The organism is Aureimonas sp. SK2 (assembly GCF_029813115.1).
GTDB lineage: Bacteria > Pseudomonadota > Alphaproteobacteria > Rhizobiales > Rhizobiaceae > Aureimonas.
The window spans coordinates 114,053-168,940 of sequence record NZ_JAPZDS010000005.1 but is presented as its reverse complement, the minus strand read 5'-3'; the positions used below and the strand labels follow the sequence as shown (position 1 = coordinate 168,940).

52 protein-coding genes (2 of these 52 only partly in view) are annotated in these 54,888 nt (G+C 69.7%); 24 read left to right on the top strand and 28 right to left on the bottom strand.

The features are described from left to right. Both O5O54_RS08515 and O5O54_RS08510 read left to right on the top strand, forming a co-directional pair. A protein-coding gene (locus O5O54_RS08515) for a DUF4424 domain-containing protein (RefSeq protein WP_279480665.1) crosses the window boundary here: on the top strand, window positions 1-341 show its final stretch. The gene continues 685 nt to the left of window position 1, outside the view; 341 of the gene's 1,026 nt are visible here — the last part of the coding sequence; the start codon falls outside the window, past its left edge; it ends in the stop codon at window positions 339-341. Window positions 342-492: 151 nt separating this feature from the next. Next, window positions 493-1,569 (top strand): MBL fold metallo-hydrolase, encoded by a 1,077-nt coding sequence (locus O5O54_RS08510; RefSeq protein ID WP_407061674.1) that lies wholly within the window; start codon window positions 493-495, stop codon window positions 1,567-1,569. Here O5O54_RS08510 and O5O54_RS08505 read toward each other — a convergent pair. From O5O54_RS08505 to O5O54_RS08490, 4 genes are all read right to left on the bottom strand, one after another. Continuing rightward, the gene (locus O5O54_RS08505; protein WP_279480663.1) at window positions 1,566-2,033 is read right to left on the bottom strand and encodes an MgtC/SapB family protein; all 468 of its coding nucleotides are present in this window, start codon (window positions 2,031-2,033) and stop codon (window positions 1,566-1,568) included. The two genes, O5O54_RS08510 and O5O54_RS08505, sit on opposite strands and share 4 nt — an antisense overlap. Window positions 2,034-2,118: 85 nt before the next feature. Continuing rightward, the gene (locus tag O5O54_RS08500; protein ID WP_279480660.1) at window positions 2,119-4,374 is read right to left on the bottom strand and encodes a xanthine dehydrogenase family protein molybdopterin-binding subunit; all 2,256 of its coding nucleotides are present in this window, start codon (window positions 4,372-4,374) and stop codon (window positions 2,119-2,121) included. Beyond that, a complete protein-coding gene (locus tag O5O54_RS08495; RefSeq protein ID WP_279480658.1) occupies window positions 4,367-5,425 on the bottom strand; it encodes a xanthine dehydrogenase family protein subunit M in 1,059 nt (352 codons plus the stop codon). The genes O5O54_RS08500 and O5O54_RS08495 overlap by 8 nt, the downstream gene beginning before the upstream one ends. Next, window positions 5,422-5,919 (bottom strand): (2Fe-2S)-binding protein, encoded by a 498-nt coding sequence (locus tag O5O54_RS08490; RefSeq protein WP_279480657.1) that lies wholly within the window; start codon window positions 5,917-5,919, stop codon window positions 5,422-5,424. The genes O5O54_RS08495 and O5O54_RS08490 overlap by 4 nt, the downstream gene beginning before the upstream one ends. 161 nt (window positions 5,920-6,080) lie before the next feature. On the opposite strand from O5O54_RS08490, the gene O5O54_RS08485 reads away from it, so the two are divergent. Together O5O54_RS08485 and O5O54_RS08480 are read left to right on the top strand one after the other, a co-directional pair. After that, window positions 6,081-6,692 (top strand): TetR/AcrR family transcriptional regulator, encoded by a 612-nt coding sequence (locus O5O54_RS08485; protein WP_279480655.1) that lies wholly within the window; start codon window positions 6,081-6,083, stop codon window positions 6,690-6,692. Continuing rightward, on the top strand, window positions 6,685-7,941 hold the full coding sequence (locus tag O5O54_RS08480) for a glycerate kinase (protein ID WP_279480653.1): 1,257 nt from the start codon (window positions 6,685-6,687) through the stop codon (window positions 7,939-7,941). The genes O5O54_RS08485 and O5O54_RS08480 overlap by 8 nt, the downstream gene beginning before the upstream one ends. 6 nt (window positions 7,942-7,947) lie before the next feature. On the opposite strand, the gene O5O54_RS08475 is transcribed toward O5O54_RS08480, so the two are convergent. Next, the gene (locus O5O54_RS08475; RefSeq protein WP_279480652.1) at window positions 7,948-8,250 is read right to left on the bottom strand and encodes a hypothetical protein; all 303 of its coding nucleotides are present in this window, start codon (window positions 8,248-8,250) and stop codon (window positions 7,948-7,950) included. 64 nt (window positions 8,251-8,314) lie between these two features. Then, window positions 8,315-9,160 (bottom strand): type 1 glutamine amidotransferase, encoded by an 846-nt coding sequence (locus O5O54_RS08470; protein WP_279480650.1) that lies wholly within the window; start codon window positions 9,158-9,160, stop codon window positions 8,315-8,317. A 206-nt stretch (window positions 9,161-9,366) separates the two neighbouring features. Between O5O54_RS08470 and O5O54_RS08465 the strand changes: the two genes are divergently transcribed. Then, window positions 9,367-9,879, top strand: a complete 513-nt coding sequence (locus O5O54_RS08465; protein ID WP_279480649.1) for a ferritin-like domain-containing protein — start codon at window positions 9,367-9,369, stop codon at window positions 9,877-9,879. A 6-nt stretch (window positions 9,880-9,885) separates the two neighbouring features. Here the strand turns inward: O5O54_RS08465 and O5O54_RS08460 are convergent, their stop codons facing one another. From O5O54_RS08460 to O5O54_RS08450, 3 genes are all read right to left on the bottom strand, one after another. Next, window positions 9,886-10,065, bottom strand: a complete 180-nt coding sequence (locus O5O54_RS08460; protein WP_279480648.1) for a hypothetical protein — start codon at window positions 10,063-10,065, stop codon at window positions 9,886-9,888. A 68-nt stretch (window positions 10,066-10,133) separates the two neighbouring features. Then, window positions 10,134-11,399: an arsenic transporter gene (locus O5O54_RS08455; RefSeq protein WP_279480646.1), complete on the bottom strand. Its 1,266-nt coding sequence runs from the start codon at window positions 11,397-11,399 to the stop codon at window positions 10,134-10,136. Window positions 11,400-11,468: 69 nt separating this feature from the next. Further along, entirely contained in the window at window positions 11,469-12,824 is a 1,356-nt protein-coding gene (locus O5O54_RS08450; RefSeq protein WP_279480644.1) for an MFS transporter, read from the bottom strand. Window positions 12,825-13,096: 272 nt separating this feature from the next. Between O5O54_RS08450 and O5O54_RS08445 the strand changes: the two genes are divergently transcribed. Beyond that, the gene (locus tag O5O54_RS08445; protein ID WP_279480643.1) at window positions 13,097-14,551 is read left to right on the top strand and encodes an NAD-dependent succinate-semialdehyde dehydrogenase; all 1,455 of its coding nucleotides are present in this window, start codon (window positions 13,097-13,099) and stop codon (window positions 14,549-14,551) included. 52 nt (window positions 14,552-14,603) lie between these two features. On the opposite strand, the gene O5O54_RS08440 is transcribed toward O5O54_RS08445, so the two are convergent. Together O5O54_RS08440 and O5O54_RS08435 are read right to left on the bottom strand one after the other, a co-directional pair. Next, window positions 14,604-16,151 (bottom strand): GMC family oxidoreductase, encoded by a 1,548-nt coding sequence (locus tag O5O54_RS08440; protein ID WP_279480639.1) that lies wholly within the window; start codon window positions 16,149-16,151, stop codon window positions 14,604-14,606. Then, window positions 16,148-17,521, bottom strand: coding sequence for an alpha/beta fold hydrolase (locus O5O54_RS08435; protein WP_279480637.1), 1,374 nt, complete (start codon window positions 17,519-17,521; stop codon window positions 16,148-16,150). Before O5O54_RS08435 ends, O5O54_RS08440 begins: the two co-directional genes overlap by 4 nt. A 207-nt stretch (window positions 17,522-17,728) precedes the next feature. On the opposite strand from O5O54_RS08435, the gene O5O54_RS08430 reads away from it, so the two are divergent. Next, window positions 17,729-18,784: an NAD(P)-dependent alcohol dehydrogenase gene (locus tag O5O54_RS08430; protein WP_279480635.1), complete on the top strand. Its 1,056-nt coding sequence runs from the start codon at window positions 17,729-17,731 to the stop codon at window positions 18,782-18,784. A gap of 27 nt (window positions 18,785-18,811) precedes the next feature. On the opposite strand, the gene O5O54_RS08425 is transcribed toward O5O54_RS08430, so the two are convergent. From O5O54_RS08425 to O5O54_RS08415, 3 genes are all read right to left on the bottom strand, one after another. Next, window positions 18,812-19,309: a hypothetical protein gene (locus O5O54_RS08425; protein WP_279480633.1), complete on the bottom strand. Its 498-nt coding sequence runs from the start codon at window positions 19,307-19,309 to the stop codon at window positions 18,812-18,814. A gap of 165 nt (window positions 19,310-19,474) precedes the next feature. Next, entirely contained in the window at window positions 19,475-21,067 is a 1,593-nt protein-coding gene (gene xseA, locus O5O54_RS08420; RefSeq protein ID WP_279480794.1) for an exodeoxyribonuclease VII large subunit, read from the bottom strand. A gap of 26 nt (window positions 21,068-21,093) precedes the next feature. Further along, complete coding sequence (locus O5O54_RS08415; protein ID WP_279480632.1) at window positions 21,094-22,047, bottom strand: LysR substrate-binding domain-containing protein; 954 nt, start codon at window positions 22,045-22,047, stop codon at window positions 21,094-21,096. A gap of 186 nt (window positions 22,048-22,233) precedes the next feature. On the opposite strand from O5O54_RS08415, the gene O5O54_RS08410 reads away from it, so the two are divergent. Then, window positions 22,234-22,515, top strand: a complete 282-nt coding sequence (locus O5O54_RS08410; RefSeq protein ID WP_279480629.1) for a DUF1127 domain-containing protein — start codon at window positions 22,234-22,236, stop codon at window positions 22,513-22,515. Between the two features lie 78 nt (window positions 22,516-22,593). On the opposite strand, the gene O5O54_RS08405 is transcribed toward O5O54_RS08410, so the two are convergent. The 4 genes from O5O54_RS08405 to O5O54_RS08390 form a co-directional block, all read right to left on the bottom strand. After that, the gene (locus tag O5O54_RS08405) at window positions 22,594-23,907 is read right to left on the bottom strand and encodes a hemolysin family protein (RefSeq protein WP_279480628.1); all 1,314 of its coding nucleotides are present in this window, start codon (window positions 23,905-23,907) and stop codon (window positions 22,594-22,596) included. Window positions 23,908-24,023: 116 nt separating this feature from the next. Next, window positions 24,024-24,875, bottom strand: a complete 852-nt coding sequence (locus O5O54_RS08400; protein ID WP_279480626.1) for a hypothetical protein — start codon at window positions 24,873-24,875, stop codon at window positions 24,024-24,026. Window positions 24,876-25,022: 147 nt separating this feature from the next. Next, window positions 25,023-26,396 (bottom strand): glutamate--cysteine ligase, encoded by a 1,374-nt coding sequence (locus O5O54_RS08395; RefSeq protein ID WP_279480625.1) that lies wholly within the window; start codon window positions 26,394-26,396, stop codon window positions 25,023-25,025. A gap of 125 nt (window positions 26,397-26,521) precedes the next feature. Further along, complete coding sequence (locus O5O54_RS08390) at window positions 26,522-27,262, bottom strand: 16S rRNA (uracil(1498)-N(3))-methyltransferase (RefSeq protein ID WP_279480623.1); 741 nt, start codon at window positions 27,260-27,262, stop codon at window positions 26,522-26,524. A gap of 159 nt (window positions 27,263-27,421) precedes the next feature. Between O5O54_RS08390 and O5O54_RS08385 the strand changes: the two genes are divergently transcribed. Then, window positions 27,422-28,219 (top strand): SDR family NAD(P)-dependent oxidoreductase, encoded by a 798-nt coding sequence (locus O5O54_RS08385; RefSeq protein WP_279480621.1) that lies wholly within the window; start codon window positions 27,422-27,424, stop codon window positions 28,217-28,219. Between the two features lie 127 nt (window positions 28,220-28,346). After that, the gene (locus tag O5O54_RS08380; protein WP_279480617.1) at window positions 28,347-29,483 is read left to right on the top strand and encodes a phosphatase PAP2 family protein; all 1,137 of its coding nucleotides are present in this window, start codon (window positions 28,347-28,349) and stop codon (window positions 29,481-29,483) included. Here O5O54_RS08380 and O5O54_RS08375 read toward each other — a convergent pair. Beyond that, on the bottom strand, window positions 29,450-29,983 hold the full coding sequence (locus O5O54_RS08375; RefSeq protein WP_279480615.1) for an O-acetyl-ADP-ribose deacetylase: 534 nt from the start codon (window positions 29,981-29,983) through the stop codon (window positions 29,450-29,452). The genes O5O54_RS08380 and O5O54_RS08375 overlap by 34 nt on opposite strands. 128 nt (window positions 29,984-30,111) lie before the next feature. Here O5O54_RS08375 and O5O54_RS08370 point away from each other — a divergent pair, with 128 nt between their 5' ends. Genes O5O54_RS08370 through glcF form a run of 4 tightly spaced genes read left to right on the top strand, consistent with a single transcriptional unit; the run spans window position 30,112 to window position 34,854 of the window. After that, window positions 30,112-31,605, top strand: coding sequence for an FAD-linked oxidase C-terminal domain-containing protein (locus tag O5O54_RS08370; RefSeq protein ID WP_279480613.1), 1,494 nt, complete (start codon window positions 30,112-30,114; stop codon window positions 31,603-31,605). Further along, on the top strand, window positions 31,605-32,837 hold the full coding sequence (gene glcE / locus O5O54_RS08365; protein WP_279480611.1) for a glycolate oxidase subunit GlcE: 1,233 nt from the start codon (window positions 31,605-31,607) through the stop codon (window positions 32,835-32,837). The genes O5O54_RS08370 and glcE overlap by 1 nt, the downstream gene beginning before the upstream one ends. Before the next feature lie 13 nt (window positions 32,838-32,850). Then, window positions 32,851-33,528, top strand: a complete 678-nt coding sequence (locus O5O54_RS08360) for a hypothetical protein (protein WP_279480610.1) — start codon at window positions 32,851-32,853, stop codon at window positions 33,526-33,528. After that, window positions 33,529-34,854, top strand: coding sequence for a glycolate oxidase subunit GlcF (glcF, locus tag O5O54_RS08355; RefSeq protein ID WP_279480609.1), 1,326 nt, complete (start codon window positions 33,529-33,531; stop codon window positions 34,852-34,854). 60 nt (window positions 34,855-34,914) lie between these two features. Here the strand turns inward: glcF and O5O54_RS08350 are convergent, their stop codons facing one another. From O5O54_RS08350 to O5O54_RS08340, 3 genes are all read right to left on the bottom strand, one after another. Next, window positions 34,915-35,640, bottom strand: coding sequence for a L,D-transpeptidase (locus O5O54_RS08350; protein ID WP_407061679.1), 726 nt, complete (start codon window positions 35,638-35,640; stop codon window positions 34,915-34,917). A gap of 141 nt (window positions 35,641-35,781) precedes the next feature. After that, on the bottom strand, window positions 35,782-36,678 hold the full coding sequence (locus tag O5O54_RS08345; RefSeq protein ID WP_279480605.1) for a L,D-transpeptidase: 897 nt from the start codon (window positions 36,676-36,678) through the stop codon (window positions 35,782-35,784). A 154-nt stretch (window positions 36,679-36,832) separates the two neighbouring features. Then, window positions 36,833-37,546 (bottom strand): DUF2927 domain-containing protein, encoded by a 714-nt coding sequence (locus tag O5O54_RS08340; protein WP_279480603.1) that lies wholly within the window; start codon window positions 37,544-37,546, stop codon window positions 36,833-36,835. Between the two features lie 149 nt (window positions 37,547-37,695). Here O5O54_RS08340 and O5O54_RS08335 point away from each other — a divergent pair, with 149 nt between their 5' ends. From O5O54_RS08335 to hisG, 4 genes are all read left to right on the top strand, one after another. After that, window positions 37,696-38,343 (top strand): DNA-3-methyladenine glycosylase I, encoded by a 648-nt coding sequence (locus O5O54_RS08335; protein ID WP_279480602.1) that lies wholly within the window; start codon window positions 37,696-37,698, stop codon window positions 38,341-38,343. Between the two features lie 111 nt (window positions 38,344-38,454). Next, window positions 38,455-39,957, top strand: coding sequence for a histidine--tRNA ligase (gene hisS, locus O5O54_RS08330; RefSeq protein ID WP_279480600.1), 1,503 nt, complete (start codon window positions 38,455-38,457; stop codon window positions 39,955-39,957). Between the two features lie 4 nt (window positions 39,958-39,961). Beyond that, a complete protein-coding gene (locus O5O54_RS08325; protein ID WP_279480598.1) occupies window positions 39,962-41,122 on the top strand; it encodes an ATP phosphoribosyltransferase regulatory subunit in 1,161 nt (386 codons plus the stop codon). Beyond that, window positions 41,119-41,808 carry an ATP phosphoribosyltransferase gene (gene hisG / locus O5O54_RS08320; RefSeq protein ID WP_279480596.1) on the top strand — a complete coding sequence of 230 codons (690 nt, stop codon included), beginning with the start codon at window positions 41,119-41,121 and terminating at the stop codon, window positions 41,806-41,808. Before O5O54_RS08325 ends, hisG begins: the two co-directional genes overlap by 4 nt. A gap of 113 nt (window positions 41,809-41,921) precedes the next feature. On the opposite strand, the gene O5O54_RS08315 is transcribed toward hisG, so the two are convergent. Further along, a complete protein-coding gene (locus tag O5O54_RS08315) occupies window positions 41,922-42,311 on the bottom strand; it encodes a DoxX family protein (protein ID WP_279480594.1) in 390 nt (129 codons plus the stop codon). A 289-nt stretch (window positions 42,312-42,600) separates the two neighbouring features. Here O5O54_RS08315 and O5O54_RS08310 point away from each other — a divergent pair, with 289 nt between their 5' ends. Beyond that, a complete protein-coding gene (locus O5O54_RS08310) occupies window positions 42,601-44,586 on the top strand; it encodes a BCCT family transporter (RefSeq protein WP_279480593.1) in 1,986 nt (661 codons plus the stop codon). A gap of 55 nt (window positions 44,587-44,641) precedes the next feature. On the opposite strand, the gene fumC is transcribed toward O5O54_RS08310, so the two are convergent. From fumC to O5O54_RS08295, 3 genes are all read right to left on the bottom strand, one after another. Next, on the bottom strand, window positions 44,642-46,033 hold the full coding sequence (gene fumC / locus O5O54_RS08305; RefSeq protein ID WP_279480591.1) for a class II fumarate hydratase: 1,392 nt from the start codon (window positions 46,031-46,033) through the stop codon (window positions 44,642-44,644). Between the two features lie 142 nt (window positions 46,034-46,175). Then, window positions 46,176-46,370 carry a CsbD family protein gene (locus O5O54_RS08300; protein WP_279480590.1) on the bottom strand — a complete coding sequence of 65 codons (195 nt, stop codon included), beginning with the start codon at window positions 46,368-46,370 and terminating at the stop codon, window positions 46,176-46,178. 86 nt (window positions 46,371-46,456) lie between these two features. Further along, window positions 46,457-47,233 carry a sulfite exporter TauE/SafE family protein gene (locus O5O54_RS08295; protein ID WP_279480588.1) on the bottom strand — a complete coding sequence of 259 codons (777 nt, stop codon included), beginning with the start codon at window positions 47,231-47,233 and terminating at the stop codon, window positions 46,457-46,459. A 131-nt stretch (window positions 47,234-47,364) separates the two neighbouring features. Between O5O54_RS08295 and O5O54_RS08290 the strand changes: the two genes are divergently transcribed. Next, window positions 47,365-47,829, top strand: coding sequence for a DUF29 domain-containing protein (locus O5O54_RS08290; protein WP_279480586.1), 465 nt, complete (start codon window positions 47,365-47,367; stop codon window positions 47,827-47,829). A gap of 77 nt (window positions 47,830-47,906) precedes the next feature. Continuing rightward, on the top strand, window positions 47,907-48,371 hold the full coding sequence (locus O5O54_RS08285; RefSeq protein ID WP_279480584.1) for a DUF29 domain-containing protein: 465 nt from the start codon (window positions 47,907-47,909) through the stop codon (window positions 48,369-48,371). 199 nt (window positions 48,372-48,570) lie between these two features. Here O5O54_RS08285 and groL read toward each other — a convergent pair whose 3' ends face one another. After that, window positions 48,571-50,214: a chaperonin GroEL gene (gene groL / locus O5O54_RS08280; RefSeq protein WP_279480582.1), complete on the bottom strand. Its 1,644-nt coding sequence runs from the start codon at window positions 50,212-50,214 to the stop codon at window positions 48,571-48,573. 78 nt (window positions 50,215-50,292) lie between these two features. Then, window positions 50,293-50,589: a co-chaperone GroES gene (groES, locus tag O5O54_RS08275; RefSeq protein ID WP_019996686.1), complete on the bottom strand. Its 297-nt coding sequence runs from the start codon at window positions 50,587-50,589 to the stop codon at window positions 50,293-50,295. Window positions 50,590-50,827: 238 nt separating this feature from the next. Here groES and O5O54_RS08270 point away from each other — a divergent pair, with 238 nt between their 5' ends. The 3 genes from O5O54_RS08270 to ileS all read left to right on the top strand — a co-directional run. Further along, window positions 50,828-51,667: a TIGR01459 family HAD-type hydrolase gene (locus O5O54_RS08270; protein WP_279480571.1), complete on the top strand. Its 840-nt coding sequence runs from the start codon at window positions 50,828-50,830 to the stop codon at window positions 51,665-51,667. Next, window positions 51,664-52,644, top strand: a complete 981-nt coding sequence (locus O5O54_RS08265) for a bifunctional riboflavin kinase/FAD synthetase (protein WP_279480569.1) — start codon at window positions 51,664-51,666, stop codon at window positions 52,642-52,644. The genes O5O54_RS08270 and O5O54_RS08265 overlap by 4 nt, the downstream gene beginning before the upstream one ends. Window positions 52,645-52,917: 273 nt before the next feature. After that, window positions 52,918-54,888, top strand: partial view of an isoleucine--tRNA ligase gene (ileS, locus tag O5O54_RS08260; RefSeq protein WP_279480566.1) — the 5' portion only. 1,074 nt of this gene lie beyond the right edge of the window; only the first 1,971 of its 3,045 coding nucleotides appear in the window; it begins with the start codon at window positions 52,918-52,920; its stop codon lies off the right edge, out of view.

Sequence of the window (54,888 nt, the reverse complement as noted above, 5' to 3'; positions counted from 1 at the left end):
AGGTGAAGGCGATGCGCGAAACCTACTGCGTCGACGACGCCTTCATGCGCGCGATGAAGACGCGCAGCGCCGAGTGGCGTAAGACCTATCCCGACCAGGGCTACGCCTTTTCCGAAGAGACCTTCGAATACGTGCTGACCACCGGCGCCAACTGGGCCGAACCGATCGGCTCGTTCAAGCTGACCGTGGACAAGGGCGCGCCGGACAATCTCGTCTCCTTCTGCGCCGAAGGCGTCAGGAAGACCTCGCCGACGACCTTCGAGGTCCGGCACCAGAACTTCGTCCCGAAGCGCGATCTCGCGGTCCTCGTCCTTCTGCCCGTGGAGCCGATGCAGCCGTGAGCCCCCGCGCCGTCGGACCGGCGGCTTCTCCCGAGGGAGCCCCGGGCGTTGCGGGCAGCGTCGGGGCTTGGCCTGCCACGCGACAAAATGCGGCCCGATCCGACCCCGTCCGGGCTTTGTCGCCCGTCGCCGACCGGGTAGGCTCGCCGCCATGAATCGACGGCAGATCTTCCAGTTGCTGGGCCTCGGCGCCCTTGCCACCACCACAGCCGTTGGCACGAGGACGGCCATGGCCGGAAACCGCTACTACGACGGCCCCCCGAGTGATCATTTCGACGGGACGCGCTTCTTCAACCCCGGCGGCGTGGAGCCGAGGCCGTTCTCGGACGTCCTGCGTTGGCGCTTCGGGGGCGGCGGCAGCCGGGCCGTCTGGCCGCGTCGGGTTCGGAGCCCGTTTCCCCAGGTCGTGCCGGAGGAAAGGGTTCCCGATCTCAGGATCACCATGGTCGGCCACGCGACCATGCTGGTGCAGGCCGGCGGGCTCAACATCCTGACCGACCCGGTCTGGTCGGAGCGCGTCTCGCCCGTGTCCTTCGCCGGACCCCGGCGCGTGGTCGAGCCGGGCATCGGCTTCGAGCGCCTGCCGCCGATCGACCTCGTGCTCCTCAGCCACAATCACTACGACCATCTCGACGTCGAGACGCTGGCGCGCCTCAAGGCCGCGCACGATCCGCTGGTGGTGACGCCGCTCGGCAACGACCGCATCGTGGCCGATGCCGTGCCCGGCATGCGCCTTCGCGTCGGCGACTGGGGCGACCGGATCGAGGTGCCGGGCGCCACCATCCATGTCGAGCCGGCCCACCATTGGTCGGCGCGGGGCCTGCGCGACCGGCGCATGGCGCTGTGGGCGGCCTTCGCGGTCGAAACGCCCGTCGGGCGGATCTATCATGTCGGCGACACCGGCTTCCACGAGGGCATCAACTACCGTGCGGCGGCCGCCAAGCACGGCGGTTTCCGTCTCGCCATCCTGCCGATCGGCGCCTACGAGCCGCGCTGGTTCATGGCGGCTCAGCACCAGGGACCGGAGGAGGCCGTCGAGGGCATGGTGCTCGCCAAGGCCCAGTACGCGACCGGGCATCACTGGTCGACGTTCCAGCTCACCGACGAGCCGATCGACGAGCCGGGCCGCCTGCTGGCCGAGGCCCTCAAGGCGCGGGGCATGGATCGGGAGCGCTTCCGCCCGATGCTGCCCGGCGAGGTCTGGGACGTGCCGGGCGCTTCGCGCTAGCGATCCCTGCCGTGTTTGTCGTCGCCCTTGCCGCTCCCCGGCAAGCGGCGCTCGGTGAGACGCACCAGGGTGAGGATCACGACGCCGAACGCGATCCCGACGGCGACGAGACGGAACTGGCCGGCACCGGCCGCGATGCCGAGCGCGGCCGCCAGCCAGATGTTGGCGGCGGAGGTCAGGTTGTGGACATTGCCGCCCGAGACGAAGATCGCCCCGGCGGCCACGAAGCCCACCGCCTGGGCGAGGCCCTGAATCACCCGGAGCGGGTCCATTCCGCTGTCGCCCCGCGCGGCGAATTCGGCCTGTAGCATCAGCGCCGACACGGTGATCAGCGCCGAACTCAGCGCGACCAGCGCATGGGTGCGGATGCCCGCCGAAATGCCGCGCAGCTCGCGGTCGATGCCGAGGGCGAGACCCGCCCCTGACGCCAGACCGAGCCGGAGCACGATCTCCCAGGTCGTCATGACGCCTCCCGCGATCATCCGTCCTTCGCGGCCGAAACGGATGGCCGGCGGCGGCCGTTCCCGCCCGCCGCCGGACAGGGCGGCCCTAGCCGATCAGGTCGGCGAGCCCGATCGGAAAGCGGCGGATGCGCCGGCCGGTCGCGTGGTGGACGGCGTTGGCGATGGCGCCGCCTGTGCCGGTGATGCCGATCTCGCCAACGCCCTTGATGCCGAGCGCGTTGACGTGGGGGTCGTCCTCGTGGACGAGGATCGCCTCCATCGGCGGCACGTCGGCGTTCACCGGGATGCGGTATTCGGCGAGATCCGCGTTCATGATGCGCCCCGAGCGCTTGTCCACCACCGCATGCTCGTGCAGCGCGAAGGACAGGCCCCAGATCATGCCGCCGAAGAGCTGGCTCTCCACCATGCGCGGGTTGATGATCCGGCCGGCGGCAAAGGCGCCGACGAGGCGCGTGACGCGGACCTGGCCGAGGTCGGGATCGACGGTCACCTCCGCGAAGACCGCGCCGTGGGCGTGCATGGCATAGGCGTCCTGCGCTGCCGGATCCTGCGCGGCCTCTCCGTCCGCCGAGATCGTGTCCAGCCCGGCGCGGCGCAGGATCGCGGCGAAGTCCTCGCCGCGGCTCTCGTCGTCGCGCCGCTCGAGCCGCCCGTCGCGGACCAGCGTGCCGACATTGCCCGCGCCGAAGAGCGGCGAGGCCTCGTCGGCCGTGGCGAGCTCGGCGAGCTTGGCGATCACGGCCTCGCCCGCCGAATGGAGCGCCATGCCGGCCGTCGCCGTGTGGCCCGAGCCGCCCGCGATCCCGGCGTCCGGCAGGTCGGACGTTCCGGCGCGGAACTCCACCCGGTCGATCGGCAGGCCGACCGCGTCGGCCGCGATCTGCGCCAGCGCCGTCCAGGCGCCCTGGCCCATGTCGTGGGCGCCGGTCTCGAGCAGCCCCGAGCCGTCGGCCCGGATCGTCGCGCGTGCCTTGGCCTGGAACATCAGCGCCGGAAAGGTCGCCGTGCCCATGCCCCAGCCGACGAGGCGCCCGGCCGCGTCGCGCATGGAGCGGGGTGCGAGCGGGCGTCCGCCCCAGCCGAATCGCGCCGCCCCTTGCTCGTAGCAGGCGCGAAGGGCTTTGGAGGAGAAGGGCTTTCCCGAGATCGGCTCGCGCTCGGCGTAGTTCTTCAGGCGGAAGGCGAGCGGGTCCATTCCGGCCGCCTCCGCCGCCTCGTCGATGGCGCTTTCCAGCGCGATCGAGCCCGAGGCCTCGCCCGGCGCGCGCATGAAGAGCGGCGTGCCGGTGTCGAGCCGCACGGCCTCGTAGGTCGTGCGGATGGCGGGGCTGGCATAGAGCGTGTGGGCGACGTCGGCGGCGGGCTCGAAGAAGTCGTCGAAGGTGCTCGACGCCGTCCGCGTGTGGTTCTCGAGCGCCGCGAGCGTGCCGTCGCCGTCCAGCCCGACGCGGATGCGCTGGCGCGTCGGACCGCGATGGCCGACGGGGCCGTACATCTGCTGGCGCGTGAGGACGAGCTTGACCGGACGCCCGGTCATGCGCGCGGCCAGGATGCCGAGGATCTGCGGCCCGGCGGGGAAGCCCTTGCCGCCGAAACCGCCGCCGAGATACGGGCTGCGGATATGGATGTCGGCGGGCCGGATGCCGAAGAGGCCGGCAATGCGCCCCTGCGCGATGGCAAGGCCCTGGCTCGGCATGTCGAGGTCGAGCCGGTCGCCGTCCCAGCGCGCCACCACCGCGTGGGGCTCCATCGGGTTGTGGTACTGGGCTGGCGTCTCGTAGGTGGCGTCCACCACCGTCTCCGCCTCGTTCAACGCCGCGTCGACGTCGCCCTTGGCCGCTTCCGGCGGATTGCCGACGCCCACGCTCGGCGGCACGAACGTGTCCGGCTCGTCCAGCGTTGTGCGGGCCGGCTCGGCCTCGTAGCGGGGCTTAAGCAGCGCCGCGCCCTCCGTCGCCGCTTCCAGCGTCTCGGCGATCACCACCGCGACCGACTGGCCGGCATAGCGCACCCGGTCGTTCTGGAGGAGGTCGAGCTTGAACATGAAGGGGTTGGTCTTAGCGTCCGGGTCCATCGCGAGGGCCGGGCGATTGGCCGCCGTCATCACCTCCACGACGCCGGGATGGGCGCGCGCGGCCGCCTCGTCCAGCGAGACGAGCCGCCCACGGGCGATCGAGGCGGTGGCCACCACCGCGTAGAGCATGCCCTGTGGATGGTTGTCGGCCGCAAAAGTGGCGGCGCCCGTCACCTTGAGGACGCCTTCGCGGCGCGTCAGCGGCTGGCCGATGTTGGAGCCGTGCCGCATGCGGGCGGGATCTTGGGTCAGGCCGATCTCAGACATGGAGGGCACCTTCCGGAACCGGGGCGAAGGGGGAGCCGGGCAGGGCGGGGACGCGGTCCGGCGTGCCGGCGGCGGCAAGCAGCAGCGCCCGGACGACGAGGCGCCGGGCGAGCTCGATCTTGTGTGCGTTGTCGCCGGACGGCCGGGCTTCGGCCAGAGCGGCGCCGGCCGCCCGCTCGAAGGCGGGGCGGCCGGGCTCGGAATCGGCAAGCGTGGCCTCGGCCTCCAGCGCCCGCCAGGGCTTCAGCGCGACGCCGCCGAGCGCGATCCGCGCTTGCGCGATGCGCCCCCCCTCCATCCGCAGCATGGCCGCGACGGAGACCACGGCAAAGGCGTAGGAGGTGCGCTCGCGCAGCTTGAGATAGCGGGCGTGGGCGGCAAAGCCCGCGGCGTCGGGCGGCAGGCGCAGCGCGGTGACGATCTCGCCCGGCCGGCACGCGGTCTCGATGTCGGGCGTCTCGCCCGGCAACTGGTGGAACTCGATGATCGGCACCTCGCGGCGCCCGTCCGGGCCTTCCAGCTCCACCACCGCGCCGAGCGCGGCCAGCGGCACGCAGAAGTCCGACGGATGGGTCGCGATGCACTGCTCGCTCCAGCCGAGGACGGCAAGGCCGCGGTTCTCGCCGCCCTTCGCGTCGCAGCCCGACCCCCGCTCGCGCTTGTCGCAGGCGCTTGCCGGGTCGAAGAAGTAGGCGCAGCGGGTGCGCTGGAGGATGTTGCCGCCGGCAGTGGCGGCGTTGCGGAGCTGGCCCGAGGCGCCCGACAGGAGCGCTTCGGCGACGGCCGGGAAGCGCGCGGCGAAGGTGCGGTCGTGCGCGAGGTCGGCGTTGCGCACGAGAGCGCCGATGCGCGTCGTCCCGTCGGCCAGATGCTCGACGGCGGACAGGCCCGGCAGGCGGGTGAGGTCGACGATGCGCTGCGGCCGGGCGATCCCGCCCTTCATCAGGTCGAGGAGGTTGGTGCCGCCGGCGAGCACCATCGAGCCGGGCTCGGCGGCCGCGACGGCGGCCTCGGAGACGGTCGCGGGGCGGATGTAGTCGAAGCGGTTCATGCGGCCTTCTCCCGCCCGGCACCCGCCAGGGTCTCCTGCGCCTCGATCACCGCCTCGGTGATGCCGGCATAGGCGGCGCAGCGGCAGAGATTGCCGCTCATGCCCTCGCGCACGCGCTCGGGGTCGATTCCGGCCTGGCCCTCGTTGATGAGGCCGACCGCGCTCATGATCTGGCCGGGCGTGCAGAAGCCGCACTGGAACCCGTCATGGGCGATGAAGGCCGCCTGGACGGGATGGAGCTCGCCGCCCTGGGCCAGCCCCTCGATCGTCACGATGTCGGCCCCGTCATGGGACAGGGCCAGCGACAGGCAGGCGACGGTGCGCCGGCCGTCGACCAGGATGGTGCAGGCCCCGCATTGGCCGCGGTCGCAGCCCTTCTTTGTGCCGGTCAGGTCCAGCCGCTCGCGCAGGAGGTCGAGCAGCGTCACGCGGGGGTCGTCGAGAACCACCTCTCGCGTCTGCCCGTTGATCGTCAAATGGATGGAGTGGTTCATGCCGTCACCCTTTCGGTGATATGTCGAACCGGAATGGCCGGCGTGTCCCCGCGGGCGCCGGCAATCGGGGTGCGAGGTCCACGGTACGCATGGCACCTCGCAGGCCGCATTATACGGAGGTGTCCTCCGTTTTCAAGACTGGAGGCATTCCAAGCTCGCAGATGGAAGGAGATCCCCCCAAGGCAACACGCAAGGCACGCGCCGATTCGACGCGCAACCGCGAGCGGCTCCTCGTTGCCGCCGCCGAGGTGTTTCGCGCCGGTGGAGGGCAGGCGAGCCTGGAGGCCGTGGCCCGGCAGGCGGGGGTCGGCATCGGCACGCTCTACCGGCATTTCCCGACGCGCGAGGCCCTGTTCGAGGCGGTCTATCGGCGCGAGGTGGAACAGCTCGCGGCCCTGGCCGAGACGCTGAGCGAGAGCCACCCGCCGCTCCCCGCCCTGCGCCTGTGGCTGCGCGCGGAGGTGCGGCTCGTCGCCACCAAGCGCGGCATGCTGACGGCGCTGGCGCTGGCCGTGGACAGCGGGTCGGACATCTACGCCTTCTCCTTCGCCCACCTCACCCGCGCCGTTGGCGGGCTGCTCCGGCGCTGCGTGGAGGCAGGCGAGATTCGGGAGGATGTCGGACCGGAGGATCTGCTCCAGACCCTGATCGGTCTGTGCCTTGCGGCTCGGGAGCCGGAATGGGAGGGCACGGTGATCCGTCTGGTGGACGTTTTCGTGGACGGGATGCGCGTCGGGGCGGGGCGCCCGTCGGGGGAGAGGGTTGATGCATAGAGACGACGACGGCGCGGTGCTGCGCCAGGTGTTCGAGGCCGGGCTGGCCCATGCCATGCCGGCGGGCCGTTTCGACGGGCGGCTGCCCGAGCCGCCGCGCGGGCGGACGATCGTGATCGGTGCCGGCAAGGCGGCGGCGTCCATGGCCGCCGCCTTCGAAGCCGCCTGGGAGGCCCCTTGCGAGGGGCTTGTCGTCACGCGCTATCACCACGCCGTTCCGACGCGGCGGATCGCGGTCGTGGAAGCCTCGCACCCCGTGCCGGACGCGGCGGGCGAGGACGCCGCGCGCCGGATCCTCTCGCTGGCGCAAGGGGCGGGAGTGGACGATCTCGTCGTGGTGCTGATGTCGGGCGGCGCCTCGTCGCTGCTCGCGCTGCCGGCGCCGGGCGTGACGCTCGCCGACAAGCAGGCGATCAACCGGGCGCTCCTGCGCAGCGGCGCGCCGATCGGCGAGATGAACACGGTGCGCAAGGCCCTTTCGGCGATCAAGGGCGGCCGGCTGGCCGCCGCCGCGGCGCCGGCCCGCCTCGTCACCTATGCGATTTCCGACGTTCCCGGCGACGATCCCGGCACGATCGGCTCGGGTCCGACGGTGCCGGAGAGCCGAGGCGGCGCCGAGAGGGCGCTCGCCATCCTGAAGCGCTACGGCATCGCGATCGAGCCGCGCATCGCCGAGGCGATCCAGGCCAATGCGGCGGACGGTTCGGGGATCGACCCCGGCGCCTTCCACATGCTGGCGACGCCGATGATGGCGCTGGAGGCGGCGGCGGAGACGGCCCGCCACCTCGGCCTCGAGGCGGTGATCTGGGGCGACGCCATCGAAGGCGAGGCGAGCGCCGTCGGCGCCGAGCATGCGGCCCGCGTTCTCGGCCTCCGGCCGGACCGGCCGACGCTGTTCCTTTCGGGCGGCGAGACCACGGTGACGGTCGGGGCGGGGGAGAAGGGCGGGCGCGGCGGGCGCAACAGCGAGTACCTTCTGGCGCTCGCCGTCGCTCTGGGCGGCCATCCCGGCATCGCGGGGCTCGCCTGCGACACGGACGGGATCGACGGATCGGAGACCAATGCCGGCGCCTGGTTCGGTCCCTCGCTTCTGGCGGACGCCAAAGCGGCCGGGATCGACCTCGCCGCGCATCTTGCCGCCCACGACGCCTACACGCCCTTCGAGCGGCTCGGCCGTCTGGTGGACACGGGGCCGACCTTCACCAACGTCAACGACTTCCGCGCCATCCTGGTGCGCGGCGCGGCCTGAGACGCTTCAGGCCGCGGGTTCGAGATGCTGGAGCAACGGAACGGCGCGCGCGACGGGCTCGCGTCGCGTCGTCCAGCGCGCGCCGATGTCCTCGGCGGCCGCGATCGACAGGGTGATCTCGTCGCCGTGCTGGAAGCCGAAGAGCGGCCGGGTCTGGCCGAACTCGGCCCATTCGCGCATCAGCATGTCCCAGACGGTCGGCGTCTCGAGGACGCGGCCGAGCATCCAGAGGAGCTTGGATTTCTTCAGGCGCACGGAACCGTAGGCCTGGATGTCGTGGAAGAGGGAATGGAGAAGATCGGGTTTCATGGGGCTTTCGGGGGAGGGGTTTCCGTTCCCCTGATATGGGTACCAAGGCCCTGATTTACAACGATTAAGTGGCCCTTCTGGCATGCGCGAAAGCGATGAAGTTGCCGATCTCGCGCATGCGCCGTTCGGGCTCCGTCACCTCGCGGTCGAGGCCGAGCTGCCAGGCGAGGTCGCGCCTGTCGGGGGCGGAATCCAGCGCGTCGATCCGGGCCGCGTGGGCTTCCAGCGCGGCCTCGTCCGCCACGAGCTTCTGGTCGAGAAGGTCGTCCGCCTGCCGGCGGAGCGCGGCCGCGATTTCGGCGAGCGACAGTTCGGGATGGTACTGGACGCCCCAGAACAGGCCGGCTCCGCGCCGGATCTCGACGGCCTGCACGGGCGTCGTGCGGGTGCCGGCGAGGATCGTCGCGCCGTCGGGGAGAACCGCCACCTCGTCGGAATGCATGGCCGGCGCGTCCCAGACGAGCGGGCGTCCGGCCAGAAGCGGATGGTTGCGCCCGGCGTCGGTCGCGACGATCCCGCGCACGAAGCCGGCCTCCATGCGCGGCGAGCGCGGCTTGCAGCGCCCGCCGGCGGCCACGCACGCGATCTGGAGCCCGGCGCAGGAGCCGAAGGCTGGGACGCCGGCTTCGAAGACGTGCGTCATGAAGGCGGCGGCCGAGCGCGTCTCGGGTGTGTCGGCATGCATCTGGATGGGCGAACCGGAGAGCACGATCCCGTCATAGGCCTGCAAGGCTTGCGTCGGGGGCGGCGGCGTGCCGTCCACGCAGGACAGGTGGTCGCAGGAGATGCCGGCATCGATCGCGCGCAGCGTCTCGGCATAGGTCTCGTCGGAGGCGGCGCCGACCTCCTTTCGGCGGGCCTCGCGCTGGTCCGGGGTTTCGCTGGCGAGGATCAGGAATCGGAGGGGCAAGGGGCGGCTCATCGGCAGGAGGAGAGGCCGACATAGGCTCCGTGCCGGTGGCGGCCATGGGGTCGATCGTCGCGCGAGGCACGGCCCTCCGGGTGCGCAGGCGGCTACGAACAGGGCGGGGAACGAAGCGGGAAGCGCCGGGCTTCACCCGCCGACGAACCGGACGCCCGCCGTCCGACATTCCTTCGAAGCCCGAGGACGACCCGATGGCCAAGACCCTGCACGACCTCTTCCTGCACCAGCTGAAGGACACCTATTTCGCCGAGAACACGATCCTGAAGGCGCTTCCCGCCATGATGGAGAAGGCCGTGTCGACCGAGCTGAAGTCGGCGCTGGGCGTCCACCTCGAGGAGACGCGCGGCCAGGTGAAGCGGCTGGAGGAGGTGTTTTCGCTGGTGGACGCCAAGCCCGAGGGCGTCGAGTGCCAGGCGATCCTCGGCATCGTGAAGGAGGGGCAGGAGGTGATGGAGGAATTCGCCGGCTCCGACGCGCTGGACGCCGGAATCATCGCCGCCGCGCAGGCGGTGGAGCATTACGAGATCACCCGCTACGGCACGCTCTACGCCTGGGCCGGGCAGCTCGGCCTCGACGATGCGGCCGACCTCCTAAAGGAGACGCTGATCGAGGAGGAGAACACGGACGACATCCTGTCCGATCTCGCCGAGGACTCGATCAACCCGCAGGCGGACGAGGACGACGACGGCGACGAGGAGGATTGACCTCCGTCAGCCGGCGACCAGCGTCCACAGGCCCTGGACGACGCTGGTTCCGGCAAGCGGGCCGAGGAGCAGCATCGCGGCGTTGAGCGCGACGATCCACAGGAGAACCCGTTCCCCGCGCGGCGAAATGCGCGGGGCGGGCCTGATCGGTTCGGGCGGACGCCAGTTGCGGTATTCGAGGAACATCGGCTTTCTCCTCGTGGCTCGCCTTCAACCTGCGCCGGGCCGCCCGGTTCGGCAAGCGGGTGCGCGGTTCAGCCCCAGGGCTGGAACAGGACGGCCAGGAGCGCGAGAACGAGGGCGGGAGGCATGACCACGAGTCCGAGCCGCAGAAAGGCGAGCGCGCCGAAATCCAGGGCCTCGCGGCGCAGGGCCGTCAACCAGAGGATGGTCGCCAGCGACCCCGTGACCGAAAGGTTGGGGCCGATGTCGATGCCGACGAGGATCGCGTCCATGACCTGTCTCGGCAGGTCCGCCGCGGTGGTGAAGGCGCCGGCGAGAAGGCCGAGCGGAAGGTTGTTGGTCAGGTTGGTCCCGAAGGCGAGCGCGGTGCCGGCGGCGAACGCGCCGATCTGCGGCGAGGCGTTCAGCGGTCCTTGCAGGGCGTCGACCAGCAGCGCCTGAAGCCCGCTGACCTCCAGCGCGCGCACGATCACGAAGAGGCCGGCGACCAGCGCCAGCGTGTCCCACGAGACCTCGCGCACGAGCGGCAGCGGGTTGGAGCGCTCGCCGATCATCACCGCCAGCGCGGTCAGGAGCCCGGCGGCCAGCGTCGGGGGGCCGAGTTCCCAGCCGAGCGCCGAGGCGGTGAGGAGCACGACGACCGCCGCGCAGAGACCGACGGCGGCGATGCGTCCGCCGATCGACAGGCGCGGAATGGCGATGTCGGTATCGGTGGTGCCGACGAGATGCGCGCGCTGGGTCCAGCGCAGGAGCCAGAAGGTCGCGAGGATGGCCAGGAGCGAGGGCAGCGCGAAGCGCGCCAGCCATTCGCCCAAGGGGGGCAGGTCCTGCCCGAACACCACGAGATTGGCGGGGTTGGAGATCGGCAGCACGAAGGACGCGGCGTTGGCCACGAAGGCGCAGACCAGGAGATAGGGCAGCGGCGAGGCGACCTTGGCCGCCCGCGCCACAGCGATGACCGCCGGCGTCAGCACCACGGCGGTCGCGTCGTTGGAAAGGAACACCGTGACCAGCGTGCCGATGAGGTAGACGAGAAAGAACAGCCGCCGCGGCGAGCCCCGGGCCGAGCGCGCGGCAAAGGCCGCGAGATAGTCGAACAAGCCTTCGCGCCGGGCGGTGCCGGCGAGCAGCATCATGCCGGCGAGGAAAAGGTAGACGTCAGTTCCCATCGCGACGCCGGCCAGCGCTTCGCCCCAGGGCAGGAGGCCGGAAACGACGAGGAGAGCCGCCCCGGCGACGGCGAAGATCCACTCCGGCCACCGGCCCGGCCGGAAGATGACCCCGAAGACGGTCAGCGCGCTGACGATCCAGGTGGCGAGGTGCAGGCTGGCGAACATGCAAGCGAAGGCCCGGAGGGGCTCGAGGGCTGGCCCCCGAGACGGAAGGAATGGGAATCTGTGCCGATGTCAGTCGCCGGAGCAGGCGGCCGCGACCTTGGGCGCGGACACGAGCCATAGCACGAGTCCGCAGAGCGCAAAGCCCGCCAGCGCCAGATAGGCGACGGAATAGCCGAAGTTCGTCACGATCACGCCGGCGATGGCGGGGCTCAAGGAGGCGCCGACGCCCTGCACCGTCATCACCGCGCCGAGACCGGCGTTGACATGGCCCGTTCCGCGCAGCATGCGCGCCACGAGTCCCGGCACGGCGACGCCGAGGAGCCCCGCGCCGACCCCGTCCAGCATCTGCACCGGGACCAGCGCGTAGGGGCTCGGCCAGAGGCCGGCGATCAGGCCGCGCAGCGGCAGCGCGACGAGGGCGGCGACGAGAAGCAGGAAGTAGCCGCGCCGGCCGGCAAAGCCCGCGGCCAGGAGCGCGATCGGGATCATCGTGAGCTGCGCGATGATCACGGTGGCGGCCGTATAGGACACGGGGTCGGATAGAAGCGTCTGGAGCGTCGAGGGCTGGCGCACCGGCTCGGCGGCCGGGCGGCCGGCGGTGGTCTGGCCGGGGGGAAGGGTGGTGGTGGCCGAAGCGCTCGCCTCCGTCTCGGCCTGCGCGGCGACCTGCTGGCCGAGGAGCGGCAGCATGGCGCCGTTGCCGAAGTGGAAGAGCATGAGCGTCGCCGCGAGGATCAGGAGCGGGCGGGACTTCCACAGGACGCTGAAGCCCGACGGCGGCTCGCGCTCGGCGCCCTCTTTGCGGTCGAGGCCGCGCGCGACGTCGTGGTCGATATCGCCGGGGCGGATCAGGAGCACGGCGACGATCGAGCCGACCGCCATCGCGGTCATCAGGATGAAGACGGCCGGCAGGCCGAACTCGTAGCCGAAGAAGCCGGCGCCGGCCGCGGCGAAGACGTTGCCGCCGTGGTTCCAGGCCTCGTTGCGGCCGAGCTGGTGGGAGAGGCCCTTCTGGCCGACGAGCCCGAGCGTCAGACCCGCGAGCGCCGGGCCGATGGCCGCGCCGGCGATGCCCGTCGCGATCTGCGAGGCGGTGACGAAGGCGAAGGTCGGGACGAACAGGATGGCGAGCGAGGCGACGATCACGAGGGCTGCGCAGAAGCCGACCATGAAGCGCTTGGCGCGCGAGGCGTCGGCCAAGGCGCCGAGCGGCGTCGTCGCCAGCATGCCGGCAATGCCGCCGATCGTCATCACCAGGCCGATCGTCGCCGCGCTCCAGCCCTGTCCGACCAGGAAGACGCCGAGGAACGGACCCAGCCCGTCGCGCACGTCGGCCAGAAAGAAGTTGACGGCGCCCAGCGCCCGCAGGGAGCGGGATCGGGTTTCGGCCCGTGGCGCGGCGGGCGCGGCGGCGATGGTGCTCATGCGAAGGGCATCCCCGGCGGCCCGGCCCGCCCCGGCGGGCGTCCTGGTTCGGCAGCCGGCTATCAAGTCCTCGTGAAGTCGAAAGGTTGCATCGGCACAGACGCGATTCTTGCGCCGGGCGGGCCCGCTCTGCTGGAAGCCGATGCGCTGCGGGAGCCGGCCGGAGGGCACGGTCCGGGCGCGGTGGAGGCTTGCGGCGCGTGCCCCGACGCGCGACACGTCGAGCGACGCATCCAACAGACTGTGGCGCGAACCGCGAAGGACATGCCGACATGCAGCTCCAGAACCGCCTGAAGGATCCCTCCCTCCTGCGCAGCCAGGCGTTCGTCGCCGGCGAGTGGGTGGATGCCGGCGGAACGATCGAGGTGACCGACCCCGCGACCGGCGAGGTGATCGCCACCGTGCCCGACTGCGGCGCGGCCGAGACGCGCGCGGCCATCGAGGCGGCGGAAAGGGCGTTTCCGGAATGGCGGCGCACGGCGCCCGCCAAGCGGGCCGCGATCCTGGAGCGCTGGAACGAGCTGATCCTCGAAAACGCCGACGACCTCGCCGCGATCATGACGGCCGAGCAGGGCAAGCCCTTGGCGGAGGCCAAGGGCGAGGTGGCCTACGGCGCGAGCTTCGCCAAGTGGTTCGCCGAGGAGGCCCGGCGCATCTACGGCGACGCCTTCACCGGCCCGACCGGCGACCGGCGCATCCTGGTGCTGCGCGAGCCGGTGGGCGTCAGCGTCGCCATCACGCCCTGGAACTTCCCGATCGCCATGATCACCCGCAAGGCGGCGCCGGCCTTCGCCGCGGGCTGCCCGATGGTGCTGAAGCCCGCCGACCTCACGCCCTTCTGCGCCCTGGCTCTGGCGGTGCTCGCCGAGCGCGCCGGCGTCCCGAAGGGCGTCTTCAGCGTCGTCACCGGCAAGGCCGCGCCGATCGGCGCCGAGATGACCGGCAACGAGACGGTGCGCAAGCTCTCCTTCACCGGCTCGACCCCGGTGGGCCGTCTCCTGATGGAGCAGTCCGCCAAGACCCTGAAGCGCCTCTCGCTCGAACTCGGCGGCAACGCGCCCTTCATCGTCTTCGACGACGCCGACCTCGACCAGGCGGTGGCCGGGGCGATGATGTCGAAGTTCCGCAACGCGGGCCAGACCTGCGTCTGCGCCAACCGCATCCTGGTGCAGGACGGGATCTACGACCGGTTCGCCGAGCGGCTGGCGGCGGAGGCGGGCAAGCTCAAGCTCGGCAACGGCTTCGATGCCGGCGTGACCGTCGGTCCGCTCATCAACGACGCGGCGGCCGAGAAGGTGGTGCGCCACATGGACGACGCGCTCTCCAAGGGTGCCAGGCTCGTGACGGGCGGCCAGGACGGAACGAGGGGCCGTTTCGTCGCGCCGACGGTGCTCACCGGCGCCGATACCTCCATGCTGCTCGCCAGCGAGGAGACCTTCGGGCCGCTGGCCCCCCTGATCCGTTTCGGCACCGAGGACGAGGCGATCGGGATCGCCAACGACACGCCCTTCGGCCTCGCCTCCTATTTCTACACCCGCGATATCGCCCGCGCCTGGCGCGTCGGCGAGGCGCTCGAGTTCGGCATGGTGGGCCTCAACACCGGTACGGTCTCGATGGAAGCGGCCCCCTTCGGCGGCGTCAAGCAGTCCGGTCTCGGGCGCGAGGGCTCGGCCTACGGCATCGACGAGTATCTGGAGATCAAGGCCCTGCACATGGGCGGGCTGTAACCGGCCGGCGTCTTTGTCGCGGCGCGGCCTCCCGATCCGCGCCGCGGCCTGATCAGGCGCGGGCGAAGAAGCGCTCGGCCGTGCGCAGCGACAGCGCCATGATCGTGAGAGCCGGATTGGCGATCAAGGCGCTCGGGAAGATCGAGTTGTCCGAGATCCAAAGGTTCTCCACCTCGTGGGAGCGACCGTCGGGATCGACCACCGAGCTGTCGGGATCGGTCCCCATGCGGCAGGTGCCGATCGTGTGGGCGGTGCGCGGCAGGACGCGGATGTCCCGGCCGCCCGCCGCCTCGACGATCGCCCTCATGACCCGGACCGCATGGCGGTCGATCGCCTGCTCGTTCTCGCCGAGACCGAAGCTCACGCGCGCCTTCGGCACGCCGAACGCGTCCGTCTCGTCCGAAAGCTCGAGCCGGTTGTCGTCCCGAGGAAGGCATTCGGTGTTGATGCCGACGCCCGCCATGTGGCGATAGCCGTCCATCGCCTCGACAAGGCCGCGGCCCCAGAGGCCGGTGCCGCGCGTCAGCGTGGTGGCGATCGTCAGTGGCATGACGCCGAGGCTCTGGATCAGATAGCCGCCGGCAAAGTCCGCGTCTTTGGGCCGGATCATATCCTCCGTCAGGAGCGAGGACGGGTAGCCGCGCCAGCCGCGCATCTCGGTCTCGAAGCGGCCCCAGACCTGGGTCGCGCCGTGCGCCATGAAGTTGCGACCGACCTGCCCGTTGCCGTTGGCGAGCCCCGTGTGGAGGAGGAGGCGCGGCGTCTCGACGCCGCCGGCCGCGAGGATCAGGTGCCGGCAGCGCTGGCGCTCGTCCTGCCCGTTGCGGCGATAGACCACGGCGGTGACCCGGCCCGCCGCATCGCGCTCGATCGTATGGACGCGCGCTTCCGGCCTGATTTCGGCGCCCATCGAGACGGCGAGCGGCAGGTAGGTCGTGTCCATGCTGGCCTTGGAGCCGTTGCGGCAGCCCTGGTGGCAGGAGCCGCAATTGATGCAGGCCTGGCGCAGCGGCGCCTGTTCCTGGCGCCAGTCGCGCGAGACGAGGGCGGCCGGCGCGTCCGTCGCGCGGATCCCCAGCGCCTCGCAGCCGCGCATCATCATGTCGGCCGAAGCGTTGCGTTTCGGCGCCGACAGCGGGTAGCGGCGGGCGGGATCCCAAGGGTAGTCCGCCGGGCCGGAGACGCCGATGAAGTGCTCGACCCGTTCGATGTAGCCTGTGAGCTCCGCGTGCGCGATCGGCCAGTCGTGCCCGTGGCCGGTCGTGGAGCGCAGCGCGAGGTCGGCCTCGCTCGGGCGCGGGCAGAAGGCGCCCCAATGCAGCGTCGAGCCGCCGACGCCCATGCCCGAGTTGTTGGGGCCGAAGGCGGTCGGCGTCGCGCCGCCCGAGAGGCGCTCCTCCATCCAGTTGATGTCGTTGCCTTCCATCTCGTCGGGCGTGTGCTCACCCGGCTCGAAGTTGCGGCCGGCCTCGAGCGCCACGACGCTGAGTCCCTTGGCGGCGAGCATGGCGGTGAGCGGCGCGCCGCCGGCGCCCGTGCCCACCACCACGACGTCGACCGTCTCGTTGACGCCATGGCGGCGCTGCCCGTCGAGCCTCATCGGGCGCCCTCCAGAACCGGTTCCCACGCTTCCCGCTCGCCTGCCCCAAGGCGGTCGTAGCCCTGCTTGCGAAGACCGTCGCCGCCATTGGCGAAGCCGTCGAAGCCGATCCGCGCCATGGTGGCGGGATGGGCGAGCCACTGCCGCACGAGATCGGTGCGCGCGTCTTCGAACCAGGCGGCCATCTGCTCGGCGGACAGGCCGCCCCCGGGCGCGAAGCGGCCCTCGGCGACCTCGGCGATCCTCCGGTCCTGCGCCTGAGGCTCCAGGGCCTCCAGGCCGGCCAGCGCGTCGAGGGCTTGGACATAGGCCTGCGCATCCGGAGGGAGGACGGCGGGTCGCCAGCCATCGCCGCGGCCTTGGCCGATCTGCTCCTCGACGCGAGCTGCGAGGTCGATCGGCGGGCCATCCTGCGGAACTGTGCGGACGGCGAGCGCACGGAGCGTCCGACGCTGCGTCTCGTTCAGGAAGCCGCCGACCGGCGCCGGCGCGGTCGCGAGTATCCGATGCGCCAGGATCGAGCGGGTGCGCGCACTCACCCGCTCCGACGCGATCAGCCGCACGTATTCATCAGGCACGGCCGGCTCGCGGCCGGCGATCTCGTCCCAGAACCGCCCGATCGCCTCGGCGACGGCCGCCGTCCGCTCCAGCGGCAGGAGATGGCCGGCGCCCTTCAGAACCTCCAGCCTCGCGCGGGGGTAGACGCGGGCATTCGTGCGGCGCTGGCCCTCCACGCCGAGGTCGCCGTCCGCGCAGCCGGCCAGGATCAGCGCGGGCAGCGGCGAGACGCCGACCGCTTCCGACCAGTCCTCGCGGCTGCCGCGCTCCAGCCAGGCCGCCCAGGCCTGCGGGTCGGTGCGCGCGAGGTCGGCCCGCATCCGGGCGTCGTCGCCGGAATCGAGCGGCTCGCCCACATTGGCGTCGATGAAGCGGCGGATCGCGTCCTCGCCGAGCGGCCGACCGCCCGCGACCCAGGACAGCATGTCTTCGCGCCGGTCCTCCGCCATCGGCTCGGGGCACGGCGGCGAGCCGGCCAGGAGAACGATGCCCGACAGGCCGAACAGCGGCTTCCGCCCGGCAAGCACCCGCGCGGCCAGGACGGAGGCGATCTTGCCGCCCATGGAATGGCCGACAAGGAGCCAGCGCGCGGGAAGCCGCCCCGCGAGCTGGCGCGCCGCATGGTCCACCATCGCCTCGACGTCGGTCCCGACCGCTGCCGGTGCCTCGCCGAAGCCCGGCAGGTCGAGCGCCAGCGCGTCGAAGCGATCGGCCAGATGCGCCGCCACCCCGTCGATGGCATGGCGGCTCGAGCCGAGGGCGTGAAGAAAGACGAGCGCCGGACGGGCGGACGCGGCAGGAACAGGGAACATGGGCTCGCAGGGCTCTCGAATTTTTGAACCCGTCTAAGGATCGGGCGGCCGAGCGGTTCCGGGAGGGCCTGCTGCAAACTGTCGCTCCGGGGAAGGCCGTCGCAGCGCACGCGCCCGTCGGTTAAGGACATGACCGCGCGCGAAACCCTTTGCGCGCGACCGATCGCGCCTATCTGCGCGCTCGGCACCAAGAATGGAGACCCGCCCATGTTCGTCTGCGAAGGCTTCGCCACCGATTCCGCCGACAAGCCCCTGTCGCGCACGTCCTTCGAGCGCCGCGACGTCGGCGAGCGGGACGTGAAGATCGACATCCTCTATTGCGGCGTCTGCCATTCCGACCTGCACCAGGCCCGGAACGAGTGGCAGAACACGATCTATCCCTGTCTGCCGGGCCACGAGATCGTCGGCCGCGTCTCTGCGGTTGGCGCCGCGGTGACGAAGTTCAAGGTCGGGGACCTTGCCGGCGTCGGCTGCATGGTCGGCTCGTGCCAGAACTGCCCGAATTGCGCGGACGGACTGGAGCAGTACTGCGACAACGGGTTCGTCGGCACCTACAACGGCATCGAGAAGGAGACCGGCAAGGTCACGATGGGCGGCTATTCCGAGGCCATCGTGGTGGACGAGGGCTTCACGCTGCGCATCCCGGAGAAGCTGGAACTGGCCGCCGTCGCGCCGCTCCTGTGCGCCGGCATCACCACCTATTCGCCGCTGCGGCGCTGGAACGTCCAGCCCGGCCAGAAGGTCGGCATCGTGGGCCTCGGCGGCCTCGGCCACATGGGTGTCAAGCTCGCCCATGCGATGGGCGCCCATGTCGTCCTGTTCACGACCTCGCCGAACAAGGCGGAGGATGCGAAGCGCCTGGGCGCCGACGAGGTGATCGTCTCGACCGACCCCGCCCAGATGGAGGCGCACGCCACCTCCTTCGACTTTATCCTCGACTGCGTGTCGGCCGACCACGACGTCAACGCCTACCTCAACCTCCTGAAGCGCGACGGCACGATGTGCCAGGTCGGCGCGCCCGAGCGGCCGCTCTCGGTCGCGGCTTTTTCCGTGATCTGGAAGCGCCGGTCCTTCGCGGGCTCCCTGATCGGCGGAATCGCGGAGACGCAGGAGATGCTCGACTTCTGCGCCGAGCACGGCATCACCTCCGACATCGAGATGATCGACATCGCCGACATCGAGAAGGCCTATGCCCGCATGCTGAAGAGCGACGTGAAGTATCGCTTCGTGATCGACATGGCGACGCTGAAGACCGCCGCCTGACGCCCGTCCGATCGGCTGCCGCCCGTCTCAGGCCGGGCGGCGGTGCTTCCACACCTCGTGCATCATCTCGTCCACGATCCGGCGATAATTGGGATCGGAAACCCGCTCGGAGAGAAATCGCAATTCGATCAGGCGTTCGATGAATTCGTCTTCCGCCGTAATGTGGATCTGCCCCTGCGCCTCGCTGATGACCGCGACAAAGCGTGTCGGCGTGCCGGCGTCGCTCATTTCCCAGCGGCTGAAGCTGCGCACGCGCGCGACGCTGCCGTCGTGGAGGCGCACGGCATAGGTGTTGACCATCGGCTCGGAGCGCAGGAAGCTTCGTGAAAGCCGTTCGTAGATCAACTCGAGGTCGGACGGCAGGATTCGATCGCGATAGGCCGTGATTTCGATCCGGCCCGGATCGCCGCCGAAACCGAGGCTACGCGCCAGGGCGGGGGTCAGGGACAGCGTATTCTGGCCGAACTCCCACACCAGGGTCCCAGCCAGCGCGCGTTCCCCGCTTAGAACCGGTGGTTGAAGCATGGATCGAACCGAGGGGTTGAACGGTCGGTCAGCGAAGCACTCGACAGTAGCATGGTCAGGGATCGAACGGCGACGCCGTCAACCTGGCCGAGTAAGCCATTCAACCAGTTCAATCAAGATTTACGTGAAGCGTTCGTGAGCGACCTCGCGGATCACGGCTTCGGATCAGAACAGGTCGCCCTGCGCGTCTGTGGCGACAGCAGGCTTGCGCCGCGCCGGTTTCGGAACTGGACGCGCCGGCTCGGCGTCCGACGCGACTGCCACGGCGGCACGCCGGTGGCCGCGCGCGAACTCGAGTTCGAAGGGAGTTCCGGGCGCCAGATCCTCCGCCCGCGTGATCGGCCTGTTGTCGGCATCGCGCACGATCGCATAGCCGCGTTCCAGGACCTGGCGCGGATCGAGGCTCGCCGCAACGCGCCATGCGCCTGCCAGCGCGCTCCGGCGTCGTGCCGCCATCTCGCGGAACGCGCGGTCCATCCTTTCGCCGGCCTGCGCCAGGCGCTGGCGCGCCTGGTCGGAGCGCGCCGACACGACATGGGGTCGCAGCGCCGCGTCCAGCCGTTCCAGACGGTGGCGGTGGCGGGCCAGCGCGCTCGACAGGCCGTGTACCAGCCCGCCCTCGGCATGGCGCAGGTCGGCGCGCCGGTCGCGGATCGCCGATTCGAGACGGGCCGGCGACAGATGCGCCCCGATCTCGCCTAAGGCCCGGCGCCGCTCCGCCGTGTAGAAGCGCAAGGCCCGACCGAGGGCGGTTTCGGCTTCGTCCAGCCGGCGGCGGGGCATGGCGAGGAGAAGGTCGGGCGCGGGCAGGGCGCGCGCCAGGTTGGCGACGGCCCGCCGCTCGGCCTGGAGCGTGCGCGAGACGGCGGCCGAGGCGCGTGCGTCGAGCGCGGCCAGCGCCGCCACGAGGTCGGCGCGCACCGGCACCGCCATCTCGGCCGCGCCCGTCGGGGTCGGCGCCCGGCGGTCGGCGGCATGGTCGATCAGGGTCCAGTCCGTCTCGTGCCCGACGGCCGAAATCAAAGGAATGGCCGAGCGGGCGGCGGCGCGCACCACGGCCTCGTCGTTGAAGCCCCAGAGGTCTTCGAGGCTGCCGCCGCCGCGCGCGACGATCAGGACATCGGGGCGGGGCAGGGGGCCGCCGGGCTCGATCGCGTTGAACCCGTCGATGGCGGCGGCCACTTCCTCGCCGCAGGTCTCGCCCTGGACCCGCACCGGCCAGACCAGGACATGCAGCGGGAAGCGGTCGGCGATGCGGTGGCGGATGTCGCGGATCACCGCGCCCGTCGGCGAGGTGACGACGCCGACGACGCGGGGCATGAAGGGCAGGGGCCGCTTTCGCTCGGCCGCGAACAGCCCTTCGGCCTCCAGTTTCAGCTTGCGCTCGTTGAGGAGCGCCATCAGCGCGCCGGCGCCCGCCGGCTGCATGGCCTCCACCACGATCTGGTACTTGGACGAGCCGGGGAAGGTCGTCAGCTTGCCGGTGACAACGACCTCCAGCCCTTCCTCCGGCTTGAAGGCGAGCTTGGAGAAGGTCGTGCGCCAGACCACGGCCTCCAGCCGCGAGCGCTCGTCCTTCAGCGCGAAATAGGCGTGGCCCGAGGAATGGGGGCCGCGATAGCCCGACACCTCGCCGCGCACCCGCACGTGGCCGAACGTGTCCTCCACCGTGCGCTTGAGGGCGCCGGAGATTTCCGAGACCGAGTATTCGGCGACGTTGCTCTGCGGCGCATCCGCCTCGATCGCCTCGACGGGCATCGGAGCCGTCGCCGCCCGCGCGCGCTTCACCATCCGGCGAGCCCGACGCCGGGACGCAGGCGCTGCGAGCGGATCATGCGCGTTTCGGGAACGCGGGTGGTGATGACGTCGGGCGGGTTGGTCGGCAGGTTCTGGAGGCTTTCTCGGATGTGCTGCATGAGGGCGGTGACGGCCGAGGAATGGCTGTTGCGACCGCGCATGAGCGCGATCTCGAAATCGGGAAGCCGCGGGAAGCCTTCGCCTTCCGATAGGACGCGCATGCCGGGCCGAAGGGCGCATTCGGGCAGGACGCTGACGGCGAGCCCGGCGAGCACGGCGGAGGTCACGATCTGCGCCGACCAGGAGGTGAACAGGATCCGGTGCTCGCGTCCCACGCGCCGCAGCGCCTCGATGCCGACCTGCCGCCAGGCGCAGTCCTGCCGGCCGATGGCCAGCGGCAGCACGGTCTCCTCGTGGACGGAATGGGCGGCCGAAGTCACGAAGTGCAGCGGCTCGGTGCGGACGATCTCGGTCCAGGCGTGGGTCTTGCTGGGGCAGACGAGCGCGAGGTCGAGCTGGTTCTTCTCCACGTGCTCGATCAGGCTGGACGTCGTCTCGCAGGCGATCTGCAGTTCGATCCGAGGATTGGAGCGCACGAAACGGGCCATGATCTCGGGCAGGAACCGCTCGGCATAGTCGTCGGGCAGGCCGATGCGGACGGTGCCCTCGATCGTTTCCTCGTCGAAGGCGAGAAGCGTTTCCTGGCTGAGCGCGAGCATGCGCCGGGCATAGGTCAGGAGCCGCGCGCCGTCCTCCGTCAGCTTCACCGCCCGGCCGTTGCGCTCAAAGAGGTCGGCGCCCAGGCGCTCCTCCAGCCGCCGGACCTGCATGGAGACGGCCGACTGCGTCTTGAACACCTCCTCCGCCGCGCGGGTGAAGGAACCGGTATCGACGATGGCGACGAAGGTGCGGAGCTGGTCGAGATCGAGGGGCGAGGCCATGGCGGCAATCCATCACGTTTCATGATGCTGCCCATAAGGAACATTCGTTGGCCTGATCCGTCAAGCCGGACTATCTCTCACCCTGTCAGCACAGCGACGACCGCTTTGAGCCGCCGGACACCCCGTCCGGCGGAACGGCCCCGCCTTGTCCGACGCACCGTATGGCCCTCGAAAGGAGACCCCGCCATGACGCTCGCCACGAAGACGCCCCGCTTCCGCCTCGCGGAGATTCTCGCCCCGACCGGGGGCGTGGCCTTTCCCGCCCTTCGCGCGATCGTCCGCACCCTCCTCAACCGCCGCGCGGCCTATCGTGTGTCCGAGCTTCCCGACCATCTCCTGAAGGACATCGGACTGAAGCGGGACGACGTGCACGAGGCGTTGCACGCCGACTGGCGCGAAGACCCGACCTTCAAGATGGCGCTGGCCGCCGCGCGCCGGCGCGGTCGCGTCTCTCCCCGGCGGAACTGACGCCGGTTCCTTCCCCCATGAAAAGGCCGCCGCGAGCGATCGCGGCGGCTTTTCCGTTTCAAGAGTGCTTCCAGCCGATCAGGCGTCTTCGCGCAGGGCTCCCACCAGCTCGCCGGTCTGGACGGCGAGGATCTTGTCGACGCGCCGCCCGTCGAGGTCCACCACCTCGAAGCGCCAGCCGCCGTACTGGATGGCTTCGCCGACCTCGGGGATGTGGCCGAACTGGTCGAGGATGAAGCCCGCCAGCGTCTCGTAGTCGCGCTCGCGCGGAAGCTGGGCGGAGCCGAGCGTCCTTTCCACGTCGTCGATCGGCATGCCGGCGTCGATGAGGTAGGAGCCGTCGTCGCGACGCACGGCCGAATAGTCCTCCTCCGCACCCTCGGGCAGCGAGCCGGCGATGGCGGCCAGGATGTCGGTCGGAGTCACCACGCCCTCGAACGAGCCGTACTCGTCCAGCACGATCGCCATGTGGATGTTGACCGCGCGGAACCGGTCGAGGAGCTTCAGGACCGGCATGGTCTCGTTGACGTAGAGCGGCTCGCGCACGGCGCTCTTCACGTCGATCGAGCCGGTCCTGCGATACTGTTCCAGAAGTTCCTTGGCCTGCACGACGCCGACGAGGTCGTCGACGTCCTCCACGGCGACGGGGAAGCGCGAATGGCCGCTGGAATTGATCTCGTCGAGGATCGTGTCCGGAGAATCGGCCAGCGAGATCCAGGCGACGTCGGGGCGGGGCACCATGATCGAGCGCACGTTGCGATCGGCGATGCGAAGCACCCCTTCGATCATCTCGCGCTCCTTCTCCTCGAAGACGCCCGATTCGGTGCCTTCCGCGATCATCGCCTTGACCTCTTCTTCGGTCACGGCGTTCTCGCCCTTCTCGTTGGCGCCGACGAGCTTGCCGACGGTCTCGGTCGAGATGCGCAGGAACCAGACGATCGGCGCGCCGATCGTCGCGAGCCCGCGCATCGGCGTCGAGACGAAGCAGGCGATGGCCTCCGGGTTGGCGAGGGCGAAGCGCTTCGGGACCAGCTCGCCGAGGATCAGCGAGAAGTAGGTGATGAGGACGACGACGAGACCGAAGGCGAAGCCCTGCGCATAGGCGCCGATCACCGGCAGGGGGCCAAGGAACTCGGCCAGCGGGCCGGCGAAGACCGAGCCGCCGTAGGCGCCGGCGAAGATGCCGACTAGGGTGATGCCGATCTGGACGGTGGACAGGAAGCTCGTCGGGTCGTCGATCAGCTTGATCGCGCCCTCCGCGCCTCTCTTCCCGTTCTGAGCCATCTGCTGGAGGCGAGCACGGCGGGAGGAGACCACCGCCAGTTCCGACATCGCAAAAAAGCCGTTGAGGAGAATCAGGAAGACGACGATCAGAAGGTTTGCGACTAGCATCCGGTATCCGTGAGGGAGCCTTGTGCCCCTCCGTTGACGATGCGCGCAATTATAGGCGGGAAGCCGCCGTTCTTCCAATAGCGATCATGTGCGAACTTCGGCGCGGCGAAGGACATTCAACTTTTGGGCGGCCGCGGCACGGCTCCGTGCCGCTCGAAGACGTTCAGCATCTCGCGGATGTACTCGGCCTGGAGCGACTGGGCGTTGGCCAGCATGCCGGCGAAGGCGAAGGGCGCCGGGGCGGAGGCCGGCCTGGGCGCCTCGGGCGGCTTCGGGGGCGGCGGCGGCGCCTTGGGGGGCGGGGCGGCCATGCCCGCCATGCGCGCCCAGCCGGTGGTCCAGGCGGTCATCATCGCCATCGGATCGAGCGCGCCGGCCGATGGGCCTCCCATCCAGGGCCAGCCCTTGAGCGCGCCGGCGAAGAGGTCGGTCATCGCCTGCGCCGAGGAACGCGGCGCGTCGGCCGGGCGGCTGAAGGCCTCCAGCGCGTTGGCCGAGCGGCGCATCGCCTCGGCCATGGCCTGGCCGGCCGGGTCCGTCGGATAGGCGCCCGGCGCTTGGCCCGAAAGGGCCGCCATGGTCTGCAGCATGGACTGGAAGGACAGGAGACCGAGGGCGGGCATCATCTTCTCGATCACGTCCGGGGCCTGGCCGCTGAGAAGCGACGCCTGGCGCGCCACGGCCGCCGCAAGCTCGGGGCCGAAGAGCGCGCGCACGAAGGCCTCGCCCGCCTCGGTGGGCGGAAGGGAGGCCGAGGCGCCGAACGGCAGGGCCGGGGCGAAGCCGCGCAGCAGTCGGCCCCAGGCGTCCGGGTCGAGCATGGAGCGCTGGAAGCCCAACATGAAGGCCGGCACAAGCGCGTCCGTGGTGCGGCGCATTTCCTCCTGGCTGAGCCGGAACTGGCTCGCCAGACGGTCGGCGAGGACACCCGCGTCGGTCGCGGTGAGCCAGTCGAAGAAGTCGGTCATGCGTGTCCCCGTATGCCCGCGCGGCGGCCGCGCGGCGCTCACGGCACCATGACGCGCCGGCGGCGCGCTGCCAAGCCGCCCGTCGAGAAAGAACCGGGACGTCGGAGACGGTTTCGGGCGGCTGCCGGGGATGTCCGGGCCGCTTTCTCAGTAGGCGAGGTGTTCGAAGAGCGGGTCGATCCGCCCCCCCCACGCGCCGCGATAGAGCCGCAGCAGGCCTTCGGCCGCCGTCTCGCCACGCGCCAGGATGTCCTCCAGCGGCGCGAGGAAGATGGTCTCGTCCAGCCCCTCCTCGTTGAGGCGCGCGCGGGCGGCGAGGCCTCGCCGCGAGATGTCCAGCGCCCGGCGGGCGAGGTCGAGCACCGTGCCGTCGCGGAACCGGGTCGAAAGGCCTGTCTTCGGCACTTCGGCGCGAAGGCGCGCGGCCTCCGCGACGTCGATGTCGCGCGTCAGGGTCTGCGCCTCGGCCAGCGCCGCACCGTCGTAGAGGAGGCCGGTCCAGAAGGCGGGCAAAGCGCAGATGCCGCGCCAGGGGCCGCCATCCGCCCCGCGCATCTCGATGAAGCGCTTCAGCCGGACGTCGGGGAAGAGGGTCGAGAGATGGTTCGCCCAGTCGCCCATGTTGGGCTCGGGCGAATCGACCCGGCCCCTCAGCGCGCCGTCGAGGAACTGGCGGAAGGTGACGTCGGTGGCGTCGTGGTAGCGCCCCTGGCGCATCACGAAGTACATCGGCACGTCCAGCGCCCATTCCACGTAGTCGCGGTAGCCGAAGCCCTCCTCGAACACGAAGGGCAGAAGGCCGGAGCGCCGGTTGTCGACATCCGACCAGACGTCCGAGCGCCACGAGACGAGGCCGTTGGGCTTGCCTTCCGTGAAGGGCGAGTTGGCGAACAGCGCCGAGGCCACCGCCTGGAGGCGCATGCCGACCTGCATCTTGGCGCGCATGTCCGCTTCCGAGGCGAAGTCGAGGTTCACCTGGATCGTGGCCGTGCGGAACATCATGTCGAGCCCGCGCGTGCCGACCTTGGGCATGTAGCGGGCCATGATGGCGTAGCGCGACTTCGGCATGACCGGCGTCTCGGCCAGCGACCAGAGCGGGCTCGACCCGGCTCCGAGAAAGCGGATGCCCAGGGGATCGGCGACTTGGCGCAGGTCGGACAGGTGCCGGCCGGTCTCCCGGCAGGTCTCGTGCAGGGTTTCGAGCGGCGCGCCCGACAGTTCGAACTGGCCGCCCGGCTCCAGCGAGATCGCGCCCTGGCCGCTGGCGCCGGCCAAACCGATGATGCGCCCCTCGTCCAGGATCGGCTCCCAGCCCGACAGCGCCCCCATGCCGTCCAGGAGGGCCCGGATGCCGCGATCACCCTCGTAGGGCACCGGCGACAGGTCCTCGGCGTAGAAGCCGAACTTCTCGTGCTCCGTGCCGATGCGAAAGGCGTCGGCCGGCTTCTCGCCCTCGCGGATATGATCGACGAGTTCGTCGGCCGAGCGGATCGGGGTCAGGTCGGTGGTGTCGCGCGCCATCGGGGGCTCCGGCGGTGGGTCGGGATCGCTCAGGCCTTGAAGCGGCCGGGGCAGTCGGCGGTGTCTGTCCGCTTTCGCGCCGGCAGGCAAGGGCTTTCGGTTGAACGGTCCGGGCGCTGCAAGGGTCAGGTCCAGTCGCCGGCGCTCGCCTGGATCGCCGCGAGCGCGGCGACGGCGGCGGTGTCGGCGCGCAGGATGCGAGGCCCGAGCGAGATGCGAAGGACGCTCGGCGCCGCCAGGAGACTGTCGCGCTCGCCCGCCGAAAAGCCGCCTTCCGGGCCGATCAGGAGGGCAAGCGGGCGTCCTTTCAGAGGGGCGAGCACGTCGATCGGGCTCGCGGCCTCCGCCCGCTCGTCGCAGAAGACGAGGGTCCGCCCCTCGTCGCGCCCCGCCAGGAAGCGGTCGAAGCGCAGCGGCTCGCGGCATTCGGGCACGGACAGGATGCCGCACTGCTCGGCCGCCTCCACCGCGTTGGCGCGCATGCGATCCACGTTCACGCGCGGCGCCTGGACATGCTGCGTCAGCACGGGCTGAAGCACGCCCGCGCCCATCTCGACCGCCTTCTGCACCATGTAGTCGAGGCGCGCGCTTTTCAACGGCGCGAAGCAGTAGTGGAGGTCGGACGGCGGCGTCTGCGCGCGCACGGCGCGCTCGGGGACAAGGAACAGCCGCTTCCTGCCCTCGCGACGAAGCCCGGCCGCCCACTCGCCGTCCCGCCCGTTGAAGACGAGGATCCGCGCGCCTTCGTCGAGGCGCAGGACGTTGAGGAGATAGTTCGTCTGCGGCCCGTCCGCCTCCAGGGCCTCGCCTTCGCGGAGCGCGGCGTCGAGGAACAGGCGCTGTCCGGAGAAATCGTAGTCGGGCATCCATTCCTCGAAGGGCATCGGCGGAGCCAAAGCGGCCCGACGATAGTTGGCCGTGACCGAAGACGGGGATCAACCCTCCTAGCGTTGTAGCGAGCAGCCCCCGGATTTCCACCCGTCCCGGCCGGAGTCCGCCGGAAAAGCGAAAAGGGAAGAGACGACATGGACCTCAAGATCGCCGGGCGCGTCGCCATCATCACCGGCGCCAGCGACGGCATGGGCTGGGCGACGGCCAAGCTCCTCGCCGAGGAAGGCGTCCGGCTCGTGCTCGCCGACATCAAGACCGAGGAACTGGAACGGGAAGCCCGAGCCCTCGGGGCGCAGGCCATCGCCGTGAAGGCCGACATGACGAGGCAGGCGGAGGTCGATGCCCTGGTCGCCACCGCCGTCGAGCGCTTCGGCACGGTCGACATCGTGGTCCACACGGCCGGCATCACGGGCGCCAAGGGCGACCCCCTGGAGATGACCGACGAGGACTACGAGGACGCCTACCGGACGGACTTCCTTTCGGCCGTGCGCATCGCCCGCGCGGCCGTGCCCGTCATGAAGCGGAACGGCTGGGGTCGCTTCGTCTGCGTGACGTCGGAGAACGCCGTCCAGCCCTATTGGGAGGAGGCGACCTACAATACGGCGAAGGCCGCGCTCGCCGCCTTCATGAAGGGCCTGTCCTACAAGGCCGCGACCGACGGCGTGCTCGTCAACACGGTGGCCCCCGCCTTCATCGCGACGCCGATGACCGACGAGATGATGAAGAAGCGCGCCGAAGAGAAGGGCGTGTCCTTCGAGGAGGCGATCGAGAACTTCCTGGAGGAGGAGCGCCCGGGCATCGTCCAGAAGCGGCGTGGCAAGGCCGAGGAGGTGGCGGCGGTGATCGCGCTCCTCGTCTCCGAGCGCGCCTCCTTCGTCAACGGCGCCAATCTGCGGGTGGACGGGGGCTCGGTGCAGGCGGTTCAGAACTGATCCTTCACCATGGCGGGCAAATCCTGCCCTTCGGCGCATGGGCCGGGGGGCGGGAAGCGGTTCGTTCAGACACGGCGGGCAAGGTGCGATCCCAGGGGAGCCGACCGCATCGGCCGAGGGAATCGTCATGTCCGTCCTTGCCGAGAGCGTCCGACCGGACCGCCGTCTTCCGCGATGGAACCGTGCCGAGCTGCGTGCCGGGTTTCTGACGGATGCGCCGATGATCGGGCTGATCGGGCTCTATGTCCTGTGCGTGTTGGCCACCACGCAGGAGAGCCTTGCCGACCTTCTTCTGCGCCTGCCCGGCGGCTTCGTCATCTTCATGGCGATGACTCTCGTCACGGCCATCGCGCTTGGCGCCCTGCACTGCCTGTGCGTGACGCGGCCGGCCAGCCCGATCCGTCACATGGGCGCGCAGGCCTGGCAGGCCTTGAAGGCCGGCTGGCTGGAGCGCTGGGTGCCGATGGCGATCGCCGCCTCCCTGCTGATGATCGTCTTCGCCGACACCAAGACCGACATTCCGCTCCTGGCCGGCGGCTTTCGCTGGGACGAGACCTTCCACCGTCTCGACGTCGCCCTTCACGGCGGCGTCGCGCCGTGGGAACTGCTGCAGCCCGTCCTCGGCTACCCCCTCGTCACCTTCGTCCTGAACCTGAACTACAGCATCTGGTTCACCCTGATGTGGGGCATGTTCTTCTTCCACCAGTCGCTGCGCGGCGGCACGCCGGGGCGCACGCGCTTCCTGGCCACGTTCGTGCTTCTCTGGACGGTGGGCGGAACGCTGCTGGCGACGATCTTCTCCTCGGCCGGCCCCTGCTACTACGGACTGGTGGTCGGCGGCGCCGATCCCTACCAGCCGCTGATGTCGTATCTGCGCCAGGCCGACACACAGTTCCCGCTGATGGCGCTCGACCTCCAGGACATGCTCTGGTCGCTCCATTCGGCCGGGACGGAAGGGTTCGGCATCTCGGCCATGCCGAGTCTGCACAATGCGATGGCGCTGCTCATGGTCCTGGCGTCCTGGAAGCTGCATCCGCTCGCGCGTGCGGTGTTCGGGGTTCACGCGATCCTGGTCTTTCTCGGGTCCATCCACCTCGGCTGGCACTATGCGGTGGACGCCTACGCCTCCTTCGCGCTGACCCTGGCGATCTGGTTCGGCCTCGGACCCCTCTTCGACCGATGGGACCGTCTCGTCGCGGAGCGGCGCGACCGCTCGATCCGCTCCACCGGTCAGCCCGCCGCCGTCTCCAGCGCCCGTCCATAGGTCGCGGCATCCCCGTCCGAGAAGCAGACGAGGACGATCCGGCGGAACTGTCCGGTCTCGGCCGCCGTCAGCGCCTCACGCGTGGCGATATGGGCGGCGCGGCATTTCGGGAACCCGTAGATGCCGGTCGAGATCGCGGGAAAGGCGATGGTGCGCAGGCCGTTCTCGCGCGCCAACGCGAAGGAGGCGCGATAGGCGCTCGCCAGCACCTCGTCCTCGCCTTTCGCGCCGCCGTGCCAGACCGGTCCGACCGTGTGGATCACACGCGTGGCGGGCAGTTGATAGCCGAAGGTGATGCGCGCCTCGCCTGCCGGGCAGCCGCCGATCGTGCGGCATTCCTCCAGAAGTTCGGGGCCTGCCGCGCGGTGGATCGCCCCGTCGACGCCCCCGCCGCCAAGCAGGCTCGAATTAGCCGCGTTGACGATCGCGTCCACCTTCAACGCCGTGATGTCGCCCACCGTCACCTCGACGGAGGCGCCGCCCCTCTCGATCTGCGTCATGTCGTCCTCCCCGGCCGCCGATCCGAGGCAACCCTTCGTGTTTTCCCGGCAAGCGGGTTTCGGGGCGGCTCGGAATTGCTCTAATCTGAACGAAAGACCAAGAAGACACATAGGAACGGGAGGCGCCCATGACCATCGCGATGCCGAAGCCACGGCCCGAGATCCTCGCCCGCCGCGCCGCGATCGTGGCCGCCATGCGCACCATCGTACCGGGCGAGGGCGTGGTGGATGCGGGCGTCGAGATGCGCGTCTTCGAGACCGATGCGCTCACCGCCTATCGCCAGTTGCCGCTGGTCGTGGTGCTGCCCGAGACGGTGCCGCAGGTCGCCGCCGTCCTGCGATACTGCTTCGAGAACGAGGTGCCCGTCGTGCCGCGCGGGGCGGGCACGTCCCTGTCGGGCGGCTCGCTGCCGCTGGAGGACGGGGTGCTTCTCGTCCTGTCGCGCTTCAACCGCATCCTCGAGATCGACTTCGACAACCGCTGCGCCGTGGTGCAGCCGGGCGTCACCAATCTCGGCATCACCAAGGCCGTCGAGCATGCCGGTTTCTACTACGCGCCCGACCCGTCCTCGCAGATCGCCTGCTCCATCGGCGGCAACGTCGCGGAGAATTCGGGCGGCGTCCACTGCCTGAAATACGGGCTCACCGCCAACAATCTCCTCGGCGTCGAGTTCGTCACCATGGAGGGCGAGGTGGTCCGCCTCGGCGGCAAGCATCTGGATTCCGAAGGCTACGACCTGCTCGGCCTTCTGACGGGTTCGGAAGGCCTGCTCGGCGTCGTCACGGAGGTGACGGTGCGCATCCTCCAGAAGCCCGAGACGGCGCGCGCCGTTCTGATCGGCTTCCCGACCTCGGAAGAGGCTGGGGCGTGCGTTGCCGCCATCATCGCGCGTGGCATCATTCCCGGCGGCATGGAGATGATGGACGCGCCCGCCATCCGCGCGGCGGAGGATTTCGTCCATGCCGGCTATCCGCTCGACGTCGAGGCGCTTCTGATCGTCGAACTCGACGGGCCGGGCGCCGAAGTCGACCATCTCCTGAAGGAGGTCGAGGGCATCGCGGCCGAGAACGGCGCCACCACCGCGCGCGTCTCGCAGTCCGACGCCGAGCGCATGACCTTCTGGGCCGGGCGCAAGGCGGCTTTCCCGGCGGTCGGGCGCATCTCGCCGGATTATCTCTGCATGGACGGCACCATTCCCCGCAAGGAACTGCCGCGCGTCCTCGCGGGCATGCGGGCGCTGTCGCAGAAGCACGACCTGGCCGTCGCCAACGTGTTCCATGCCGGCGACGGCAATCTCCACCCGCTGATCCTCTACGACGCCTCCAAGGGCGACGAGCTGCAGCGCGCCGAGGACTTCGGCGCCGACATCCTGCGCCTTTGCGTGGAGGTCGGCGGCGTCCTCACCGGCGAGCACGGCGTCGGCATCGAGAAGCGCGACCTGATGCCCGAGATGTTCGGCGAGGACGACCTCCGCCACCAGCAGCGCGTCAAATGCGCCTTCGACGCCAAGCACCTTCTCAATCCCGGCAAGATGTTCCCCGTGCTCCACCGCTGCGCCGAACTCGGCCGGCTCCATGTCCATAAGGGGCAACTGCCCTTTCCCGAGCTTCCCCGGTTCTGATGTCCGTAGCCTCATCCGTCGTCGCGCCCGGCGAGGTGCTGAAGCCCCGCTCGCCCGAAGAGGTGCGGGAGATCGTGGCCGCCGCGCTCGGCCGGGAGGAGCCGATCGCCGTCGAGGGCTCCGGCTCGAAGGCCGGGCTCGGGCGCCCGACCCAGGCCGCGCGCACCCTGTCGCTCGAAGGCTTGTCGGGCCTCCATTTCTACGAGCCGGAGGAGCTCGTCCTGTCGGCCCGCGCCGGCACGCCGATCGCCGAGGTGGAAGCGCTGGTGGATCGCCAAGGCCAGCGGCTCGACTTCGAGCCGATGGACTACGGCCCCCTGCACGGCCTCGATCGAGGCCTCGGGACGCTCGGCGGCGTGATCGCCTGCAACCTGTCGGGTCCGCGCCGGCTGAAGCAGGGGGCGGCGCGCGACCATATCCTCGGCGTCTCGGCCGTGTCCGGCCGGGCGGAGGCCTTCAAGGCGGGCGGGCGCGTCGTGAAGAACGTCACGGGCTACGATCTTTCTAAGGGCCTGACCGGCTCCTTCGGCACGCTGGCCGTGCTCACCGATGTCACGATCAAGGTCATGCCCAAACCCCCGGCGGAGACGACGCTGGTCCTGCGCGGCCTCGACGACGAGGCGGCGGCCGGCGCGATGGCGGCGGCCATGGGCTCGTCGGCCGAGGTCTCGGGCGCGGCGCACCTGCCCTACGGGATCGGCCCCCGCGTCGCGGGCGGGGCGCTCGGGCGCGAGGCGGCCACTGCGATCCGGCTCGACGGGTTCGGCCCCTCGGTCGAGGCGCGCGCCGCGCACCTGAGCCTTGGCCTCTCGCGGGTCGGGCTGCTGGAGCGGCTGGAAGGCGAGGCGTCCGCCGCCTTCTGGCGCGACGTGCGCGATGTGATGCCCTTTGCCGACGGGACGGACCGCCCGGTCTGGCGCGTGTCCATGACGCCGACGCGCGCGCCCGGCTTCGTCATGGCCCTGCGCATGCACCTGGCCGCCGAGGTCTTCTACGACTGGCAGGGCGGCCTCGTCTGGCTGCGGCTCGACGGCAGGGCGGAGGCCGAGACGGTGCGCGCCGAGCTCGCCCGCCACGGCGGCGGCCACGCCACGCTGGTGCGCGCGAGCCTAGCCGAGCGCGCGGCGGTGCCCGTCTTTCAGCCCCAGCCCGGCCCGCTCGCCGCCCTGTCGCGGCGGCTGAAGGAGCAGTTCGATCCCAGGGGCATCCTCAATCCGGGGCGGATGGGCTGAAAGAAGAATGGCCATGACCCTGAGTGAAACCTTGGATGCCATCATTGACGGAGCACATGCGGCGAACGACCAGTTCCTCACGCTCTCTGCAGGAGCTTCGGTCCATGAGTATGGGATCGAACCTCTTGTATCGTCTACGATCGCAACTCGGCTCTGGAAAGCCATGAACGCTAATGAAGGTGAAGTCCCCGCAAACCGACCAGAAATAACGAAGTTCCGCGTCACTCTTGAGACGCCGTTCTGGGAAATCGCAGACGCAGCCGGCAGTCGTCGTGCGGGTCGTCCCGTAGCCCGGTTCAGTCAAAGCGAACGGGTCGATATTGTGGCTTGGAACGGAAATCATCGTCCAATCGGCGTTGTAGAGGTCAAGCGGAGTTTTTCATTCTCTACAATGAGAAAGGATATGGAGCGAATCTATCATCTTCTTAAGAAGCATAGTTCTTTAGGGGGTGGTACTCTGAAGTGGGGCGCGGTTGTAGGGCTGCGAAAGGTCGCTGGAGAAAGTCCTAAATTGCCTAACGATGTTCTTAAAAATTTTTTGGGGAAGTTCGACCAGAGCGGCGAGTTTTCAAGTTTAAATCGCTCTGGGCGATTCCGTTCGCAGCGGCTGACTGAACCATATGACTACGATGGGAAAAAATTTTGGGGGTTCGATGCTTTTGCGGTAATATTCCGAATGAAGCGAGCGTAGATGCAAACCGCCTTCTCCCCCGAAGCCCTGCGCGACCCCGACACGGCCCATACGGAAAGCATCGTGCGCAAGTGCGTGCATTGCGGCTTCTGCACGGCGACCTGTCCGACCTATGTCACGCTCGGCAACGAGCTCGATTCCCCGCGTGGGCGCATCTACCTCGTCAAGGAGATGCTGGAGAACGACAGGCCGGCCGACGAGAAGACCGTCACCCATATCGACCGCTGCCTGTCCTGCCTCGCCTGCATGACGACCTGTCCGTCCGGCGTGAACTACATGCACCTCGTGGACCACGCGCGCGTCCATATCGAGAAGACCTACACCCGGCCGCTGCCGGACCGGCTGATCCGGTTCCTGCTGGCCAAGGTCCTGCCCTATCCCCGGCGCTTCCGGCTGGCCCTGAGGGCCGCGCGGCTCGGGCGGCCCTTGGCGGGGCTCTTCGACGGCGTGAAGCCGCTGCGCCCGCTCGCCGCCATGCTACGGCTCGCGCCCGCCTCGCTGCCGAAGGCGCCGGCGCGACCGGCGTCCCGCACAGCCCCGAGCGGGCGGCGCGTCGCGATCCTCGCCGGCTGCGCCCAGTCGGTGCTCGATCCCGGCATCAACGCGGCCACCGTCCGGCTTCTCGGCCGGCTCGGCATCGAGGCGGTGTCGCCGCCGGGAGAGGGTTGCTGCGGCGCTCTGGTCCATCACATGGGGCGGGAGGAGGAGGCCCTCGGCTTCGCCCGCCGGATGGTGGACGCCTGGATCCGCAAGATCGAGGGCAGGGGACTGGAGGCCATCGTCGTCACCGCGTCCGGCTGCGGCACGACGATCAAGGACTACGGCCACATGCTGCGGCTCGATCCGGCCTATGCCGAAAAGGCCGCGCGCGTCTCTGCGCTCGCCAAGGACGTCACGGAATATCTCGCCACGCTCGACCTGCCCGTGCCGCCCAGCCCGGTCGGGGCGGTGGTCGCCTATCATTCCGCCTGTTCGATGCAGCACGGTCAGAAGATCACGAGCGCGCCGAAGGTGCTTCTGGCGCAGGCCGGCTTCGCCGTGCGCGACGTGCCGGAAGGGCATCTGTGCTGTGGCTCGGCCGGCACCTACAACATCCTGCAGCCCGAGATCTCGGCGAGGCTCCGCGACCGCAAGGTCGCCAACATCGAGAGCGTGAGGCCGGACATCATCGCCACCGGCAATATCGGCTGCATGACGCAGATCGGCTCCGCGACGGGCATCCCGATCGTCCACACGGTGGAACTTCTCGACTGGGCCTTCGGCGGCGAGAAGCCGGCGGGGCTGAAGAATTTCGCCCCGCGCGCCGTGCCTATCGCGGCGGAGTAGGCCCCGACGAGAAACGGCCCGCTCGAGGCGGGCCGTTGGATCCTTGCGAGCGTTATGGTGTCAGCCGCCGAAGACGGTCGAGAGCAAGCCCTTCTTGCCGGCCTGGCGGACCGTGCCGGTTTCCTGCACGAGGCGGTTGGGCTGGCCCGGGCCGATGACGACGACCTTGGTGCCGCGGCCGGCGCGCTCGTAGAGATGCGCCACGTCCTCGTTCATCATGCGGATGCAGCCCGACGACATGTTGAGGCCGATGGTCCAGGGCTGGTTGGTGCCGTGGATGCGGAACATGGAGTCGCCGCCGCCGCGGTAGAGATAGAGGGCGCGGGCGCCCAGCGGGTTCTCCGGGCCGCCGGGCATGTAGGCCGGCAGGATGCGGCCCTTGGCCTTCTCACGGGCGCGCATGGCGGCCGGCGGCGTCCAGCCGGGCCATTCCGCCTTGCGGCCGACCGACATGGTCCCGCCCCAGGAGAAGCCCTCCTTGCCGACGCCGACGCCATAACGCGTGGCGCGGCCGTTGCCCTCGACGAAGTAGAGGAACTTCCGGTCCGTATCGATAACGATCGTGCCCGGCTTCTCCTTGGTGGAGATGGCGACGGCCTGACGGGCGAAGCGCGCGTCGGGCTTCCTCATCATCTGCGTCTTGCGATCGGCGCGCTCCTGGCGGATCCGCGCGCGGTCGCCCGTCAGCCACTGGCCGGTGGCGTGCTCGTAGTAGCGCGCCTGCGACTGGGCGCTGGCGATCGTCGGAAGGCCCAAGGGCGACAGGCCCACCAGCAGGGCGAGAATCAGCGGCGTGGTCTTCATGGGGCGGCGTCCTTGGTCGGAGGGGCGGGCGATGGAGGCGCTTGGGCGTATTGGAGGCGTATGGAGGGCGGCTTGCCAGCCGCGCCGAGTCGGCGCCGGTGGTTTTGCAACCGTCTGTTGCAATCAGAGCACGACGACGCGCGTTCCGACCTTCACGCGGCCGTAGAGGTCGATCACGTCCTCGTTGCGCATGCGGATGCAGCCCGACGAGACGGACTGGCCGATGGTCCAGGGCTGGTTGGTGCCGTGGATGCGATAGAGCGTCGAGCCGAGATAGAGCGCGCGGGCGCCGAGTGGGTTCTCCTCGCCGCCGGGCATGTGCGCGGGCAGGATGCGGCCCTTGGCGCGCTCGCGGGCGATCATTTCGGCTGGCGGCGTCCAGCCCGGCCACTCGGCCTTGCGGGTGATCCTGTGCGTGCCGGACCAGCCGAAGCCTTCCTTGCCGACGCCCACGCCGTAGCGCATCGCCCGGCCGCCGGGCTCCACGTGGTAGAGGAAGTGGCTCCGCGTATCGACAACGATCGTGCCGGGGGCGTGGCCGCCGTCATAGGCGACCTCCTGCGGCAGGAAGACGGGATCGAGCGTGCGCTGGGGCGGAGCGGCGCGGCGCGCGGTCGCGGCACGCGGGGCGGCGAAGGTGGAGGCGAAGACCGGCGCGCCGGTGCGGCGCTCGCGGCGGACCTCCCCATGGCGCTCGCCGCCGAAGAGCGGGCGCGAGAAGACGGTGGAGCCCGGTGCGTTGCGGTCGCGATAGGCGCCGAGGGGCTGCACGGGACCGCCGCCTTCGGGGATCACGCCGACCGGGATCGAGCCCTCGAAGACCACCGTGCCCGGGGCGACGGGAGCCGCGAGGCGCTGGCGGGCATAGCCCGGCACGACGCCCGAGCCCGGCGAGACCTGCCGCACGATGGATTCGGCGATCGCGGGCGGCACGGAGAGCGGGCGGCGGTCGCGCGCGTCGGCCGCGTGGGCCGAAAGGCCGAGCAGCGACACGGCGGTGAGCGCATGCAGGAGGCGCATCGGGAAATCCTCGTTCGGACGGGCGCGCGGAGGGCGGCGCGATCAATGCGGCCGAGGATGCGGAGGCAATCGCCAGCGAAAGATGAATCGACGCGCCTTCATTCTCCGCGCCTCCCGCCTTCCCGGCGGCAGGGTGAACGGGCGGTAAAAGGCGTCAGCCGCGCACGCGCCGGCGCGCGTCTCGAAGGACGGCGGGCAGGAAGGGGGCCGCCTCGCTCTGAGTCATGCCGGGCGTGAGGCGCGGGTCGTAGAGCATGTTCATCAGCACCCGGTCGTAAGGGGTGAAGGTCGTGAGCTTCGAGGTGTCATTGAATACGCTGTCGGGGGCGTCGGCATTGTCGTTGAGCGGCCCGAGGCCCTGGAGCACCTCCTCGATCAGGCAGCGGCGGAACAGGGCGTCGCCCTCGTCCGAAACGATGATCGCGTCCGAGCGCGTGATGCCGGCGCGCCCGTAGCTGGCGCGCACGACGCAATTGCCCGGCACGCGCATGAACGGGCTGCGATACACGTCCCGCCCGACGCGCTGGTAGTCGGCGCGGTCCACCACGTGGATCACGAAGTTCGGCTCCTCCGAAGGCCGCGCCTCCGCCACGTCCAGTGCGGCGACCTGCCGGCGGATCTGGCGCATGAAGGTGCGCACCGCCGCGCGCCGGTCGATCGCGGCCCGGTTCTCGATGCGATAGCGCACGGGGCCGGCGAACTTCTTGAGATAGGTCGAATCGCTCATCGGGCCGGTGATCTCCGCGCCGAAGACGACCGCCTCGAAGCCCGCGATCAGCGCGGCGTCGGACGGCAGGCGCTGGGCGGCGGCCGGCGCGGCGAGAAGCAGGGAGCCGAGCGCCCAGAGGCAGAGGAAACCTCTTGCCATTGCCCACGCGCCGCGCTTCACACCCACCATCGCCTGCCGTCCCTCGTCCGCCGCGCCACGGTGGCAAAAGGGCGGCGCGGCGCGCAAGCGGACGGGGGCGACAGTCCACGGCAAAAGCGCCGCTTCACCCATCGTTGAGGAGAACCGGCATGGAAACGGGCGACAGGACGGACGGGCTGAGGACGGGGGCGGACGGCAGGGCGCGCTGCGCCTGGGCGGGCGAGGGCGCGGACTACGTCGCCTATCACGACGACGAATGGGGCCGCCCCAGCGCCGACGACGATCGCCTGTTCGAGAAGATTTGCCTGGAAGGCTTCCAGTCGGGCCTGTCCTGGATCACCATTCTGCGCAAGCGCGAGAATTTCCGGCAGCAGTTCGCCGGGTTCTCGATCGAGCGCGTGGCCGCCATGGGGGAGGGGGATGTCGAGCGCATACTCGCCGATCCCGGCGTGGTCCGCCACCGCGGCAAGATCGCGTCGGCCATCAACAACGCCAAGGCCGCCCGGCGCCTTCGGGACGAGACGGGCGCTTCGCTCGCCGCCTTTCTCTGGCGCTTCGAGCCGCCGGCCGAGGAGCGGCCGGGGCGAATGACCATCGACTGGATGCGCGCCAACCCGCAGGTGCCGGCCTCGGTCCGCATGGCGAAGGCGCTGAAAGGCCGGGGCTTCACCTTCTTCGGCCCGACCACGGCCTATGCCTTCATGCAGTCGATGGGTTTCGTGAACGACCATCTGGAGGGCTGCTGCGTCCGCGAGGCGTGCGAGCGGGCGCGTGCGGAGTTCGCGCGGCCGTCTTGAGGCCGGGAAACCTTGCCGCTCGGGGCGGGGATGGGCTAGGACGCGTGCAATTCGCACATATCAAAGCGGGAGGCCGTCGATGCCCCCGCCTCGTCACGTCTGGAACGACCCATGGCCCCGAAGAAGCCCTCCCGCGTCAAGGCGCGCCAGCCGCGCGGCTTCGTGGATCGCAGCGCCGGCGATCTCTACGCGCAGGACCGGATGCTCGCCACCATCCGCCACGTCTACGAGACCTACGGGTTCGAGCCGGTGGAGACGCCCTTCTTCGAATATACCGACGCGCTCGGCAAGTTCCTGCCCGACTCGGACCGCCCCAACGAGGGCGTCTTCTCGCTCCAGGACGACGACGAGGAATGGCTGTCGCTGCGCTACGACCTGACCGCGCCGCTGGCCCGGCACGTCGCGGAGAACTTCGAGGATCTTCCGAAGCCCTACCGCTCCTACCGGGCGGGCTATGTCTTCCGCAACGAGAAGCCCGGCCCCGGCCGCTTCCGCCAGTTCATGCAGTTCGACGCAGACATCGTGGGCGCGCCCAACGTCTCGGCCGACGCCGAGATGGCCATGATGATGGCCGACACGATGGAGGCGCTCGGCATCCCGCGCGGGCAGTACGTGATCCGGGTCAACAACCGGAAGGTGCTGGACGGCATCCTCGACGCCATCGGCCTCGAAGGCGACCAGGGCCGTCGCCTGACGGTGCTGCGCGCGCTCGACAAGTTCGACAAGTTCGGCGCGGACGGCGTGCGCCTTCTGCTCGGCGCGGGGCGGCTCGACGAGAGCGGCGGCAAGGGTGACTTCACGAAGGGCGCCGAACTCGACGGAGAGACGGTCGCCCGCGTCCTCAGGATCTTCGACGCGGACGGCCTGTCGGGTGTTCGTGAGGCGTTCGGCGGCCATGCTGGGGTCGATGGCGGCCTCGATGAACTCGCCGACATCGAGAGTTTCGCGCGCACCGCTGGCTACGAGGCGGACCGGGTCAAGATCGACCCCTCCGTCGTGCGCGGCCTGGAATACTACACCGGCCCCGTCTTCGAGGCGGAGCTGCTCTTCGACGTCGTCAACGAGAAGGGCCAGAAGGTGCAGTTCGGCTCGGTCGGCGGCGGCGGCCGCTATGACGGGCTGGTGTCGCGCTTCCTCGCGACGCCCGTGCCGGCCACCGGCTTCTCGATCGGCGTCTCGCGCCTTCAAACCGCTTTGAAGAACCTCGGGCGCCTCGAAGGCGAGCGGCGGGCGGGTCCGGTGGTCGTCACCGTGATGGACCGTGACCGGATGGCCGACTACCAGGCGATGGCCACCAAGCTTCGCGTGGCGCTGAACGGACCGGGCAAGCCCGTGGTCCCCGTAGAGGTGTTCCAGGGCAACCCGAAGCAGTTCGGCAAGCAGCTGCAATATGCCGACCGGCGCGGCGCGCCCGTCGTCGTCATCCAGGGCGGCGACGAGAAGGCGGCCGGCAAGGTCCAGGTCAAGGATCTGGCGCTCGGCAAGGAACTCTCGGCCGGTGTCGAAGACAATGCCGAGTGGCGCGAGATGCGGGCGGGGCAGGAACTGGTGGACGAGGCCGATCTCGTTTCGGCCGTCCAGGCCATCCTCGCGCGCGCCGGTGGGGCGGCCTGACGCGATGAGCCTTCTCCAGGGGTCCGGGGCGGCGCGGCCGGGCGGCATCTCCGCGCCCTTCGATGCGGCGCTGGCGGCGCTGTTTTCCGAGCTCGGCGCGGTGATCGTCGAGACGCCGCTTCTCCAGCGGGCCGAGCCCTACCTCGACACGGCGGGCGAAGACCTGCGCCGGCGCATCTTCCTGACGCGCGGCGAGGGCGGCGAGACGCTGTGCCTTCGGCCCGACTTCACCATCCCCGTCTGCCTCGCCCATATCGAGGGCGCGGCCGGCCTGCCGCGCCGCTACGCCTATAACGGCCCGGTGTTCCGCCAGCGTCGGGGCGAGGCCGCCGAGTTCCGCCAGGCCGGCATCGAGAATCTCGGCGAGGCGGACCGCGCGACCGCCGACGCCCATGCGCTCGCCGAGGCGCTGGCCTCCTTGCGCGCCTGCGGGCTGGAAGGGCCGCTGGTGGTGACGGTCGGCGACCAGGCGCTGTTCGAGGCCTTTCTCACAGCGCTCGACCTGCCGGCCGGCTGGCAGCGCCGGCTCGTGCGCTGCTTCGGGCGCGACGACCTTCTGGAGGCGGCGCTGGCCGCCCTGTCGCGCGAGGCCGACAGCGATCCGCTCGGGCTCGATCCGGCCGTGCGCGCGCTGCTTCGGGCCGGCGACGCGGCGGCGCTCGCCGAGCATGTGCGCGGCCTGATGGAGGAGGGAGGGCTGCCGCCCAACCGGGGGCGCAGTGCCGAAGAGATCGCCGAGCGGCTGATCGAGAAGATGGCGCTCGCCAACACGCGGCTGCGGACCGCCTATCTCGACCGCCTCCGCGCGTTCCTGGCGCTGGACTGCCCGCTCGCCGAGGCGCCCGCTCGGCTGGAGGCGATGGAGGCGGAAACGGGCCTCGGGTTCGGCGCGGCGCTCGACCTCCTGCGGGCGCGCAACGCCTCGCTCGTCGCGGCCGGCGTCGATCTCGGCGCCTTCCGCTACCGCGCCGCCTTCGGCCGCACGCTCGACTACTATACCGGGCTCGTCTTCGAGATCGCGACCGCGCCCGGCACTCCGCCGCTCGTCGGCGGCGGGCGCTACGACCGCCTCGTGTCCTATCTCGGCGCGCCGGGGCCGATTCCGGCGGTCGGCTTCGCGCTCGATCTCGACCGCATCGCCGCGGCACGGGAGGGCCGGCCATGACCCTGACGCTCGCCATCCCTTCCAAGGGCCGGCTCAAGGACCAGTGCGTCGGCGCGCTCGCCAAGGCGGGCATCACCGTCCATGCCAGCGAGGACGCGCGCTCCTACCGCACTCGCGTCGAGGGGGCGGACGGGCTGGAGGTGCTGCTTCTCTCGGCCTCCGAGATCGCGCGCGAGCTGCGCGATGGGGCGATCGACCTCGGCGTCACCGGCGAGGATCTCCTGCGCGAGACCATGTCGGATTTCGACGCGCGCGGACGCATCGTCTCGCGCCTCGGCTTCGGCCATGCCGACGTGGTGGTCGCTGTGCCCGACAGCTGGATCGACGTCGAGACCATGGAGGATCTCGGCGACGTCGCCGCCTCCTTCCGCGCGCGCCACGGACGGCGCCTGCGCATCGCCACGAAATACTGGCGGCTGGCCCAGGGCTTCTTCACCCGCAGCCACGGCATCCAGAGCTACCGGATCGTGGAAAGCCTCGGGGCGACCGAAGGCGCGCCGGCCGCGGGGTCCGCCGACATCATCGTCGACATCACCTCCACCGGCTCCACGCTGGAGGCCAACCGGCTGCGCGTCCTGAAGGACGGGGTGATCCTGCGGTCGGAGGCCTGCCTCGCGCTGGCGCATCGGGCGGACGCGAGCCCGGAGCGGACCGCGCGCCTCGAAGCGCTCATCGCCCGGTTCTAAGAGCGTCCGACAAAACCTCGCCGGTCCTCCGCCCGAAGGTCTTGTCAGGTGCTCCCAAAACGCGAAACGGCCGCCCCGAAGGGCGGCCGTCGATCTTCGCAAGGCGTCGCGGCTCAGGCGCGGGCGAGCGTCGCGCCGCCCTTGCGGGCGTCCACCGAATAGGCACCGGCACCGACCGCGCCGAGCACCAGGAAGCCGCCGACGATCGACAGGTTCTTCATCGCGGCCGTTGCGTCGCCCATGTGGGCGGTGAGGATCGTGCCGACCGTGAAGAGGGCGAGTACATAGGCGACGATGCGGGTCTGGAAGCCGACCAGGATGGCGAGGCCGCCGAAGAACTCCAGCGCGCCGACCAGATAGGCCATGGCGATGCCGCCGGGAATGCCGAGGCTGCCGAGATAGCCGGCGAAGCCGGCCGCGCCCGTCAGCTTGCCGAAGCCGGACACGATGAAGAGGATCGAAAGGAAGGCGCGGCCGACGAGGATTACGAGGGCGGGGTTCATGAGAGGGCTCCGTTCGGGGAGGGGCGGGACAAGGCTGATGACCAGCCTTTTGACCGACGCCGGCCCTCCGGCATAGGCCCGCCCCACGCGACTGTTTGTCAACGCCGGACGAACCAATCGCGACGATTGGTCGGAAGATTTGCGACAATCATGTCCGATTTCTGCCACAAAGGGAGGGGGCTGGCTTGGTCCGGGGCTGCCACGCCCTAGCTGGCTACGGAAGGGTGAGGATGTCTTCCGGGGCGTTCGCCCGGCTTTTCCAAGTTCGCGCGTTCAGTTCCAGGCTTGCATGACATCCAAGATCAGCCCGCCCGTCTTCTTTCCGGCCAGCGGCATCATCGCCGCCCTGGTGCTCGTCGGCGTTCTGTTTCCGCGTGACGCGGAGCGAATCTTCAGCGCGGCGCAGGCCTTCGTGCTCGACACGTTCGGCTGGTTCTATCTCCTGGCGGTCGGCATCCTCCTGTTCGCGGTCCTCTTCTTCGCGCTCAGCCGCTTCGGGCGCCTGAAGCTCGGACCCGACGACGCCGAGCCGGACTACCCCTACGCGTCATGGCTGGCGATGCTGTTCGCGGCGGGCATGGGCATCGGGCTGATGTTCTATGCCGTCGCGGAGCCGATCCTCCATTATTCGGTTCCCCCGGAGGCGGAGCCGCGCACGATACTCGCCGCACGGCAGGCCATGGAGTTCACCTTCTTCCATTGGGGTGTGCATGCCTGGGCGGTCTATGCCGTGGTCGGCCTGTCGCTCGCCTACTTCTCCTACCGCTACAATCTGCCGCTCACGATCCGGTCCGGCTTCTATCCCTTGATTCGCGAACGGATCGACGGACCGATCGGCCATGCGGTGGACGTCTTCGCCATCTGCGGAACCGTGTTCGGCATCGCGACCTCGTTGGGGCTCGGCGTCCTCCAGATGAACGCCGGGCTCAACTATCTCCTGGGCGTGCCGGAAGCGGTCTGGGTGCAGGTCCTGCTCATTGCCGTCGTCATGGGCGCGGCGACGGTCTCGGTGATCACGGGCCTCGACGTCGGCGTCCGGCGCCTGTCGGAAGGCAATCTCGCCATCGCCATCCTGCTGATGCTGTTCGTCCTGGCCGTCGGGCCGACCACCTTCCTGTTCAAGGCTTTCATCCAGAACATCGGCGCCTATCTCGACGATCTCCTGCCGCGCACCTTCACGCTCTACGCCTACGAGCCCCGCGCCTGGATCAGCGACTGGACCCTGTTCTACTGGGCCTGGTGGATCTCCTGGTCCCCCTTCGTCGGCATGTTCATCGCCCGCATCTCGCGCGGGCGCACGGTGCGCGAGTTCGTGCTCGGCGTCCTCTTCGTGCCCTCCACCTTCACCTTCTTCTGGATGACCGTGTTCGGCAATTCGGCGATCTCGCTGGACCTTGGGATCGCCGACGGCGCCCTGGCGCGCGACGTCCAGGAGAACATCTCGGTGGCCCTGTTCCAGTTCTTCGAGTACCTGCCCCTGAGCAGCGTGACCTCGGCGCTCGCCGTGGCGCTGGTCAGCGTCTTCTTCGTCACCTCGGCCGATTCGGGCTCGCTGGTGGTGGATTCGCTGGCGTCCGGCGGCAACGACGACACACCCGTCTGGCAGCGCCTCTACTGGTGCGTGGTTCAGGGCAGCGTCGCCGCGCTCCTGCTTATGGCAGGCGGGCTCGTCGGTCTGCAGACCATGACGCTCATCGCCGCGCTCCCCTTCTCGGTGATCCTGCTTCTCCTCGCCTTCGGTCTCCTGCGCGGCATGCAGGCGGATGTCGCGCGGCTGACGGAACACCGGCAGGCGCAGCCGGCCATCGCGGTACGCGGTGCCAACTGGCAGACGCGGCTCGGCGCGATCCTGCACGAGCCCAACAAGCGCGACGTCCGGCGCTTCATCGACCACACGGCACGGCCCGCCCTGTCGGAGGTGCGCGACGAGCTGGTGCGCCGGGGCCTCGCCGCCCGGTTGGACGAGGAGGACGGCGGCCCGGCTATTCTGACCGTTCCCGCAGAAGGCGTGCGAGACTTCGTCTACGGGATCGAGCCGATCGCTCAGCCCGCCATGGCCTTTTCCGCTGCCGACACGCGCGCCTCTCCGGAAGGGCGCCGCATGGTCTGGTCGGCCCGCACCCTGTTCTCGGACGGCAGCCGGGGCTACGACGTGATCGGCTTCACCAAGGCCGATCTCCTGTCCGACGTGCTGGCGCAGTTCGAGCGCTACCAGATCCTGACGCAGGCGCAGAGCACGCAGCTCTACACCACCTCGCCGGCCGCCCGGACCTGAAACGAAAGGGGCCGCGCAAGGGCGGCCCCGTCCGGAAGTCGTTCGGCGCGGGCGCTCAGCCCGGGCGGGTCATCGCCGCCGGATCGACGATCCGGTCGTAGTCCTCGCCCGACACGAGGCCGGAAGCGAGGGCCTCCTCGCGCAGGGTCGTGCCCTTCTTGTGAGCGGTCTTCGCGATGGTCGCGGCATTGTCGTAGCCGATGGTCGGGGCGAGGGCCGTCACCAGCATCAGCGACTGCTCCATCAGCGACTTGATGCGGTCCTCGTTGGCCTTGATGCCGTCGACGCAATGCTCGCGGAACGAATCCATGCCGTCCGCCAGGAGGCGGATCGAGGACAGGACGGCATTCGCGATCACCGGCTTGAAGACGTTGAGCTCGAAATGACCCTGGGACGAGGCGACCGTCACCGTGGTCTCGTGGCCGAACACCTCGGCGCAGAGCATGGTGAGGGCTTCCGCCTGCGTCGGGTTCACCTTGCCCGGCATGATGGAGGAGCCCGGCTCGTTCTCGGGCAGCGACAGCTCGCCGAGGCCCGAACGCGGGCCAGAGCCGAGGAAGCGGATGTCGTTGGCGATCTTGAAGAGGTCGGTCGCCAGCGCGTTGAGCGAGCCGTGGAAGAAGGTCAGCGCACCGTGCGAGGCCAGAGCCTCGAACTTGTTCTCGGCCGTGCGAAAGGGCAGGCCCGTCAGCTTGGCGATCTCGCCCGCGATCTTCACGTCGAAGCCGACCGGGGCGTTGAGGCCGGTGCCGACCGCCGTGCCGCCTTGCGCCAGCGCGTAGACGTCCTCGATCGCCTGTTCGATGCGACGACGCCCAAGCTTCAGCGCCGCCGCGTAGCCGGAGAACTCCTGTCCGAGCGTGATCGGGGTCGCATCCTGCGTGTGGGTGCGGCCGATCTTGATGATGTGGTCGAATTCCTTCGCCTTCTTGTCGAGCGCGGCATGGAGCTTGTCGATGGCCGGGAGGACACGGCTCGTCGCCTCGATCGCGACGGCGACGTGGATCGCGGTCGGGAACACGTCGTTGGACGACTGGCCCATGTTGACGTGGTCGTTCGGGTGGACCGGCTTTTTGGAGCCCATCTCGCCGCCCAGCGCCTCGATGGCGCGGTTGGAGATGACCTCGTTGACGTTCATGTTGGTCTGGGTGCCCGAGCCGGTCTGGTAGACCACGAGCGGGAAGTGGTCGTCGAGCTTGCCCGAGATCACCTCGTCCGCGGCGGCGACGATCGCGTCCGCCAGCTTGGCGTCGAGCTTGCCGTAGCCCTGGTTGACGCGCGCGGCTGCCTTCTTGACGGTCGCCAGCGCGTGGATCACGGCAATGGGCTGCTTGTCGGTGCCGATGCGGAAGTTGTTGAGCGAGCGCTCTGTCTGCGCGCCCCAGTAGCGGTCGGTGGCCACGTCGATCGCACCGATGGAATCGGTCTCGCGCCGGGTGTTGGTCATCGCGTTCCCCTCGGAAAGCCGCCCGCGTTGCGCCGGGCCGTCCGAGCGGCGTTACCACGGCGAGCGGGCGCGAGAAACCGCCGGCGCAACGAAAAAACCGGCCTTTCGGCCGGCTTTTCCCACTCAAACGATTGTATTGCGATCAGTGCTTCTTCAGGCCGACCTCGTCCTTCATGGCGTCCTTGACCTTGCCGTAGTTCTTCTGGGTCTTGCCCTCGGCCTGGTCGGCCATGCCCTCGGCCTGGAGGCGGTCGTTGCCGACGACCTTACCGGCGGCTTCCTTGATCTTGCCGCCGATTTCCTTGGCGCCGCCCTGGACCTGATTCTTATCGACCATCGGAAGTCTCCGTTCGTTGATGTGTCAGCGTCTGCCGACTTCGGGGAGAAAAACGAGGGTTTCGAAAATAGGTTCCTGGCCAAGGATTACATTTGTGTAAGGAGCGAGACGATCTGCTGCACGCAGAGAACGCAGATGAGAAGGCCGACGATGCGCAGGAGCAGGCGCTCGGGGATGCGGCGCACGGCATAGCCGGCCAGCGGCGCGGCCAGGATGCCGCCGGCGATCAGGCCGAGAACCGAGAGCGCGTGGGTGGATAGGTCGCCCGCCTCCTCCCAATGACCGGTCAGGAGCGCCAAGAGGAACGACAGCGAGACCGCGAGCGTGACCAGGAACTCGGCCGCGTTCACCGTGCCGATGACGTAGCGCGGCTGTCCGCCCGCCCCGAGAAGGCCCGAGGTGACGATCGGCCCCCAGCCGCCGCCGCCGACCGAATCAAGGAACCCGCCGGCGGCGCCCAGCGGCGGCACGAGGTGCATGGGTGTCGCCGCGCGCGGGATCCTTCGGAACGAGCGCAGCGTCAGCATTACCCCGATGATGCCGAGATAGGCGGCGACGAACGGCCGGATGGTCGATCCGTCCACCGAGGTCAGGACATAGGTCCCCACCACGCCGCCCACGACGCCGAAGGGTACGAGGCGGCGGAACAGCTTCCAGTCGATGTTGCGGTTGGCGATATGGGCCGTGCCGGACGCGGCGGTGGTGAAGAGCTCGGCCGTATGGACCGAGGCCGAGGCGACCGATGGCGGCACGCCGAAGCTGAGCAGCACGGTGGAGGAGATGACGCCGTAGGCCATGCCCAGCGCGCCGTCCACGAGCTGCGCCAGCGCGCCGACGAAGAAGAAGATGAAGAACTCGCTCAAATAAACCGCCCCCGCGATGCGACCGAAGGGGCTTATTGGAGCGTGAAGCGGGCGCTGACAATGCACAGGCCCGTGCAAAACGACGGCGGGGGCGCTAGATTTCGTTGCAACCGAACGGGGAAGCGCCGCCCATGAGCCTCGCCAAGGAGAAACCCTACTTCGCCTCGCCCACCGACTACGAGGACGACTTCCACGCCTGGGCCTTCGAACAGGCCGAGCTTCTGCGTCTGAAGCGCTTCGGGGAGTTGGATCTCGCCAATCTCGTGGAGGAGGTGGAGAGCATGGGAAGCGAGCAGCGGCACGCGCTGGAGTCCAGCTATCGCCTCCTGATCTTTCATCTTTTGAAATGGCAGTTCCAGCCCGAGCGGCGGTCGCGATCGTGGCAGCTCACCATTCTTCGCGAGCGAAACAACATCGGGAGGCGCGAGAAGCGCAATCCGAGTCTTGGAGCGACGGCTTCCGAGATTGTCGCCGAGGTCTACGCCGACGCGCGAAAGGAAGCCGGCATCGAGACGGGTCTAGATCGCGGCGTGTTTCCAACGGTTTGTCCTTATGTGCTGGCGCAGCTTCGGGATGAGGACTTCCTGCCGGATTAGATCGGGTGGGCGAGCCATTTCTCACGATACGACGATGTCGAGGTCAGCTTGATGACGATAAGAGAGAGGGCGCACCCATGAGCCTCGCCAAGGAAAAGCCCTACTTCGCCTCGCCCACGGACTACGAGGACGACTTCCACGACTGGGCCTTCGAACAGGCAGAGCTTCTGCGTCTGAGGCGTTTCGGGGAGTTGGATCTCGCCAATCTGGTGGAAGAGGTGGAGAGCATGGGACGCGAGCAGCGCAACGCTCTTCGGTCGAGCTACCGCGTCCTGATTGCGCATCTCCTCAAGTGGCAGTTCCAACCGGCGCGTCGGTCCCGATCCTGGCAGCTCACGATCGTGCGCGAGCGGGCCAACATCCTCGACCGCGAGCATGACAATCCATCCTTGAAGGCGACTGCCGAGGCGATCGCGGACGAGGCCTATCGAACGGCGCGCCGCGAAGCGTCCATCGAGACGCGGCTTGCGCTCGACGTGTTTCCCATCGGCTGTCCCTACTCGCTCGACCAGTTCCGCGATCAGGACTTCTTGCCAGGGTGATCCCCGTCCGCCCGGGACGATGCCCTCGCCGGCTGCGGAATCGAAAAGGCCCGGCGGATCGCTCCGCCGGGCCTTCATTCCATTCAGCCGAGCTGAACAGCCGGACTTAGAAGTCCATGCCGCCACCTGAAACCGGGCTTGCCCGGTTTCAGCACGCTTCGTGACGGGCGGCTTTACGGCCTCCTAAGCCCTGTCGGACTTAGAAGTCCATGCCGCCCATGCCGCCCATGCCGCCGCCCGGCATGGCCGGAGCGCCCGAGTCCTTCTTGGGGGCCTCGGAGATCATGGCTTCGGTGGTGACCAGGAGACCCGCGACCGAGGCCGCGTCCTGGAGCGCCGAGCGCACGACCTTGACCGGGTCGACGATGCCCGACTGGATCATGTCGCCGTACTCGCCCGTCTGGGCGTTGTAGCCGTAGGTCAGCGAGCCGTTGTCGAGGATCTTGCCGACCACGATCGAGCCCTCGCCACCGGCGTTCTGGACGATCTGACGGATTGGGGCCTGAAGCGCCTTGCGGACGATGGCGATGCCGGCGTCCTGGTCGGCGTTCTCGCCCTTGAGGTCCACGGCGTTGGAGGCGCGCAAGAGAGCCACGCCGCCGCCCGGGACGATGCCCTCTTCCACGGCCGCGCGGGTCGCGTTGAGCGCGTCGTCGACGCGGTCCTTCTTCTCCTTGACCTCGACCTCGGTCGAGCCGCCGACGCGGATCACCGCGACGCCGCCCGCGAGCTTGGCCAGGCGCTCCTGGAGCTTCTCGCGGTCGTAGTCCGAGGTGGTCTCCTCGATCTGCTGCTTGATCTGCGAGACGCGGGCCTTGATGCCGTCGGCTTCACCGTTGCCGTCGACGATCGTGGTGTTCTCCTTGGTGATGGAGACCTTCTTGGCGCGGCCGAGCATGTCGAGCGTGACGTTCTCGAGCTTGATGCCGAGGTCCTCGGAGATGACCTGGCCGCCGGTGAGGATCGCGATGTCCTCGAGCATCGCCTTGCGGCGATCGCCGAAGCCCGGCGCCTTCACGGCGGCGATCTTCAGGCCGCCACGCAGCTTGTTGACGACGAGCGTGGCCAGAGCCTCGCCCTCGACGTCCTCGGCGATGATGACGAGCGGACGCGAGGACTGCACCACGGCCTCGAGGACCGGGAGCATCGCCTGGAGGTTGGAGAGCTTCTTCTCGTGCAGGAGGATGTAGGCGTCCTCGAGGTCGGCCACCATCTTCTCGGCGTTGGTGACGAAGTACGGCGAGAGGTAGCCGCGGTCGAACTGCATGCCCTCGACGACCTCGAGCTCGGTCTCGGCGGTCTTGGCTTCCTCGACGGTGATGACACCCTCGTTGCCGACCTTCTGCATCGCCGAGGCGATCATCTGGCCGATTTCCTTCTCGCCGTTGGCCGAGATGGTGCCGACCTGGGCGACCTCGTCGGAGGTCTCGATCTTGCGGGCCGAGGAGACCAGCGTCTCGACGACCTTGGAGACCGCCGCGTCGATGCCGCGCTTGACGTCCATCGGGTTCATGCCGGCGGCCACGGCCTTGGCGCCCTCGCGGACGATCGCCTGGGCCAGCACGGTCGCGGTGGTGGTGCCGTCGCCGGCCTTGTCGTTGGTCTTCGAGGCCACTTCGCGCACCATCTGGGCGCCCATGTTCTCGAACTTGTCCTCCAGCTCGATCTCCTTGGCGACGGACACGCCGTCCTTGGTGATCCGCGGAGCGCCGAACGACTTGTCGATCACGACGTTGCGGCCCTTGGGGCCGAGCGTGACCTTCACCGCGTCGGCGAGGATGTCGACGCCGCGCAGCATGCGCTCGCGGGCGTCACGACCGAACTTTACGTCCTTGGGTGCCATGGTCTCGTCTCCTCGGCGCGGCTCATGAAGCCTCGCGCCGTTTCAATGGAAGAAAGGGAAGGGTTTGAGGCGATCAGGTCAGCCGACGATCCCGAGGATGTCGGATTCCTTCATGATCAGGAGGTCTTCGCCGCCGAGCTTGATCTCGGTGCCCGACCACTTGCCGAACAGGATGCGGTCGCCGGCCTTGACCTCCAGCGGGTTGACCTTGCCGGTCTCGTCGCGCGCGCCGGCGCCGACCGCCACGATTTCGCCTTCCTGCGGCTTCTCCTTGGCGGTGTCCGGAATGATGATCCCGCCGGCGGTCTTCGATTCGGACTCGACGCGCCGCACGACGACGCGGTCATGCAGGGGGCGGAAGTTCACATTGGCCATCTCAGTCGAACCTTCTCAAAAGGCTTGATACAAGAAACAGGCCGCCGGGGCGCACCCGTTCCGATCTCTGGCACTCGCATGAGCCGAGTGCTAACGGGCGGTGAAATAGGGGATCGGCCCCCGCGCTGTCAAGGTCGGCGTCAGTTTCGCACAAGGTCGCACGCGGTCTGCCTTGCTTGACCCCGGCCCCCGCGCTCCGATATCGCGGGGCACCTTGAGGGAAACGCCGGAGCCATCCATGACCGAGGGCGCGATGCGCGCGATCGAGAGCCTCGACGAGGTCTTCTCCGGCTACGACGCGCTGTTCTGCGACGTCTGGGGCGTGGTGCACGACGGGGTCGCCAGCCATCCGGCGGCCGTTTCGGCGCTGGCCGCGGCGCGACGGGCGGGCAAACAGGTCGTTCTCCTCACCAACTCTCCCCGCCTGTCGGACGGCGTCGAGCGCCAGATCGCGGGCCTCGGCGTCACGCGCGAGGCCTTCGACGCCATCGTGACTTCGGGGGACGCGACGCGCGCCCTGATCGAGGCCGGCTCCCGGCACGTCCTCCACATCGGCCCCGAGCGCGATCTCGACATCTTCGACGGGCTCGGCCTCGTTCTGGAAAGCGAGACGAGCGCACAGGCGATCGTCTGCACCGGCCTTGCCGACGATCGGACGGAGGATCCGGAGGACTACCGTCCGCTGCTCGAGCGGCTCGTCGCGCGCGGCCTCCCGATGATCTGCGCCAATCCCGACATCGTGGTCCATATCGGCGACCGGCTGATCCCCTGCGCGGGAGCCGTGGCCGCCGTCTACGCCTCGCTCGGCGGCACGGTGCATCTGGCGGGCAAGCCGCATGCGCCGATCTACGAGGTCGCCCGCAGACACGTGGGCGAGGGTGCCCGGGTGCTCTGCGTCGGCGACGGGATGATGACGGACGTGCTGGGCGCCAACAATCACGGGGCCGACTGCCTGTTCATCTCGCACGGGATCCACCGGGACGAACTGGCCGAGGCGATCGGCGACCCCGTGCTCCTGTCGGCCGAACTCCTGAAGCGCGGCGTCGGCGCCCGCTTCGTCATGCCCGCGCTGCGATGAGCGGTCCTGCGAGCCGGGTGCCGGGTGCCGGGTCGCTTCCGCCCGAGCTGCGCGGCGGCGTGGTGGCCATCGGCAATTTCGACGGTGTCCATCGCGGCCACCAGGCCGTGATCGAGACCCTGTCGACCCTGGCCGATCGCGAGGGCGCGCCGCGCCTCGTCCTGACCTTCGAGCCGCATCCGCGCACCGTGTTCCGCCCGCAGCACCCGGTGCAGCGCCTGACGCCGGCGCCGCTGAAGGCCCGCCTCTTCGGCCATCTCGGCGTCGATGCCGTGGTGGAGCAGCGGTTCGACATGGACTTCGCCGCCCATCCCGCCGAAGCCTTCGTCGCCGACACGCTCCACCGCGATCTCGGCGCGCGCCATCTCGTCGTCGGCTACGACTTCCGCTTCGGGGCACGGCGTCAGGGCGACGTCGACTTCCTGCGCGCGCGCGGCGCCGAACTCGGCATGGCGGTCACCTGCATCGCGCCCTTCGTGGATGAGGGCGCGAACACGGTCTCCTCCAGCCGCATCCGCGAGGACCTGATGAACGCCGACGTGGCGGCGGCTGCCGCGCTCCTCGGCTATCGCTGGACGATCGAGGGCACGATCGGCCACGGCGCCAAGCTCGGCCGCACGCTCGGCTATCCCACGGCCAACATGGTCCTGCCCGACGACGGGCTCCTCGCCCACGGCATCTATGCCGTGCGCCTGCGCCGGGCCGACGGCACGCTCCATGACGGCGTGGCGAGCTACGGCCGTCGCCCGACCTTCGACAACGGGGCGGCGCTCTTCGAGACCTTCCTGTTCGACTTCGCCGGCGACCTCTATGGCGAGGCGGTGTCGGTCTCGCTGTTCGGCTTCATCCGCGGGGAGGAGCGGTTCGATTCGGTCGAGGCTCTGGTCCGGCGGATGGATCTCGACAGCGCGGAGGCCCGTGCGCTGCTCGCCGGCGCCCGGCCGCTCTCTCCGCTCGACGCCGCCGTGGCGTTCTGAAAGCGCGAAAAGTCCTTGGATCGGAGCCGCACCCTTTGATAGAGAGCGGCCATGGACAGACCGGCCACCCTGCCGCACGGCGCCCCCTTGCGCGCTCCGGCACGAATTAGCCGCCCGGTTCCGCGCCGGCGCTGACAGGCGCCGCCGGAGCCGGGACGACGTGCCGCGCCCGGACGAGACACGATCCGGGCCTCCTCAGCATTCTGCCGTCGCCGCGCGAGACCCCGGGCGCCCGAAGCCCCGCAGCGACGCTTCTCTCAAGAGTTCGCCGCCATGACCGACCATCCCGAGACCGACTATTCCAAGACGCTCTTCCTGCCCGAGACCGAATTCCCGATGCGCGCGGGCCTGCCCCAGGCCGAGCCGCGATGGATCGCCAGATGGGACGAGATGGACCTTTATGGCACGCTGCGCGCGGAGTCCGCCGGTCGGCCGAAATACATCCTCCACGACGGCCCTCCTTACGCCAACGGCCACCTCCACATCGGCCATGCGCTGAACAAGGTGCTGAAGGACGTGATCACCCGCTCCTTCCAGATGCGGGGCTACGATTCCAACTACGTGCCGGGCTGGGACTGCCATGGCCTGCCGATCGAGTGGAAGATCGAGGAGGAGAACTACCGCTCCAAGGGCAAGCCGAAGCCCGACCTCATGGACTCGGCTGCCATGATCGCCTTCCGGCGGGAATGCCGCGCCTATGCGGAGGCCTGGGTCGGCATCCAGTCGGGCGAGTTCCGGCGCCTCGGCGTCGAGGGCGACTTCAAGAACCCCTACCTCACGATGGCCTACGAGGCCGAGGCGGTGATCGCCGGCGAGCTCCTGAAGTTCGCCATGTCCGGCCAGCTTTACCGAGGCTCGAAGCCCGTCATGTGGTCGGTGGTCGAAAAGACCGCGCTCGCCGAGGCCGAGGTCGAGTACCAGGACTACGAGTCCGACACGATCTGGGTGAAGTTCCCCGTCCGCCCGGCCTCGAACGGCTATGCGGCGGCCTTCGGCGGTGCCCAGTCGGCCTTTCCGAAGGCCGGTGCGCCCGATGTGGGTCCGCTCGACGGCGCGTCCGTGGTGATCTGGACGACGACCCCCTGGACCATTCCCGGCAATCGCGCGGTCGCCTACTCCGACCGCGTCGCCTACGGCCTCTACGAGGTGACGGCGGCGGACGACGCGCAGAACCCGCGCTGGGCGGCGCAGGGCGAGCGGCTCGTGCTGGCCGACGCGCTGGCTGCCGATGCGCTGGCCAAGGCGCGCGTGCCGGACGGCGGGTTCCGCCGCCTGCGCGACGTGTCGGCCGCCGATCTCGCAGCGGTCGTCTGCGATCATCCTCTTAAAGGGCTGGCGGGCGGCTACGGCTTCGCCGTACCGCTGCTTGCCGGCGACCATGTAACGGACGACGCCGGCACCGGCTTCGTCCACACCGCGCCGAGCCACGGCCGCGAGGACTTCGAGGCCTGGACCGCCGCGCGCCGCGAGATTGAGGCGCGCGGCATTGACGCGTCCATCCCCTTCCCGGTGGACGACGACGGCTTCTACACCAAGGACGCGCCGGGCTTCGGGCCGGACGCGGACGGGGGCGCGGGCCGCGTCATCGACGACAAGGGCAAGAAGGGCGACGCCAACAAGCGCGTCATCGACGCGCTGGTGGCGGCCGGGCGGCTCCTGGCGCGCGGCCGGCTCAAGCACCAGTACCCGCATTCCTGGCGCTCCAAGAAGCCGGTGATCTTCCGCAACACGCCGCAATGGTTCGTCCACATGGACAAGGACCTTGCCGGCTACGGCCTCGAAGGCGGCAAGTCCGCCGGCGGCGACACGCTGCGTGCGCGCGCGCTCAAGGCCATCGACGACACGCGCTTCGTGCCCGCCACCGGTCAGAACCGGCTGCGCGGCATGATCGCCGACCGGCCGGACTGGGTCCTGTCGCGCCAGCGCGCCTGGGGCGTGCCGATCTGCGTCTTCGCCGACGAGGACGGCGAGGTCCTCAAGGACGAGGCGGTCAACGCGCGCATCATGGAGGCCTTCGCCAAGGAGGGCGCCGACGCCTGGTTCGCCGACGGCGCCAAGGAGCGGTTTCTGGGCAACGAGCACGACGCGGCGCGCTGGACCATGGTGCGCGACATCCTCGACGTCTGGTTCGACAGCGGCTCCACCCACGCCTTCTGCCTGGAAAAGCGCCCCGACCTGAAATGGCCGGCCGATCTCTATCTCGAAGGCTCCGACCAGCATCGCGGCTGGTTCCACTCCTCGCTT

What these genes read in the sequence shown, in the direction of transcription:
- O5O54_RS08510 (WP_407061674.1), top strand. Translation starts at nt 493, where the DNA reads ATGAATCGACGGCAGATCTTCCAGTTGCTGGGCCTCGGCGCCCTTGCC.
- O5O54_RS08505 (WP_279480663.1), bottom strand. Translation starts at nt 2,033, where the DNA reads ATGACGACCTGGGAGATCGTGCTCCGGCTCGGTCTGGCGTCAGGGGCG.
- O5O54_RS08500 (WP_279480660.1), bottom strand. Translation starts at nt 4,374, where the DNA reads ATGTCTGAGATCGGCCTGACCCAAGATCCCGCCCGCATGCGGCACGGC.
- O5O54_RS08495 (WP_279480658.1), bottom strand. Translation starts at nt 5,425, where the DNA reads ATGAACCGCTTCGACTACATCCGCCCCGCGACCGTCTCCGAGGCCGCC.
- O5O54_RS08490 (WP_279480657.1), bottom strand. Translation starts at nt 5,919, where the DNA reads ATGAACCACTCCATCCATTTGACGATCAACGGGCAGACGCGAGAGGTG.
- O5O54_RS08485 (WP_279480655.1), top strand. Translation starts at nt 6,081, where the DNA reads ATGGAAGGAGATCCCCCCAAGGCAACACGCAAGGCACGCGCCGATTCG.
- O5O54_RS08480 (WP_279480653.1), top strand. Translation starts at nt 6,685, where the DNA reads ATGCATAGAGACGACGACGGCGCGGTGCTGCGCCAGGTGTTCGAGGCC.
- O5O54_RS08475 (WP_279480652.1), bottom strand. Translation starts at nt 8,250, where the DNA reads ATGAAACCCGATCTTCTCCATTCCCTCTTCCACGACATCCAGGCCTAC.
- O5O54_RS08465 (WP_279480649.1), top strand. Translation starts at nt 9,367, where the DNA reads ATGGCCAAGACCCTGCACGACCTCTTCCTGCACCAGCTGAAGGACACC.
- O5O54_RS08460 (WP_279480648.1), bottom strand. Translation starts at nt 10,065, where the DNA reads ATGTTCCTCGAATACCGCAACTGGCGTCCGCCCGAACCGATCAGGCCC.
- O5O54_RS08455 (WP_279480646.1), bottom strand. Translation starts at nt 11,399, where the DNA reads ATGTTCGCCAGCCTGCACCTCGCCACCTGGATCGTCAGCGCGCTGACC.
- O5O54_RS08450 (WP_279480644.1), bottom strand. Translation starts at nt 12,824, where the DNA reads ATGAGCACCATCGCCGCCGCGCCCGCCGCGCCACGGGCCGAAACCCGA.
- O5O54_RS08445 (WP_279480643.1), top strand. Translation starts at nt 13,097, where the DNA reads ATGCAGCTCCAGAACCGCCTGAAGGATCCCTCCCTCCTGCGCAGCCAG.
- O5O54_RS08440 (WP_279480639.1), bottom strand. Translation starts at nt 16,151, where the DNA reads ATGAGGCTCGACGGGCAGCGCCGCCATGGCGTCAACGAGACGGTCGAC.
- O5O54_RS08435 (WP_279480637.1), bottom strand. Translation starts at nt 17,521, where the DNA reads ATGTTCCCTGTTCCTGCCGCGTCCGCCCGTCCGGCGCTCGTCTTTCTT.
- O5O54_RS08430 (WP_279480635.1), top strand. Translation starts at nt 17,729, where the DNA reads ATGTTCGTCTGCGAAGGCTTCGCCACCGATTCCGCCGACAAGCCCCTG.
- O5O54_RS08425 (WP_279480633.1), bottom strand. Translation starts at nt 19,309, where the DNA reads ATGCTTCAACCACCGGTTCTAAGCGGGGAACGCGCGCTGGCTGGGACC.
- xseA (WP_279480794.1), bottom strand. Translation starts at nt 21,067, where the DNA reads ATGCCCGTCGAGGCGATCGAGGCGGATGCGCCGCAGAGCAACGTCGCC.
- O5O54_RS08415 (WP_279480632.1), bottom strand. Translation starts at nt 22,047, where the DNA reads ATGGCCTCGCCCCTCGATCTCGACCAGCTCCGCACCTTCGTCGCCATC.
- O5O54_RS08410 (WP_279480629.1), top strand. Translation starts at nt 22,234, where the DNA reads ATGACGCTCGCCACGAAGACGCCCCGCTTCCGCCTCGCGGAGATTCTC.
- O5O54_RS08405 (WP_279480628.1), bottom strand. Translation starts at nt 23,907, where the DNA reads ATGCTAGTCGCAAACCTTCTGATCGTCGTCTTCCTGATTCTCCTCAAC.
- O5O54_RS08400 (WP_279480626.1), bottom strand. Translation starts at nt 24,875, where the DNA reads ATGACCGACTTCTTCGACTGGCTCACCGCGACCGACGCGGGTGTCCTC.
- O5O54_RS08395 (WP_279480625.1), bottom strand. Translation starts at nt 26,396, where the DNA reads ATGGCGCGCGACACCACCGACCTGACCCCGATCCGCTCGGCCGACGAA.
- O5O54_RS08390 (WP_279480623.1), bottom strand. Translation starts at nt 27,262, where the DNA reads ATGCCCGACTACGATTTCTCCGGACAGCGCCTGTTCCTCGACGCCGCG.
- O5O54_RS08385 (WP_279480621.1), top strand. Translation starts at nt 27,422, where the DNA reads ATGGACCTCAAGATCGCCGGGCGCGTCGCCATCATCACCGGCGCCAGC.
- O5O54_RS08380 (WP_279480617.1), top strand. Translation starts at nt 28,347, where the DNA reads ATGTCCGTCCTTGCCGAGAGCGTCCGACCGGACCGCCGTCTTCCGCGA.
- O5O54_RS08375 (WP_279480615.1), bottom strand. Translation starts at nt 29,983, where the DNA reads ATGACGCAGATCGAGAGGGGCGGCGCCTCCGTCGAGGTGACGGTGGGC.
- O5O54_RS08370 (WP_279480613.1), top strand. Translation starts at nt 30,112, where the DNA reads ATGACCATCGCGATGCCGAAGCCACGGCCCGAGATCCTCGCCCGCCGC.
- glcE (WP_279480611.1), top strand. Translation starts at nt 31,605, where the DNA reads ATGTCCGTAGCCTCATCCGTCGTCGCGCCCGGCGAGGTGCTGAAGCCC.
- O5O54_RS08360 (WP_279480610.1), top strand. Translation starts at nt 32,851, where the DNA reads ATGACCCTGAGTGAAACCTTGGATGCCATCATTGACGGAGCACATGCG.
- glcF (WP_279480609.1), top strand. Translation starts at nt 33,529, where the DNA reads ATGCAAACCGCCTTCTCCCCCGAAGCCCTGCGCGACCCCGACACGGCC.
- O5O54_RS08345 (WP_279480605.1), bottom strand. Translation starts at nt 36,678, where the DNA reads ATGCGCCTCCTGCATGCGCTCACCGCCGTGTCGCTGCTCGGCCTTTCG.
- O5O54_RS08340 (WP_279480603.1), bottom strand. Translation starts at nt 37,546, where the DNA reads ATGGCAAGAGGTTTCCTCTGCCTCTGGGCGCTCGGCTCCCTGCTTCTC.
- O5O54_RS08335 (WP_279480602.1), top strand. Translation starts at nt 37,696, where the DNA reads ATGGAAACGGGCGACAGGACGGACGGGCTGAGGACGGGGGCGGACGGC.
- hisS (WP_279480600.1), top strand. Translation starts at nt 38,455, where the DNA reads ATGGCCCCGAAGAAGCCCTCCCGCGTCAAGGCGCGCCAGCCGCGCGGC.
- O5O54_RS08325 (WP_279480598.1), top strand. Translation starts at nt 39,962, where the DNA reads ATGAGCCTTCTCCAGGGGTCCGGGGCGGCGCGGCCGGGCGGCATCTCC.
- hisG (WP_279480596.1), top strand. Translation starts at nt 41,119, where the DNA reads ATGACCCTGACGCTCGCCATCCCTTCCAAGGGCCGGCTCAAGGACCAG.
- O5O54_RS08315 (WP_279480594.1), bottom strand. Translation starts at nt 42,311, where the DNA reads ATGAACCCCGCCCTCGTAATCCTCGTCGGCCGCGCCTTCCTTTCGATC.
- O5O54_RS08310 (WP_279480593.1), top strand. Translation starts at nt 42,601, where the DNA reads ATGACATCCAAGATCAGCCCGCCCGTCTTCTTTCCGGCCAGCGGCATC.
- fumC (WP_279480591.1), bottom strand. Translation starts at nt 46,033, where the DNA reads ATGACCAACACCCGGCGCGAGACCGATTCCATCGGTGCGATCGACGTG.
- O5O54_RS08300 (WP_279480590.1), bottom strand. Translation starts at nt 46,370, where the DNA reads ATGGTCGATAAGAATCAGGTCCAGGGCGGCGCCAAGGAAATCGGCGGC.
- O5O54_RS08290 (WP_279480586.1), top strand. Translation starts at nt 47,365, where the DNA reads ATGAGCCTCGCCAAGGAGAAACCCTACTTCGCCTCGCCCACCGACTAC.
- O5O54_RS08285 (WP_279480584.1), top strand. Translation starts at nt 47,907, where the DNA reads ATGAGCCTCGCCAAGGAAAAGCCCTACTTCGCCTCGCCCACGGACTAC.
- groL (WP_279480582.1), bottom strand. Translation starts at nt 50,214, where the DNA reads ATGGCACCCAAGGACGTAAAGTTCGGTCGTGACGCCCGCGAGCGCATG.
- groES (WP_019996686.1), bottom strand. Translation starts at nt 50,589, where the DNA reads ATGGCCAATGTGAACTTCCGCCCCCTGCATGACCGCGTCGTCGTGCGG.
- O5O54_RS08270 (WP_279480571.1), top strand. Translation starts at nt 50,828, where the DNA reads ATGACCGAGGGCGCGATGCGCGCGATCGAGAGCCTCGACGAGGTCTTC.
- O5O54_RS08265 (WP_279480569.1), top strand. Translation starts at nt 51,664, where the DNA reads ATGAGCGGTCCTGCGAGCCGGGTGCCGGGTGCCGGGTCGCTTCCGCCC.